We start from the raw sequence: 57,671 nt of genomic DNA on the forward strand, positions 1-57,671 counted from the left end.
CAGCCAGCAATGTCATGAACAAGGTCACATCCTGTTGCTGGGCGAGCTGTTTTAATTGTTCCTTTAGGATATTTTCTATTTTGAATGAAGCCATGCTGCCCCGTCTGCTCTGCACTACCGGACGGGTACGGTCTGTAGGCAGGTTCAAAGGCGCTACGCTTTCCAGTTGTTTTTTCCAGTATTCCAGCCGCGTGTCCAGCACTTCAGGTGTTAACCAGCTGCGTTGCCAAACGGCATAGTCAGCGTATTGCAGCTCCAGTTCCGCCACAGCGGCCGGACTGTCCTCCGTATAGGCTTCATAGTAAGCCGCCAGTTCGTTCACCAGTATGGAAACAGACCAACCGTCGGAGGCAATATGGTGCATGGCCATCACCAGAATGTATTCTTCGTTGGCGCCTTCCATCAGGTGCGCCCGCAGCATATGGTCTTCCGAAAGATTGAACGGTGTATTGACCACAGACAGAATATGCGCATGCAAGGTAGCCGCATCTGTGCGGCGCAGGTCCCACTGCGAAACGTCCATCTTCCACCTGTCTTTATCCATCACCTGCTGATAGGCGGTACCATTTTTCTCACGGATAACGGTACGCAATATCTCGTGACGGTTCACCAGCGCCTGCAAGGCTTTTGCCAGCGCATCTTTGTTCAGCGCGCCTTTCAGGCGCAGGGCCAGTGGCATATGATAAGCTAAGGAACCTTCAAGTTCGTCGATAAACCACAAACGTTCCTGGCTAAACGATAACGGTATCAACGACGGGCGACGACCGGTCAGCACAGGCGGCAGCAAACTGCTTCTGTCCTGCTGGTCCAGGTAAACAGCCAGGTCGCTGATGGTGGGATACAGGAAGAAGTCCCTTACTGTCAACTCCACATTCATTGCTTTCCTGATGGCCGATACCGCGCGGGTGGCCAGCAACGAGTGCCCACCGGATTCGAAGAAATTGTCTTTTACGCCGATAGTCTCCACACGGAGCAGGTCGGTCCAGATCGCTGCCAGTTCCCGCTCCGTAGGCGTCACGGGCGCCTGATAGTAGATACTGCTTTTGCGCTGCATGTCTTCCCTCTCGGCCAGGAAGCGGCGGTCTGTTTTACCATTGTTGGTCAGCGGCAACTGCTGCAGGGCTATAAAATCAGTGGGGACCATGTATTCCGGCAGTAGTTTCGCCATTGTTTCACGGATATCCCGCTGTATCAGCGCACAGATATCGGGGAACAGCGGCACGCTGGTCTTTGGTGTGGCCGCAGCTGTCGCAGGCGCTGCAGCGCGCTCTATAACGCCGTCAAAAGGATGGCGTTCCAGTACCATGTCCACTTTCAGCGGATCTTCATGCAGCAGCAGACGATAGTGGTATCCTTTGGTTTTGGCCAGCCGGATAATTTCCTGCACCATATGGGTTTCCGGATCAGGCTTGGCACTGAAGGCCGTCAGTTCGCGTACTGTTTCCACAGCTTTGCTCCGTACTGCCAGGTCCAGCAGCCGCTCCTTCCACAACCTTGGGTTAGGCACATCCTTTAAGGCGATGATGTCTTTGCCCGTTGCCAGGTCTTCGAGCACACTGCTTTTGTCTTCCAGTGTGTCCCATGCCTGCCAGTCGGTGCGCAGCACGTTCTTCTCCTTTCCTACATGGATGACGACCGTATAACGGTAAAGGCTCAACTCATTACTGTAGTCGGCTTCTTTCCACTGGATATTGATATGAGTGATCTCCGGGAAGATCTGGGCCAGCTGGTAAAAGTAGGCGGGAGAGAAACACAGCTCCTCTTCTTTCAGCACCTCTTGTTCCACCTGCCAGTTAAATTCACGGATGTTTGTTCTGTCCTGCAGCACATCCATTTGCAGCCGGCGTTTAAAGGACGGCAGTAAACGGAGGTCCCGGACGTCGCCGATGATAATGGTGCCTTCTCCTTTCAGCAGGGACACACATTTGGTCAGCACGTCTGTCATATATTGTTCGCCCGGAAAATACTGCACAATGGAGTTGAGGATGATGGTATCGATGGATTCCTGTTCATCGATCGTCACATCATGTGCAGCGCACAGTTTCAGCGTGGTATCCGGGTAAATACGCTCTTTCTTGTCTATCCTGCGCTGTATCTGCGCCATGGACACGCTGGAGAAGTCAGTGCCGATGTAGCGCTCTATATGACCTGCCAGCTGATAGTAGATCAGACCGGTACCACTACCGATTTCGAGTACCCGTTTGGGTGATTCAGCGAGGATGACTTTCGTGATGTCCTGCAACCACCGGGCCATGAGCTCAGGCGCAATAGCGCCGCCGGTGAAGCTGTCGTTCCAGCCGGTGATGTTAAACTCCTCGTCCAGGTCGGGTACTTCTTCCGCTTTGGTGTAGGCCGTTTCATACAGTTCTTTCCATGTCTCTACCTGTTGCAGGTACAGCTGGGCTTCTTTTTTCCGTATAGCCTGCTGGTCGGGGATATAATAGCCTACCAGTCGTTTTTCACCGGGCGCCTGTTGTTTTACCACTACGGCGCCGGCCATCACCTCATCGAGGTTGTTGAGCACTTTTTCTATCTCTCCGGGTTCGATGCGATAGCCCCTTATTTTCACCTGATCGTCTATACGGCCGAGGTATTCCACCGTGCCGTCAGCCAGCCAGCGGGCGCGGTCGCCGGTACGGTACAACCGGGCGCCCTGTTCGCCGCTGAACAGATCTGCCACAAATTTTTCCGCGGTAAGTTCCGGCTGGTGCAGGTAACCTGCTGACACGCCGGCGCCGCCTACGTATAGTTCTCCCGCTACGCCGATGGGCGCAGGGTTGCCGAAAACGTCCAGCACGTACGCGGTACGATTGCCCAGCGGCCGGCCGATAGGAATACTTTTACCGCGCGTCAAGGTATCAATGGGATAGGTAAGAGAGAAAGTAGTATTCTCCGTAGGGCCGTAACCGTTAATGACGGTGGTCTGCGGCCACGCCGCACGGAAGCGGCGGATATGTTCCTCTGATAACTTCTCCCCTCCCACCATCACTGTGGAAAGGCCTTCAAACAATTGTATATCATCATCCACCAACTGGTTAAACCAACTGGCGGTAAACCACATCTTGGTGACTTTCCGGTTGCGGATCTCTTCACGCAACAGGCGGTTATCGAGAAAATGGTTCTGCGGGCACATCACCAGCTGGCCGCCATTGAGCAACATCCCCCAGTATTCTATGGTGGTGGCATCAAAGGACGGAGAGCCGGTAGACAACAACACATCGTCTGGTCCGAGCGGTACGAAGTTGCCGCCGGTGGCCAGGCTCACTACGTTGCGATGTGTTACCAATGCACCTTTGGGCTTGCCGGTAGATCCGGAGGTATACATCACATAGGCGATGGCATCAGCGTTAAGATTTGTCTGAACAGGTATGGCCGGCTGGGCATCCAACGCCGCCGCCATCTGATCGGTGCACAGTAGTACGGCATCCGGCGCGGCTTCCAGTAACAGCGCCTGATAGGCCGTACTGGTGAGTATCCTGTTGCCGCCGGTGTCCTGCAACATAAAGCGGATACGTTCCCTGGGATATTCCGGATCAATGGGCACATATACGCCGCCGGCTTTCAGAATACCGAGGATACTGACGATCAGCTCTACAGAACGGTCCAGGCATACAGGCACAAACGCGCCCGGGCGGACGCCCAGTGTCTTCAGGTATTGCGCCAGTTGGTTTGTACGGTCTTCCAGTGTTTTGTAGGTCAGCTGCTCGCTTCCGAAAGACAACGCCACGGCAGCAGGTGTTTTCTGCGCCTGCTGATCGAAGAGGGCCATGATGGTTTGACCGGCAGGATAAGCCACGGCCGTTTTATTGAAAATATGCAGCACGGCTTCTTTCTCCCCGGCAGGAAGAATATCGAAAGCGCCCACTTGCACGGTGGGGTTAGCCACTATGCTGCGGAGCAGTTGCAGGTAATGGGTTACCATGCGCTGCATGGTAGCTTCGCTGAACAGGTCCACGCAGTATTCCAGCTCTACCTGGATACCATCAGGCTGCTCAAGGAGCGACCAGTACTGATCAAACAGGCTGGTGATATGTTTTACCGGTTCACGGGTGATGATTGTCTCGCCCATTTTTAATGCCGGCATGGGGGGTTCATTGTCCAGCACAAATATCACCTGGGAAAGCGGGTTCTTGCTCACATCTCTTTCGCCGCCCATCATCTCCACCACTTTTTCAAACGGTGCGTCCTGGTGCTCGTAGGCGTCCAGCATGGTATTTCTCACCTGGGCAAGGAAGTTGGTAAATGCAGGGTTGCCACTCAGATCACTTCTGAGTGCCAACGTATTGACAAAAAATCCAATGAGCTCTTCTATTTCCGTCTGTGTTCTGCCGGCGATGGCGCCGCCCACGCAGACATCATCCACGCCGCTATAGCGGTACAGCAGCACTTTAAATGCCGCCAGCAATGTCATGTACAGGGTGGCATTTTGTTCACGTGAAAGCTGGCGCAACCCGTTTGTCAGCGCTGCATCGATCATGAAGGTGATCATGGCGCCGCGCGTGCTTTTCAGCATGCCCCTGTCCCCATCAGTGGGCAGTTCCAGCAAGGTAGTGCCGGACAGTTTCCTGCGCCAGTAGGCTAATTTTTTATCCAGGAAAATACCCTGCAAATATTTGCGCTGCCATATGGCATAATCAGCATATTGTACCGGTAGCGGCTCTGTCGTGTCAGTATGGCCGCCGGTATATACGGCGTACAGTTCCACCATTTCCCGGAACAACACAGACATGGACCAGCCATCCGCTGCGATGTGATGGATGACGATCACCAGCATGTGTTCCTCCGGCGATAATTTAATGAGATGAGCCCGGAAAGTATGGTCAGAGGTAAGATCGAAGGGGATATTGAACAGGGTGGTAATGTAAGCGTCCAGCTGCACGGGGTCTTCCCGATAACGCTCATCATCTGTTAAGCCCAGGTGCCAGCGGTCTTTTTCCAGCACATGCTGGTATGGCCGGCCTTCTTCCTGTAAGATGACCGTACGCAGTATTTCGTGCCTGTTGACGATCGCCTGAAAAGTACGTTCCAGCGAGGCTGTGTCCAGCCGGCCTTTTACGCGGAAAGCGCCTTTCATATGATATTGCACGCTTCCCTGCAGCTGGTCGATAAACCAAAGGCGCTCCTGGCTGTACGACAGGGGCACATGGCCTTCAAAGATGCCGGCCAGCGGCATAATGGCCGAGGCATATTCCTGTTCGGTATCTTTTTGTTTCAGGTATTCAATCAGGTGAACTTTATGCTGTCTTAATTTGACGAGAAACGACTCGTCGACCTCCCTGTCATCCTCAATATTCAATAAGAGGCTGTCGTTTTCAAATGATATAGTGACCCCATTTTCCGTAGCCTGTTGCAACAGGGCTACAATATCGTTAACGTTTAAACTGGGCATTGTACTAAGGTTTTATAAAAATTGCTGGATGGAATATTTTGTATCACAATACGGTGTTCTTTCCGGGGCCGTAGGCGTTGACTACGGGGATTCGGCCATATGCAGGATGGGCGGACCACTGCTCCAGCAGTTGGCCGCTTACCGTCTCCCCTTTCACCAACAGGTATTCCAGGTGTTTCAGGGTAGCGCCGGTATTTTCCCCGAGCACGGTGGCGAGGTGGGAAGGCCCCAGCTCCAGGATGGTCACGGCATGGCGGTCGACTGTCCGGATAAAGGCTGCAGCGTTATGCATCAGATGGTGGGGATAGATAACGGTAGTACCGCCGCTGAGAAGCGCAGCTAACATTTGCCATATAGCTGCCGCTGAGGTAAATGGCGCGGTGAAGGCTATCACCGAATACTCATGGATACTGAGCTCCGTGGTCCTGTCCAGAAGGAGATGAAGCAGGCCTTTATACGTCATCACAGTCCCTTTGGGGCGGCCGTCGGTGCCGGAAGCATATAGCATGCAGGCGGCATCGTCAGGCTGCGGTATATGCCCCGGGGCGCTGACGGGCTCATTACTGAAAATATCCGGCACATGGTCCAGCAGAATCACGCTGACGGCTATGTCCCTGGGGATGTTTCTGCGGGCGTAGCTGCTGCTGATCATCACATAAGCGCCGGTATCTTCCAGCAGGCAACGGATATCTTCTTCCGGGCATTCAGGGTCTACAGGCACATAAGCCGCACCGGCTTTAAAAATACCCAGAATGGCCACCAGCATGTTTACCGAACGTTCTACACATACCGGGACCAGCTTATTGGCCTTCACGCCCCTGCGTTGCAGGTAATGGGCCAGCTGATTGGAGCGTTCGTGTAATACGCGATAAGTCACTTCTGTACCTTCATACCGGAGCGCTATCGCGTCAGGAACGCGTGCTGCCTGTTCAGCCAACAGTGTAATCAGCTCATGCTGCACAGGATGCAGCGGTAGTTGTTGCAGTGGCATAGCTCTGTTATTTTGAGGGAACGGCGCCATGAACGCCGTTCAAATAGGGTTGCACATGAATGTCTGCGGGGTTAACAATACAGGGCGGTCAATCAGGCATCATCATGCCTACTTTGCGGCTGATGGCCTGCTGATAATAATGTCCGCCAACGGCGATGTCATAAATGGCCATGCCCATCGGGTTGAACATCACTACGCCCTCCTGGTCTTTCAATGCGTCTTTACAGACCACATCGGCGATAGATAATGTGTCCCCTTTTTCGAGGCCCATGATTTTATGCATGTTTTCGATATCGGTGTTCTGGCGACAGACTTCCTCCCAGTCGTCTACCACCACTACGTCCATATGACGCACCATTTCCACTTTATAGTCGCGCAGCGACACGTTCAGCTGCAGGGATGATTTTACCGGCGGCAGGTCTACATACGGCGCAGATGACACGGTGCAGGTAATAAAAATATCGGCCGGCGTATAACACTCCTGCCAGGAGGTGGCCACTGCAACCTTATCTTTCACGGCAGGGTCCACGGCTGTCAGGTCTACCCCATTGATATCGTATAATAAAACCCTGTCGAGACGATCTCCCAGTATAGCAGTGACCATGTTGAGATGCATTCTGCCAATAGGCCCAAAGCCGATAATACCTACGGTAAACTGCTTATCTTCCTTCCTGGAGGCGAGGTACTTTTTCAGTATCACGCCGGAAACGGCCGCCGTACGGATGCCGCTGATAGTGGCGGTATTGATGACGCACAGTGGTATCCCTGAATCATGTTCATTAAGAATGGTCACTGAATGCGCTCTTAATTTGTTCTGGTAGATATTGCCCGGGAAGCTGGCTATCCATTTGATACCGGCCAGGGGCGCCTGTCCGCCTACATATGCAGGCATAGCGATAATACGGTTTTGCGGGTCTCCGTAACGTAAATACGGTTTGATCGGCTGCGAATAATCCTGCTGGTGCAACGCAGCAGTAGCCTCACTGATCACATTCGTCAGTTCGTCCCATTGGATACCGATTTCACGGATATGGTCGGCATTCAGATAAAGCATATATAGTTGTTTTAAGCGATGGTGGCAGATTGTAGCTTATGCGCCAGCTGTGCGGCCCATTCCGGGTTATAGATAGTGTCCAGGTAAGAGTGGCCTTTGTCCGGAAAAACGAGCAGCGAATTAGGCGGCGTATCGAAGGACTGCTGACGGAAATAATTTTTGGCAGCGAGATATACCGCGCCGGAAGAAGCGCCGGCAAAGAGCACCTGCTCGTTGAGCAGCTCCAGGCAACCTTTAACGATATCCGTTTGTGAGAGGATCACCACATCATCTATCAATGCATTTTTGATGATAGGCGGCACCTGGCTGGCACCGATACCGGAGATGTACCTCTTTACAGGCGGAGCGTTGAAGATAACAGAGCCTTCCACGTCCACACCGATTATTTTAATGTCCGGGCGTTCTGCTTTGATACTGCTGGAAATGCCGGTGATGGCGCCGCTGGAGCTTACCGCCACAAACACATAATCGATCGGCTCAGGACAGGCCAGGATTTCTTTCGTCAACCCGTAGTACCCTTTGTAATTATTGGGATCACCATACTGATCGGCGATGAAGGAGTTATCAATAGTCTCGTGCAGCTTGTTCACCGTATCAATACGGGTAAGCAGGTAACCGCCGGTATGATCACGTTCGGTGATCTTCACTACTTTGTAAGACAAGAGGTTCAACAGTGATTCATAGGCACTGTTGATATTCGGATCTATAACGGGAATAAATTTAAGGTCGAGCATCTTACAGATGGAAGCCACCGCGATAGCGAGGTTACCAGAGCTGGAAGCGATAATCGTAGTGTCCTGGTTAATATGACCGGCCTTGATGCCGTGATAGATAATGCTGTAGCCCGCGCGGTCTTTAGAGCTGCCGGAGAAATTGTTATATTCCAGTTTGGCCCACAAGGGGGTGTCTGTATTCCGGAGGGAAATGAGGGGCGTATTGCCTATGAAAGCAGACAACTTTTCTAGCTGTTGTAACATGTTAGAATATTTATTATAAAAAGAGGGGTATACCTGCATCCGGGGTGGATGCAGGTAACAGATAGTTGGCAGACTAATGGTGTTCAGGGAAGAAAAAGGAGCATAATAAACAAACAATCAGAAAGGGCCGGCATTATTGTTCTTCTGCCACCAGGGCTTCTTTTCTGTTGTACAGGAGCTCTTTTTCTCCATATAGACGTTCAGCGATGATACCTTTCGCCTCACATTCCTTCACCAGTTTGTTGGACTGGATGATGGGATTAGACTCATCGGTGTATACGATGCTGCTGATAAATTCCAGCCATGGCTCCATCCCCATTGCATATACGTAAGCTTCCTTGGGTTTGAAGATATTCACCAGCGCCATGCCTTTCGGGCAGTCGGAACCGGCGAGCCTGCGGCTGCTGTCCTGATCGCGGGTGATCTTTTTGGTCAGCAGCGGGCCATACAGCCAGGTAAGCGGAGCGCCGTCGCATTCCATGCCCAGGAACAATACGTCCACGTCACCGATCTGGTTGTGGATATGTCTGTAGAGGGCGGATTCCACGATCCTGGAGTCGGCGAGGAACAGCAGTTTGAAGCCGCTGATCTGCACCAGGAAGCAGGATTTGGTGAGGATGTTCATATCACAGTGTTCGCCGGTGAAAGGCAGACCGGTGATAACGGTGTCCACAAACTCGATGGTTTCCATCGGGTCTACTGCCACCACATTCTTGAAGCCGATATTGTTGAACATCAGTTTCAGGTCCGGATCTTCCAGTTTACCGCTGGAAGTACGCGGCACGATCAGGTTTTTGATTTTATGGCGCAGGGGCAGCAATGTTTCAAACAGGATGTGGTCCTGGTGGTTATGGGTGATCAGCACATAGTCGATCACATCCGGCAGGTCAGCGTCGGAGAAGTGGTCGATGCTGCTTTCATATCCGTAGTAGCTGATCAGCGGGTCTACCAGGATGCTCACGTCTTTTGTTTCCACGAGGATACAGGCGTGACCGAAGTAGCGCATACGGATTTTATCGCCGGTATAACGTTTATACGGTGGCGGTGGTGTTTCCGTGAAGAAGGTATCAAAGAGGGCTTCCTGTTCGGGTGTGATACCAAAGATGGCTTTGATTTCAGACAGGGAGCGTGCATTTCTTTTCATGCGGCTGATAGCATCGATGCCGGGGTGATCGAAGGGAATATTGAGGTGCAGCACATCTGGTTCATCGAGGCGCGGCGTACTGAGACAGAACGGCCGGTGGTCGTTATTGGTGATCCACAGCGCGATGCTCTGGGCTTCTTTGTTATAGAATTCGCTTTTATACAACAGGGACTCAAACAGGCGGTAGTCTGCGTTGTTGTTGCGGTCATAGTACAGTTCAACATATCCTTTGAGGATGTCGGGGACTTTTTCGTATAGTGGTTCCAGTCCGAACCCTTTCGCTTCCGCAGCCAGTATTTTGTCCAGTTCCTTGCTGGCCTTTGCAAATTCGATGGTACGGTGTTGGCGTTTCAGGATATCCTCTTTCAGGGCCTTCACTTCCGCAACCCTTTCACCGTTGAAGTCCATGAACGGGCCGCCTTTCATTTTCGGATTCAGTACCGCTTCCGCGTGGATAGCGGGGTCATCGAGATAAGAATCCATGATGGTGAGGTGGCGGGCAATGGTGTTCATGGCGGCTGTTGCCGGAGAGATAAGATGGCTCCAGGCATACCACCTGTCATACAATGGTTCGAGTACTACGTTAGGCTTCAGATATACTTTTTTGTCGCTCATAATTGATATGATTTGTGATGTACAAGTAATTTTTTGGCGATGATGCTGACGATCTCGTAGGGGTATTTGAAGATAAAGAAGTGGTGGCCGGGCATACGGCGGAAGTCTACGGGGTTCCTGGCTTCCTGTTGCCACAGGCGGATATCTTCGGGCTTCATGTCCTCTCTGGTGCCAGTGATAACGGTAACGGGCACGTCCAGCGGTTCCTGTCTGGTGTGGGCATAGTTTTCCGACACTTTAAAATCGGCCCTTAAAATAGGTTCTATAAAATCCAGCAGTTCGTCATTTTGCAATATTTCATCCGGGCTTCCGTTAAGGTTACGGATTTCTTCGATGAATGACTTCTTATCCAGCAGGTGTCTTTTTTTCTCTGTTCTGGACAGTGCGGCGGGACCTGAAGTACCGGTGATAAAAAGGTGCAGTGGCGGCATGCGGCCTTCTTCCCTGATTTTGCGGGCCAGCAGGTAACAAAGCAATCCGCCCATACTGTGTCCGTAAATCGCGTAAGGCGCTCTGTCGAGTTTGTTCTCCACCTGCAGGTAGAGATCATGCACCAACTGCCGTATATCTTCTTTCAGGGGCTCACTCATCCGCGTACCTCTGCCGGGATATTCCAGCGGGATAAGGTTCAGGAAAGATGGCAGGTGTTCTTCATACAGCCGGTAGGAATATTTACTACCTCCGGCAAAGGGCAGACAGAAAAGATTGATTTTCTCCATGTGTCAAAATTTCCACGTTGTCAAAAAATATAGGCACAGGACACCCTGTCCGGGACCAGGGGGACCGGTATCTCAACTATAAGAGAATGACGACAGCCGTCATCTGTAAGTAACAGATGATGTTTTGTCTATTCACGCTTCATACCAGGGAAATTACAGGCAGACGAAGCCTTGCAGCAGAGGGGAGCCTTCCTGCTGAAATTGGACGAGCCAGGGTTTCCACGCCGGCCATGCTTGGCATAACAATGGCCTGCCGCTTACACAGCAATTGAATCGAGGTATTCAGCAGATACGGCAACCAGAATATTCTTCTGCAGCAGGTTAACCCTAACCAGGAACTTCTGTTCTCCCTTTACTTCCACTACTTCACAAACGAGACCGGATAACATTCCATCTTTGATCATGAGTTGTTTTCCGGGCTGAAAATAATCATCCGACACCTCAATATCGATGTTGTCCGGCTGTTGGGTAATCAGCCGGATACTATGTATGACATCTTCTTTCACTTTCACCACTTCTTTTCCTGTCTTTACATAGTATAACACCGCCTCCAGGCTTAGCACCTTATAATAGGTTTCCAGGTCCTCCAGATAAATAAAGAGGTAAGAAGGAAATAAAGGAGCGTCGATGTATTTTTTTCGGTCTTTCCACGCGCGTAAAATTCTGGCTGTAGGTAAAAAGTTGACAATATTCAAAGTTGACAAAAAAGCGGCAACCTTTTTTTCGTGACGAGGCTTGGTATACACCACATACCAGCCATTAACGGAAATGCTCATTGAGGGTATTTTCTAAAGGATGCTAATAAAGCAATAGGCTTTTCCTTCCAGACATGGCCCACACGCCCCTTTCTGAAGCCCTGCGGCTCATTGGCGGGCATAGCTGTCGCTAGCGTGAATCCAGATCCTTCACATTAAATAAAAAAATAAAATAGTTGTTTTAAACGACTTAATAAGTTAACATAAAACACCACCTTGGATGTCTCAGAATTTTCCGGATAGTATTAGTTTGTGCTTAATGCTTAATCCCTTGTCTCAGTCATTGAAAACATTTAAGGAAAATTTGATTATTTGAGGGTCCGTTAACTACTTTTTTTATCGTTGTACAATAATTAACACTTCTATCGTCCTTATCAGTGGCCCGAATTTAGCAAACATATTTTATTCAGCAAAAAAAATTATCAGGTGCGCTATAGGCGCAATAGAAAAAAACAATGCAGCCCGGAAAAAGTATTCCGGTGAAATGTGAATTCAGTAAAAGGATGCATGGAAATCCTGCCACAGTAAGGTTTTGGAGGCAGAACGCCGTTGTTAACAATCATTTAATATTATCAGTACGACTGACGACTTTTTTTCCGGCTTTTTTCCATTGCCGTAAATCATTTTATATTTAACTTGCCGTTGGCTGCTAAATCTTATGCCACCGAAGTTTTGTTGCAGCAGCATACAATCATGCTATTGTCAACGCACCTTAAAACCCTTTTTATAGCCATCCAAAATTAGTTCATGCAACTCCCCTCAACAACCATCAACAATGGTGACCGTGTTACTGTCAGGCCTAAACGAATGCTGCGCATGTTACGGTTATTGCGGCCTCACCGCGCCCTGTTTTCAGCGGGCATGCTTTTCCTGGTCACCACCAGCCTGGCAGGCCTGGCCTTCCCTGAATTACTGGGACGACTGATCAACGCCGCCAAACAACCGCAGGCTGCTTCTGCTATAAATGAAGCCGGATTATTATTGATAGCTATCCTAACCATTCAGGCCATCAGTTCATTTTTCAGAACACTGATATTTGTAAGAGTGGCCGAAAGAACCCTGGCCACATTGCGGCAGACAGTCTACAACCATCTGGTAAAATTACCCATGCAGTTTTTCCTCACCCGCCGGGTAGGAGAACTGAACAGCAGAATATCCGCAGACATTTCCCTGCTGCAGGAAACGTTCACCAATACCATCGCTGAGTTTATACGGCAGCTGGTCATCATCATTGGCGGCATCGCTTTCCTGATGCTGACCTCCATCCACCTGACCATTTTTATGCTGGCCATTATGCCGGTCATGGTGCTGGTTGCCGTCGTCTTCGGCCGTTTCATCCGGCAGTTTTCACGGAAAGTACAGGACCAGGTGGCCGCTTCCGGCACCATCGTGGAAGAAACATTACAGGGCATTTTCAGCGTAAAAGCATTCGCGAGTGAATTCACGGAAATGAAACGCTACCGGGAAAGGACCAACGAAGCCGCCAACATCGGCATCCAGAACGGCAAATACAGGGCAGCCCTCTCCTCTTTTATCATAGCAGGCATCTTTGGCGCACTGGTGGCCGTTATCTGGCGCGGAGCACTCATCGGGCTGGACACCGGTCAACTGTTCTCCTTTGTATTATACTCTGTTTTTATTGGCAGCTCCATCGGCGGACTGGCAGAAGTATATGCCTCCCTGCAGAAAAGCCTCGGCGCCACGGAAAACCTCTTCGACATCCTCGATGAACCGGCAGAACCGCTGACGCCGGTCACCCGCGTAGCACCCGAACATACCCTGCACGGCTATATCAGTTTCCGCCATGTGTCTTTCCGTTATCCCGGCCGCGAAGACACGCCGGTACTGAAAAACCTCTCCTTTCAGGCCCAGGCCAATCAGACGGTGGCATTAATAGGTCCCAGCGGCGCCGGCAAAAGCACCATCGTGTCCTTACTGTTACGTATCTACGATCCTACGGGAGGGCATATACTATTTGACCAGAAAGACAGCAGCAGCTTCCCTTTGTCTGCGCTCCGGTCGCAGATAGCCACCGTGCCACAGGACGTATTCCTCTTTGGCGGCACCATCGCGGAAAATATCGCCTACGGCAAACAAGACGCCACCGAAGCCGAGATCATCGCCGCCGCGCAACAGGCCAACGCCTGGGAATTCATTCAACAGATGCCGCTGGGATTACAAACACTCGTGGGAGAACGCGGCATACAGCTCTCCGGCGGACAACGCCAGCGTATCGCCATCGCCCGCGCCGTACTGAAAGCGCCCCGCATCCTTATTCTCGACGAAGCCACTTCCGCACTGGACGCAGAATCGGAAAAACTGGTACAGGACGCGCTGAACAAACTCATGGAAGGACGCACCGCTATCGTCATCGCACACCGCCTCGCCACCATCCGGCAGGCCGACAAGATCATCGTCATTGATAAAGGCGCCATCGTGGAAGAAGGCACCCATCATGAACTGATCAGCAATGAAGAAGGATTATATAAAACGCTTTGTGAAATGCAGTTCATTCAGTAGAACGACCCAGGGCTGAAGCCCTGGGTTACAATGAGGTCCATGTAGTAAAGTATGAATGGCGCTGAATGAACCTGACTCACAACGTTTCCCAGGGCTTCAGCCCTGGGAAACAAAAAGGCCGGCCCTTTTGAGGCCAGCCTTTGCATATGGGTTGATCACTAATTACTGTATTAACTTCTCCATCACAGCATCGAAATGCTGCCGCTGGTAGTAGTCCATCGATACGGCAATACGGCCGTCTTTGTCCACGATCATCAGGTGTGGTATGCCGGTGATGTTAAACAGTTTCCTGACACCTGTTTCTTCTTTAAAACCGCCGGCGGCGAGTACCTGCATCCATTCCATGTGCAGCTCGTCCATGGCTTTTTTCCATTTGTCTTTATCGTCGTCCACTGACACGCTTACAAACACGACGCCTTTGTCCTTATATCGATTGTAGTGTTCCCGCAATGTAGGCACATAGGCGCGGCAGGGCGCGCACCAGGAGGCCCAGAAATCCAGTACGACTACCTTGCCCTTCAGGTCGTTCAGTGATACCGGCTTGCCTGTGGGGTCTTCCGTCATGAACGCAGGCAGAGGTGAACGGGCTTCTATTTTCCGGTAGGTTTCTATCCGTTCTGCCAGGGCTTTGCCTTCGGGTGTATTTTTACCTTGCGGTGTGAGTTGCGCATAAGCGGTTTTGGCTTCATCGTATTTCAGGGCGTACCGGTTGGCAATCCAGGGCGCAATCTCCTCTTTGGGATGTTCCGCAAAGTACTTCATTGGCGGGATGCCGCTGGTGATGTACTGCTGCCACTGGTCGTTGTAACTGCCGCCTCTGACGCTGCTGCCGGTAAGAGAATCAAAACTGCATTCCATGGTGTAGTCTGCATTTTCAAGGAACACCTCCACCTTTTTGGTGCTTATCTTCAGCAACACCAGTCGCGGGTGGTCTATTTTACCGGAGTAGGTGAACTGCCCGTTCTCGATACGTACGCGGGGCCAGTCGTTGTTACTTTCCCCGGTACGTTCCAGGATGGCCACACTACCATTGGCCACCCCTGTTATTTTGCCGCGGATGACGAAGCCGTCACCAGCGAAGCTGAACAGGGGCAACAACCATAAAACCAGTAGCGGGATATATTTCATAGGACAGGTTATTTAATGATTTCAGCCAGCTTTTTCTCTACGTCTTCTCCATACAGGCCCATTGCAAGCACTTTACCGTCTGGTCCTATCAGCACATTAAAAGGAATATAGCTGGCGCCATAAGACGCGATGGTTTCATCGGCCCAGCCTTTCATGCTGCATACGTTGGTCCAGTTGATACCATGTTTCTCTACGGCGTTTACCCATGCTTCTTTTTTCGAGTCCAGGGAAACGGCTATCATAGAGAAGTTTTTGTCTTTGTATTTATCATTGGCCGCTTTCAGGTAAGGTATCTGTGGTTTGCAGGGACCGCACCAGCTGGCCCAGAAATCCAGGAACACGTACTTGCCTTTGAAATCGGCCAGGGACACCATTTTACCGTTGGCGTCGGGAACACTGAACGTGGGCGCCATGTCACCAACTTTTACTTTGCCCAGCGTGCCCTGCGCTTCTCCCGGTTCGCCAAATTTGAGAGTCATCGGAGACGGATCTACTTTTCCGGGATGAAGGCGGCGCTGCATGATGCGGGACGCAATAGCATGTTCTCCCAGGCCGGCGAGGATTTCATCAAATTCTTTTTGTCCATTAAAGAAAACAGTGGCCGCATAAGCAGAAACACCGGAGTTAGGATGTTGCTTGATCCAGTTACGGTAAGCGTTCTGCAGACGTTCGGTCACCACCTTGTATTCTTTACTGTATTTTTCAGAGGCATCTTCGTCGCCCACTTTCATGGCTTTATTGATGCTTTCCATCAGCTCATTTTGTTTTTTGCCGTCCCCTTTTTCCGGGTCCATGAGTGCCATCATTTCCTGCCATTCTTTTACCCAGACGTCTCCACTATACCTGGCATTTTCGAAATACGGCCCCTTGCCGGAGATATGTATTTTTCCGCTTTCCAGGTAAAGGAGGGTAGCTCCTTTTTCGCCCTGCTTGCCTATCGCCAGCACATAAATACTTCCACCCTTCGGCATCGGCCTTTTGATAGTAAAGCTGTGATTGACGATCCGCACCGTGTCAAATTCGCCGGTATAGGGCTCGAACAGCTGTACAAGCGTATCGTTAGGCGCTTTGTCCAGTTTGGCCGTGATGACGACCTCCTGTGCGTAGGCGCCATATGCTCCTGCGCTTAACAATAAGGAAAAGAGTATTTTTTTCATAATGGATTCGTTTATATATCAGGCACCCTGAATGGCGGAAAGGGTGAATCCTGATAACATTTTTTTAATTTGATTATTGAGATATTTTATTGCCAACCATGTCTTCCATGATTTTTACGGTTTCAGCCAGGTAGATGTCCTTCGCTGTTTTCCGGAGGAACTCCGTAGTGGCGGGACTGTTATCCGCTTTTAACAGGGACGGGTGAACGGACCTGTCAACGGGCAGGGTTACACGAAGTATATTTTCGCCACTGCCCTGCTTCGCATCTTTAATCTGTTGCTCCAGCCGTGCTGTCTGCGTATAGCGCTGGTAAAAAGATGGAAGGTCCAGTGCCACAGCTCGGCTATTGAGCTGTTCCAGTTGTTGGGCGCCGGCCGCCACAGCGACAAAGGCGGATTCCTTCGTTACTCTTTTGCGGGCTGTTTCCACAACCTTGTTAAAATCGAAAGTGAATGTCTCCGGCGTAAAAGGCAACAGTTTCATCGTATCACATACCATGGCGGAAGGATAGTCCTTTTCCATAACAGACTCCCGGCTCATCCTGTCCTGCAGCACGATATCGGGCCTTACGCCTTTGAGCTGGGTGGACTCTCCGGTGACGCGGTAGAATTTCTGCACTGTCAATCGCATGCTGCCGTAGCTGATATCGGCGGTGCCTTTGGCGGGGTCGCCCATTTTCCCGAGGTTTACGTTGGTCTGTGCAGTCCCTTTCCCGAAAGTGGAGCTGGTACCGATGACCAGTGCGCGTTTGCGGTCCTGCATGGCGGCCGCAAATATTTCAGAGGCGGAAGCGCTGCCTTCGTCTACCAGCACGGTGAGCGGCCCATCGTAGAGGGGTGGTGTGGCGGGCGAGTTATATCGGTCCACCTTATCCTTGCCACGAAGCCAGCTCATAGGTCCTTCCGGAACAAAGCAGTAGCCCATTCTCACGACTTCGTCGAGTGCGCCGCCGCCGTTGCCCCGCAAGTCCATCACGATGCCTTCTACTTCTTCCTGTTTCAGTTTTTCCACTTCGCGCGCCACATCGTTACAGGCGCCGTTTTGTTTGGTAGGGGTATCATCAGTATAAAATACCGGCAGCCAGATGTATCCGAACCGTTTGCCGTCACGCTCTATCACAGCGCTTTTGGCCCTGTTTTCCTTGTCAATGATTTCTTCCCGGGTGACCGTCACATTGCGCGGCTGGGCGCCGGGTTGCTTCAGGCGCAGTTTCACCGGGGTGCCTTTTTCGCCGCGTATCATGGCAGCCACTTCTGTTGGCGGCACGCCTGCGATATCCTTCATCTGTCCCTGATGATCAGAGATGGCCAGGATGAAGTCATTCTCTTTTACTTCACCACTGCGATAAGCCGAGCCGCCGGGCAGCATCCGTTTCACAAAAAAATCGGCTTCCTTTACACCCAGCTCAATACCCAGGCCGAAGTAGCGTTTGTTGAGCATATCATTAAGCGTCAGCGCCTGGGGAGCAGTATACATGGTATGCGGATCTACCTCCATGGCAGCATCTCCTACGTACTGGAAGAACTTATCGTTTATTGCCTGGCCGCGGGTGTTCTGGCGGAAGAAATCAGCATACCACTTCCCTACTTTCTCACGGGCTTTGGCTTCCAGGGGAGCGTCCGGCTTCCCTTTGGCAGCGGAGTCCTGCATCTCCATATAGTTACGGAGCGTATGGTATTTGAGCAGTTTGCGCCACAGATCGGCCTGTTCTTTTTTACCGGCCGGATAAGGCGCATTTTTTCGTTCAGCCAGCACCGTTTCCTTCACCGTAAAGTCAAAGGGTTTGGCCAGTGTCTGCTCACACAGCGCCTGTACTTCGTGTATCCGTTGGGTATAGATCGCCATCGCTGCATCAAAAAAGCCGGTGCCGGATGATTTTATTTCATCGTCGATAGTGGATTGAAAGGCCGACAGTTGTTGAATGTCTTCCTGTAAAAAGATACACCGGTTAGGGTCCAGCGTAGCCATATAACGTTTCCATACATCGGCGGCGTAGGCATCGTCCAGTTGCCTGGGAGCGAAATGGCTTTTATTGATTTTATTAAAAACAGCGGCTATCACGTCTTTCCGGTAAGCCGGCCATGCAGCGGTATCAGCCGGCGCCTGGGCGTGAGTGGTATAGCTGGCAGACAACGCGCAAGCCATCAACAGCCATGGACTATTTTTGCGAGATAATAATTTCATCTGAATCGGTTAAAAAATATCGTCTAAATAACAACATCAGGGCCTGTCGCCAACGGCCTGCAGATCTGTTCCAAAGGTGTTGGCAAAGTAGTTGATCATCACTTCATACTTCCTTTTGATCATCCCTTTGGTATCTATTGAAGGATTAAAGAATGCAGCTTCTAGTTCAGCTTTGCTATGGGAAGTGATCATTTCAATATAATCGAGGTAGTCTGTTACGATGTTCATGGACTGTCCCGTGACTTTCCCGACTATGCCCATACTGTATTTGTTGGCTTCATTGGAAGTCGTATAGTCAAAAGGCACCAGTTCCTGGAAAGCCAAAGGAATATCAATCCCTTTAACCCTGTAGGCGCGCTCCATATAAAACCGGTGCAGCAGGCCACGCAGCCGTTTGGTCTCTGCGGGCGTTTTATTCAACAACGTACTGTCGGCCCACCCAACGGTAAGCGTACTGACTGTGCTGGCAAAACCGGCGGCATCACGTTCCGGCCCTTTGCCGATATAGGATGCCAGCAGGATCTTAAAAGGCAGCGTCTTCTGCAGGAAGGTGTCCGGGTACTGCAATATCAGCTGGTCATACACAAAACGAAGCGAGTAACCGATATAAGCCGGGTTGGCATTAAAGGCGCTGTCTTCCCTCATATTGGTGTAATTGTACGCGAAATCGGCATGGGTAAACCGGTACAGGATATAACAGTTGTATTTTTTATAGAACTGAACGATGGAATCGTCATAGCTATGATTGCCCTGTGGCAGCGTGTAACCGGGTACTTCAGCCGGTGATGTCAGTATGGCTTCCTTGCGGCAGGCCATCAATGTCATCAGGATAAAGGCCAGTAGCAGGTAATATCTTCTCATCAGTAGTCACATTAAACGTTAGGAAATACTATTGCGGCTTGCGTGTACCGGAATACAGCGGATTTTGCACCAGGGCGGGATTACGGTTCAGCACATCGTCCGGTATCGGCATCACGTACATTGGGTCGCGGGCTTCCAACCGGAACACCTGTACAGTGGTTTGGTCAGGCGTGTAAATATGCTCGATGGTAGGCATGCCATATCTTCTGAGGTCAAACCATCGATGCAACTCCTCCCGGAAAAGCTCCCTGCGGCGCTCCTCCCGGCACATGGTCAACAGTTCATTAGCAGGCCTGATGTCCCACGCCTTAAAGGAAGTCATATCTATGCGGTAAGACCGGAGGGTGTTCAGGCTTGTCAATGCCTGTGCGGCCGCGCCGGCGTCACCTTTGGTTTTATAAAGCTGTATGTATGCTTCTGCACGATTGAGGTAGGCTTCTGCCACGCGCCAGCTATTGGCAAAATGAGTTTCCTGCGACTTATAGGTATTGGCAATTTTCTGTTGTCCCAATTCAACCGGGACATACTGCTTCATAAATGGTGGCAGGACCATGATACCAATCTGTTTACGCAGGTCATTGTCTTCAAAAGCATGGAAAAGGTTATAGGACACCTCATAACCGGTGGTGAAGGGAGCGTTCAGTTGTTCAACCGGGGAACCATAGGCGAAGATGGTTTCTTCATTATTAATTCCTGCCAGCGGATGGGCGTCCGGGTCGGGATCTCCCCAGGTGTTGAGGTTCATTAACAGTGAACGTTGTTTCAGGACAGCATCAGCATGGGCAATGCATTTTTCCCAGTTTTCCATATAGAGATATACCCTGCTGGCGAACAAATGCGCCGCCACATGGGAGATGTGATACGCTTCAGTGCTTTTTTTGTATTTGTCCAACAGCTGTGTTGCCTGTTCCAGGTCGCGGATGATCTGTTCGTATACTTCCTTTACCGTATTACGAGCCACGAAAACCTCGGACAAGTCGCCGCTGGTACGTATTGGTATGCCAGGGCTTTTGTCCGGCGTGGTAGTGGAGTCATTGTATGGCCTGGCGTAAATATTTACCAGCATAAAATGGTAAAAGGCACGCAACGTATAGGCCTGACCTTTCAGAATGTCTTTTTCCTCCTGTGACCCTACTGAATTATCAAGGCCACCAAGCGTCACGTTGACACCCAGCAACAGACGGTAATATTCGCCCCAGGTATTGGTTTTATAACCATACCCATCGGCGGTCAACAGGCGTTCAAAATTCGGTTGCCACTGAAAAATACCTGCCGCCACCGCGGGTCTGGGGTCTTGCATGACCGGACCACTATAGCATTGCACATCGTCGTCCAGGTAACACATCCAGGGCTGCAGGAATACGCTCTGCCCGGGATAGCCTTCGGAGAACAACAGGTTTCCAAAATCACGGGTGGTTTTGGGCGTGATGTCTGTTTGCGAGTATTCCTGTAAAAACTTCTTACAGGATGTCATACCCAACGTCACTATTATGATGACCAGTAATTTCTTCATCTCACTCAATTAACTGTTTGAATTAAAAAGATGCATTTATGCTCAGCGTATACTGCCGGCTCAAAGGCAATGCGCTGGTACCAACGCCGTCTATCTCCGGGTCCTGTCCCTGCAGCTTGCTGTTGGCAATGGTGAACACATTGTTGATGGAGGCGCCCAGCGCCAGGTTTTTAATACCTGTACGGCCCAGGTGGCTGGCTGGCACACCATAACCCAGCCGGATGGCATTGCAGCGCATGTAGTTGTTGTTCACCGTCCTCAGGTCAGACATCCGATAGGCTGTGTATGGATCAACGGTGAGAGACTGGCTATTGTCCAGCGCCTGCGGGTACTTATAGGGAATCTTCAACAGTGATTCATTCCCCAGATCTCTCAGCACAGGAAAGTCCGTATATTTTTCATCCCCAGGTTTACGCCAGCGGTAGAGATAATCTCTGGAGACATTGGCATTCGGCGCCGGCACACCGTTGGCGACCATATCTGAGGCGCTGCGGAAGGGATCATTCATTCGTTTGCTGCTGCCCAGGCTTACAAAAAAGGAGGCGGACAGGGAAAATGACTTATACCGGAACACTGGTTGAATAGCCCCGGATATGACCGGGAAAAGCTGTCCGGAATATACCAGCAGGTCGTCTGGATTGCTGGACGGTGTTTTAGCGTTCAGTTTACCAAAGGTGGGAACACCAGTGGCCGGGTCCAGGCCGGTATACTGATAAGAGTAAAAGCTGCTGATAGGTTTTCCGGCAAGGCGCCCGCTGCCCGTCAGGTAGGCAAAGAAATTGTCCTGGAAAACGGCGTCGGCTACACGATTTTTGACCTTACTGGAAGTAATGGTAAAGGAGAGCTGTGTGTTTTTCCGGCTGATGGCATTGATATCGATCATCGCGTCCCATCCGCTGTTGTACAGCGTGCTGCCGTTGCGGTACATGGTGTTCATGCCGTATTCATAAGGGATGGGAATATTATCGAGCACGTCGACGGATTTTTTGGAATAGAACTCCAGGTTCACACGAAGACGGTTATTAAACATAGCGAAGTTGGTGCCGATGTTCCATTGGTAGGTTTTCTCCCATCTTAAATCAGGATAAGGCATTGACTTGATCCTTAGCACGGGCAGGCCTGTCAGATAATCGGGCTCGTCGGGGTTGGCATAGGTGGCGATCAGGTTTGGCCCTACCGCCGTTACCACGTTGCCCTGTGTACCGTAGGAAGCCCTTACCTGCCAATCGGTCAGCAAGGTAGTAGCCGGAAACCAGCTTTCCATGGCTGCGTTCCAGCGTCCGGAAACGCTGTAATTCGGTAAGAACCGGCTGTTGGAAAACTGCCCGAAACGATTGGAACCGTCTGATCTGACCGTGGCGCTGAATATGTACCTGTTCATGAGGCTATAGGCAGCCGTGCCATAGAAAGACACTGAATTGTCCAGCGCACTGGTGATCACGTTCCGGGAAAACTTAGTACGGCTGACGGGTGCAGGCGAAAAAGTTTTGCCGCGGTCCGGAAAGTAACCTGGTTCCGTAGATACGTTTCCGTTAGACTTTGTACTGCGTATTTCATTACCCAGGCTGACATTGAACTGGTCGCGTTCCTTAAAAAAACCTTTCGTATAATCCAGGCTGTTTCTCAGTCCCCAGGTCAGAGCCTGTTGATTCTGCATGTAAGCTATACCGCCGTATGGCAGGTAGCTGTAGGCTTTCTGCATAGGTGTTGGCAGATCTCCGTATGCCCATCCGCGTATGTTGGAAACATAGAACGTTTGTTCATCCGCCGCGGCAAAACCATCAGCCGCATCGGTAATAATATTGGAGGAGTTGCGGAATATCAGCCCTGTCGCTATCCTGTAATCCATGTTCAGGTTCAGGCTCGTTGAAGACTGGGTGGAATTATTTTCAGAACGGGCGATTTCATCCAGGATATTCATGCGCAGGGGAATCCCGTAAAACTTGAGCGGAACATTGTCCACCGTCTGCGTAGTTGCTTTCATGGGGTAATAGTCATCCGGGCTGAAGACGCGGCTGGTCTGTAAGGCATAATTCAGCGGATTAACGCCCTGGAAATAGCCGGTGGCTTTGCGGTAGCTGCTTTGCAGCGTAACATCCAGGGTGAAGCGGCGGGTTACCTGCGAACGCAGGTTGAAACTTCCGGCATATACCTTATTGCCGTCTTCTTTCGCAGCGCTATTGTTACCGGCATAAGATGCTGATGCGTAGTATACAGTTTTAGCCGTACCGCCGCTCAGGCTCAGGGAGTGCTGCATACTCAGCTGGTTGCGGAACAGTACTTTAAACCAGTCCGTGTTGCGGGTTTCAATAGTGGCTACTTTTTCTTTGAATTGCGCTTCTGTAATATGCCTGGCGTACAGCGCGCGGAGTAAACCTTCGTAAGTCAGTTCCTCTTCCATGCCTGCGTTCCGTTCATTATACAGCACATGATCTTCCTGCATCTGTTTGGAAAAGGTCACCCGCTCCTGAGAGTTCATCAGGTTGAAGTCACTATAGGAAGGTCTTGCCCGAAAGGAAAAGTTGGAGTTATAGGATATCTGCATCGGGCCTTCCTTTCCTCTTTTGGTGGTGACCACGATAACGCCACTGGCCGCGCGGGTACCATAAATGGCGGTGGCCGCAGCGTCTTTCAGAAAGGTGATGCTTTCAATATCGTAAGGATTGAGGCCGCTGATAGCGTTTCCCATCAGTTCAAAATTGGCGGAGCTGCCATTGGCTGAAACCAGATTGTTCAGGACGGCATTGGAAACGTCGACCGGATCGGGGCGTATCATGCCGTCTATCACCCAAAGTGGCTGCGTGTTGCCCATGAGTGTGGAAGTACCACGGATACGCATATTGGGTTTTGCGTTCACGCTGCCGGAATTGTTGATCACCATCATGCCGGGCACTTTACCCTGCAGCATTTTATCCACTGTAGGCTGGCCTGGTTCGATGATATCTGCTGCCTTCAGTTTATAATAGGAACCGGTGGATAACCGGGGATCGATTTTCTGGTAACCGTTCACTACTACTTCCTGTATATCACGGGCGATGGTGTCCATCTTAAAGCTCATGATATCTGTTTCATTGGGATTGACGCGGTATACCAGCGGCTTCATGCCCAACAGGGACATGTTGATCTGTTCGTTAGGTTTGGCCAGAATCATAAACAACCCGTCAGCTCTTGTAACCGTCATCTGCTTTGATTCAAGCCCTTTGATACTTACGCCGCCAAGCGGCTCCCCTTTTGGGTCGGTCACCTGGCCCCGGACGATGACGCCGGTTACTTTCGCATCGGCCGGCACCACATTTACGGTTTTATCTTCATAGATGATAACGCCGCCCATGCCCACGCTGTAGTGCAGGCCGGTATTTTTCAGGAGCTGTTTCAGCAATGCTTCCAGGCTTCCCTGTTCTATACTGACGGTCACCGCGGGTTGACGGCTGATCAGTTCACTGTTGTACGTAAAACGTAAATCCAGTTTTTTCCGGAGATCTTTCAGCACTTTACCTAGTGGCGCATTGATAGCCTTGTAGGATACTTTACGGGAGAGAACGCTCCGTGCTGCCGCTTCTTCTTCCTGGGCTGTAGCGGCAAGGGTTGCCATCAGCAGGAAAAACGACAGCAGCACACTTACCTTCCGGGCATAGCGTAGTAAGGCCCCTCGCAGGAAGGGCAAACCCTGCAATTTTTTCATGTTGGTCTGATATTAAAGTTTAAGGAAGCAACCGGCTGGCCGCTAAACATCCATTTTTAATGGCTGGTGTTGCACTATTGTTTTTTCACATGCACCGTACGGCCATCTACTTCAAAACGGACCGTGTGCATACTTTTCGTGATTTGGTTGAGTACATCCTGCAATGCCGCAGGGCGGCGTATATCTATGGTAAAACTCATCTTCTTAAGGTCGGTATCGTCAAATATAAAGTTGTAGTCGTAGCTGCGGGCCAGGCTGACAGTAATATCCTGCAGGGGCGCATCTTCAAAGAACAGGTCGCCCTCTTTCCAGGCAGTAAAAAGATGTGCTTCCACCGGTTGTTTCCGTAGGGAACCTGTTGTGTTATTTAATATGGCCTGCTCGTCCGGTTGCAGCACCACCTGCTCCTGCCCTGCTGTTACGAGCAGTTTGCCGGTGGCCAGCGTGGTGATCAGCTCCTGCCCATAGGCGTTGACGTTAAAGCCGGTGCCCAGCACTTTCATGGCTGTTTTGCCGGCGTGAACGATAAAAGGCTGTGACTCCTGTCGGGCCACTTCAAAGAAAGCCTCTCCTTCTACCGTCACTTCCCTGGCGGCGCCGTGGAAGGCGGCCGGGAATATCAGGCGGGAGGCGGCGTTCAGCCATACCTGTGTGCCATCTGCCAGCCGGAGCGAGAACTGCCGGCCTCTGGGCACGTCCAGTGTGTCCATGACCGTTACCTGTTCCTGACCGCTGCCGGCTGCATACTCGAGATGGTCTGTATGGGCTTTTATACGGGCAATCGGGTTATTTTGTATTAGTTGCGTGTCTTGTCCAAGGGTGACCGTACGGCCGCCTGAGAGGCGCAGCATAACTTTTTCTGCCGGTTGGGCATTGGCCAGCTGTACGACCGGCCGTTGGGCCCGGAACGTCCACCAGGCGGCACCTGCGGCCAATACGACCGCTGCGGCCAACGCTGTTCTCACTAGTACGCGTATACGCCCTTTTTGTTGAGCCCTTGCCCCGGTAAACCGCTGCCAGCCGTCGTCCGCGGAAAAGCTACCGGCTTTCAGCCTGGCCTGCATTTCCCTGGCTGCTGCCATCGCTTTCAGTTCAGCCTCCGTCATGCCGGAAGGCAGCTGACCTTCTTCCAGCCGTTCCATCAGCTTGTCCCAGTCTATATCGTGCTCGTTGTTATCTAAATTCATATCCGGTTATCATTAAGGCAATCAAAGTGTAAAAAAGGGTGAAGGCATTTTCACCAGCGGGATAAAAAAAATAAAAAAGATATCATCCGTGCCATCCATCCACATTCCTTTCTTAAAAACTGCAATGCCAGTTTGATCTGTGTTTTCACGGTATTGACCGAAATATCCAGGACAGCCGCTATGTCTTTATACTTCAGGCCATCGCGGTTGCTCATTAGGAATATACGCTGCCGCTGTTCCGGCAAACGGGACACCGCCGCCCACAGCGCCCTGTTGCGTTGCTCTTCCTCTTCTTTGTCTTCCAGCGGGAAATAGCGGGTCAACTCCTCGATGACATGAATTTCTTCCAGCTGCGTTTTGCCGGACTTCCTCAGATAATTCAGTGAAGCATTTTTAACCGCACGGGCGGCATAACTCTTAAAGTCGTGTGTGATCCGGATGATATGGCGTTTATGCCAGCAGTAAAGGAAAAAGTCCTGTACCACGTCCCTGGCCGCATCCTCGTCTTCCACAATATAGTAGGCTACCGTACATAAAAAGGTATAGTGCTGCCTGAACTGTTCCTCAAAGGAAACAGCCTCTCCTGATCCTGGTCGATGCATAAGCCACTTTGCGCGTTCATTGTTAGCCGTACAAAGTAAAAAATAATCCGGATTTATTTCCATCATCTCCTTTTAGCTGCGATTCACATAAAATCTGACGACAATCCTGTTATTATGGTCCTGGTATATGATAATTTATATCAGGCACTCATCTCCCAAAAAAGGGTGAAGGAGAAATCATATTTTTTTTCTTTCCGGGAAATCTATTTACATATAAATGAAAATAAATTAAATTTCATTCATTATCATTCAGTTAAAATATATAATAATTAATCAATTATCCCTATGAAGAAAACATGGACACCGATACCTGCTGGTACAGAAACGTTACCGCCAACACGCCCGCACAGGCTATCACTATCTACCATTATAAATACATTGACCTGAACAAATAAAAAAAGGCGCACTGGTTAGTGCGCCTTTTTAATCCGTTCTTCCTGTATGGCTATCGCTTTAGTGAGCGTCTTCGTTTTTATATCAAGGTACCCGTTCCTCCCCTGTCTGAATCCTGCTTCCGGCACCGTCTGAAAGTTAATCGTCACCTGGCTGTCCGTATAGCCGTATTGTTTACCCAGATGCGAAGAGTCAGCCAGCTTCAGGGCGTAATGGTCTTCCAGGTAATCTTTTATTTCCTGCTGGGCCGAGTAGCTCAAAATACGGAAGGCAAATCCTGCCACCTTATCATTGTAAGCCAACAGCTCTATGTGTGGCGGCGCGTAGCGGTCAAATAAAAGAGCGCCTTTACTGTCTATGCCATAAGAGATCATATTGGTGAGGTCATACATCTTCCCTTCCCGTACATTGGCTATGCCCTGCAATACTTTCGCAGGTGCTTCGTCAAACAGTAGTTTCGCCAGGTTCATCTTCTGCTGTGCAAAGGTGGTAAGGGAAAACAGCCACATCAGGGTGGTTAACAGCAACTGTTTCATGGTATCGTTTATAGGAATAAATATACGCATTTTTGTGCCCACCTCTGATGTCCGCCGTCATTAATTTTATCATAAATATCCGTTAAGATTGATTTACCAGCTTTCCCTGGCTATCGCACCCGTCCTCAGTTGACGTTGAGCAGGTTAGTGAAGTTCATAATGTCTATCGCGAGGGTAACTGTTGGAATATGCCAGCCCGGTTTCCTTTTTTATCAGGTGTTGCCGAATGTGACCATAGCTTTTTTTACTGCCGGGCTGTAAAAAAGACTGATACCTTCCGGAGCAATATGCTGGAATTCACTGCCATCGATGGTACCGATGTATTCAAAAGAAGGACCCATGTCATTATTAAAGGGCCAGTCGCCAGCAAACTCCTCCGGCGCCAGTGCCGTAAAGATGCCCGCAGGGCGTTCCTGGTGCAGTTCCGCCAGGTAGTCCGACACAATATCCTTCTGCAGGTCTGCCGGCGTTAAAGCACGCAGGCGTTCCAGCCGGCGGATATCCTTCACCTGTAAACCGGGCCGGTTAAATTCGCCCTCGTACAGCCGCCCGTATTGCTGAAAATATGCTTTCTTCAGCTGGTACATGGCCTCGTTCATATTGTATTCAATTTCCTGTTCCGGGAAATTGTTCGTGTATTGTTCCTGCTGAATAATGGAATAATCGTTGAAATAACGCCAGTCGGCCTCAAAACAAAACTTACCGTCCACCACATTAAAACCGATAACATCCGGTTGGGTAAATGATGTGTGATATTGTTCTTTTGACCCGCCTACCCTGCCGTCATAAAATTCTTTGACGGACACGATGTGCAGCCATTCATCGCGATCGGGACGTATCGCGCGGAGGTTGATGGAAACAAGCGGCAGGAAGTGTTGCCGGTGCAGATTTACATCGGCATAAAAAACATCTTCGTAAGCGGGAAACAGCCTGATGAGGTCCTGATATTGTTGCATGGGTTAAAATCGATCGTACGCCGGCAAATGTAATCATTTACAGCAGATGATCGATGACCACATCTTTCAGGCCATGATACAACCCGGCTCAATACCGCATCGCCGGCGGGTTTCGTCGAACTGCATTTTCATAGAGCCGATCATAGCGCCGTTGGCGCCGGCCTGGCTGAGATATACTTCATGCTGGTGAGCGTTGTGCAGCACCATGGTGGTATGAATAATTTTCTGTTGATGCCCGCCGATCACAAAATCGATGTGGGTGGAGCCGGTGGCCAGATCACTGCTGTCAGCCACGCCATCCGGCTGCCGGAAGCCCAGGTGCGAAAGACATACCACCACGTGGCAGCCGTGTTCTTTTTTAAGGCGAACGGCCGTATCGTTGGCCGCCTGCACCGGAGGGAGAACAGTGACGCCGCTGTCGGCCGGCAATGCCGGTCCTACGCCGGTGATGCCTACTTTTAACGATCCTGCATATACGATTTTATACGGCTGTACCTGACGGGCCAGTGTTTTATCGGTGAATTGGTAATTACAGTTAACCAATGCGAATTGCATGTGCGGCAACAGTGCGGCCAGGGCTGCCTGTCCGCCTGCCAGTTCACGGTTGCCGATAGTAGCCGCGTGGTAGCCGGCGCGGTTCATGGCATCTATCGTTTCCCTATGTGCGTTGGCGTTAGTGGCGTCATGGAGAAAGTCGCCCGCGTCCAACAGGATGCCCTGATCGCCGGAGGGGCGCAGGCCGGGCACCTGTCCGTGCATATCATTGGTATGCCATATCTGGAGTTCACGGTTGTTACCGGGAAGGTATGTTGCATTGCCTGAAACGGCGGCCAGTGACCGGAACGGTTGTTGCAGCAGCAGTAAGCCTGTAGCCAGAGAAGTATTGCGCAGAAAAGCGCGACGGTTGTTGTTCATATGTTATAGGGACGACGTAAAGATATACATTTTGCGAAATAATAAAAATATATGATACTTTTGCAGTGGTTTTTCAAACGTGAACAGACGTATACGTATCCCTTTATCTAAATCATTTCAACCACATGGACGAGGCGTTTATCGGAGAGATATTCCTGGTGCCCTACAATTTTGCCCCCGTTGGATTTGCGTTCTGCAACGGGCAGCTGCTTTCCATCAGCGAAAACGAAACTTTATTTAATTTGATCGGCACTACCTATGGCGGCGACGGCCAAACCACTTTTGCGTTGCCGAACCTGCAAGGCCGGGTGATAATAGGCCCGGGCAGCCCCTCCTACCCGTTCGGGTCCAGCGGTGGCACCGAAACCAAACCATTGACAGCAGCACATATCAGCAACCATACCCATGGCATTAATGCTGATGTTAAAGTGCAGATGCAAACTGGTACTACTGCCAATACCTCTTCTCCTGCCAACGCCTATCCGGCGCCGGCCACCGGCACGCCGCGATACAGCGATCATGCAGATGAGAAGATGGTAGCTATGGACGTAAGTGACATGACGACTCCACAGGGAGCCGCATTTATCACTGATCCTAATAGCACCGCTAATCTGCCGGTAAATAATATGATGCCTTCGCTGTGCATGAATTATGTGATCGCCACGCAAGGTATATACCCGGGCAGCACCCCACCGATAAGGACAACACAGTATATTGGCGAGGTGATGATGGCCGCATTTCCTGACCCGCCCGGAGGTTATGTCCGTTGCGAGGGACAGTTGATGTCTATCCAGCAAAACCAAGCTCTTTTTTCTCTATTAGGTACCACCTATGGAGGCAGTGGCATTACCACCCTTGGACTGCCTGACCTGAGGGGCAGAGTCGCCATTGGGCAGGGGCAAGGGTTAGGCTTAACACTTCGTGTACAGGGTGTTTTCGGTGGGACCAAAGAGGTGACCCTTACCGCAGACAATCTGCCTCCACATACACATACTGTTCAGGCAAACAAACTTAGCCTTCCCACCGGCGCCAGCAACGACACGCACAATCCGGTGGGCGCTTTCGCTGGTACCGCCGCGACGGGAAATCTTTATAGCACTACGGCGGGAACAGGGGTGAGTGCGAATATGCCGGCCTCCTTCACCATTAGCAATGGCACGCCTGCCCCTCCACTTAACAATATGCAGCCGTACCAGGTCATCTCGTTTTTCATCGCGATACAAGGAGTCTTTCCTTCGCGGAACTAATATTCATTTTATACATCTGTCACTCATGGCTTATATCGGAGAAATAAAAATATTTGGAGGCCTGTTTGAGCCTAAGGGCTGGGCATTCTGCGCGGGGCAATTAATACCTCTTCAACAAAACACCGCATTGTTTTCCTTACTGGGTACCACCTATGGCGGCGATGGCAAGACTACCTTCGCCCTTCCTAATCTTTGTGGCAGGGTGCCTTTACATGTGGGTGCCTTTCTAAGCAATCCCCCTTATACACTGGGACAAACTTTAGGCACTGAACGAGAGGTATTATCTGCCAACCAGCTACCCCCGCATATACACAGGATAACGGGCAACGTCTACCAACCGGTGTTGGGAGAAAACCCCGGACAGCTCTCCTCTCCTGACAACAATTATATGGCGATCACCAATGGGCAACAGGTGTATAGCACCACCAAACATGCCACCAACCGTATGGCGCCGTTAAAAGTAACGATGCAGGTGCAGAATGCAGGAAACGGGCAATCTATCGACAACATGCAGCCTTACCTTCCGCTCAATTTTATTATCTGCTTATCAGGCGGGCAATTTCCTTTTCGCCCTTAAGCCATGACCTACAACACAACGATATATCCCTTATACCAAAGGCTTCCCCTCTATGAAGTTAATTTTACGCAGGACAGTAATTTTTATACTATTCCTAACCGGTATAATCCCCATTGCGCAGGCACAGTTCAACCCCGGTGAACTGCTTTTTACCGGTGTTAATACCTTTGACGACGACACAGATGGTAATACACAGGACGATGCGTTTTCGTTTGTGATATCACGTGACTGCCCGGCGAATACCACTATTTACTTTACAGACCTTGGATGGACAGGCAGCAACTTTCAGTCGCTTTCCTGTAGCACCGGTGGTGCGCAAACTGATGGCATCATCGCATGGAATTCCGGCGGGGCGGTTATCAAAGCCGGGCAGGTGGTGGTGGTCCGTTGCAAATACAAACTTACCGCTACCATCGGTACAGTGACCGGTCTCAATGCTACCCGGAACTCTGCCGGTAACGAATATATCAGCCTCGGGCTGGCTGGCGATCAGCTGTTTGCCTTCACCGGCAGCCCTTCCGCTCCCTTTATCATAGGAGGGCTTAATATCAACCGGTCCACCTGGGAAACCACGCTGGACCCGTGTGAATTCAGCTCTTCCAAATCAATGCAGCCAACCGGCCTGACCATCCCCAATGTCACTGCCGTCAACGGCCGTTACAACTGTAATGTGGCTGCCGCTAACTCATGGTCCACACTTCAGTCATTGGTACTGAATACAGCCAACTGGACGATGGACAATACCATGGCGTCACCTGTGCCCGCAGCGCTCGACCTGATAAAGACGCCACCCTGTAACCTGTCTGTTGTAAAAGCCGGTTTTGCCGGTGTTTTGTTTGTCAACAACCAGGCCGCTGTTCCCGGAGACGGCAGCAGCTGGAGTTCTCCCCTGCCCGAGTTGCGTGACGCACTCGCCGCAGCAGCCATCCCGGCCAATGGCATTCGCCAGATATGGGTGGCCAAAGGCACTTATAAACCCAGTACCACCGATCCTAACCAGTCATTTGCACTGATCCCCAATATACCGGTGTATGGCGGGTTTAATGGCACAGAAGGTTCGCCAGGCACTCGTAATATCGCCGCCAATCCTGTAATCCTCAGCGGAGACATCGATAACAACGATGTGCTCACCAATGGCATTGTACTTACTTCCGCTAATATTAACGGCAACAACAGTTACCATGTGGTGACCAGCAACGGCGGTGATGTCACCCTCGACGGCGTGACCGTTACCGGCGGGCAAAGCATCTCCTCCCCCGGTAATCCAAATGGAGCGGGCTTTTTCGCCAACGCTACGGGGAATGTAACGATCGCGAATACACGTTTTTATGGCAATAAGGCCGCCGGCGCAGGCGCCGCCGCCTGGTTCTCCGCGGCTACAACAGCAGCGGTCACCAACAGCAGCTTCTTTGGCAATGGGGCGCCGGTTAACCAGGGAACTCTTGTGACAAACAACTCCCTTACGCTCACCAATGTCACTATTGCCGGCAATCTCTCCGATGGCATCAGGTTAAACCCCGTCAGTCAGCTGAATGCCTATAACAGCATCATTACCGGCAACACCGGTTCGAATATAGTACAGGCAGGAGGCCTGAGCAATTACTACTACAGTATCAACGGCTCTTCCTATTATACCAACAACAGCTTTTCACAATTCATTCTCAATATAGATTTTACCAATTTAGCCAGTGGTGATCTTACCCTGAAAGTAACGAGCGAGGCTATCAACCGTGGCGACCCGCAAACCAACAACTTCGGATATCCGTTGCAGGTAGGCACTACTGACCTGGCCGGCCAGACACGCATTAAGAACACTGCTATCGATGCAGGCGCCTTTGAATACCAGTCACAGAGCCAGAACCTGATGGTTAATCCGATACCTGCGGCTACCTATGGCGACAACAATATTACGCCGTCTGCCACTACCGACGGCGGCGGTACTATCACCTTTACGTCCGACAACCCTGCGGTAGCTACTATCGTGGCCGGTAAGATCGTGATCAAAGGCGCAGGCACCGCACAGATCACAGCCACCGCATCTGCCACCAACGGCTACGACGCCAAAAGCAGGACCATACCGTTTTCGGTTAATAAAAAAGTGCTTACCCTTACAGCAGATTCCAAAACGCGGGTATACGGTACCGCCAACCCAACATTTACGGGCACCTACAGTGGTTTTGTATATAATGAAGACGCCTCAGTAGTCCGTGGCACCCCGGGATATATGACCATTGCCGACATCAGCAGCCCGCCGGGCAGCTACACCATCAATCCCATGACCGCCACGCTTATCAGCGCCGATAATTACTCCTTTACAGGCGTTCCCGGCACCCTGACGATCACCAAGGCTTCGCAAACCATCAATTTCACGGTACCAGCTGAAGTGACATACGGCACGCCTGTAACACTGACCAAACAAACAGACGGCGGTCTTGACATCACCTATACCGTCTCAGGGCCAGCCACTGTGAATGGTAACAATATCACGCTTACCGGCATCGGCACTGTAACGGTCACGGCTACACAAAACGGCGATATCAATCATACCGCTGCCACACCAGTGGTACAGTCATTCACCGTAAAAAAAGCGAGGCTGACGGTAACAGCCAACGATAAAACCCGGAGCTACCAGCAAGCCAATCCGGCGCCGGACTATACCATCACCGGATTTGTGAACGGAGAAACAACGGCTGTTGTGAGCGGCACGCCCAACATGACCATCACCGCTGATGTATCCAGCGATGCCGGCACCTACCCTATCAACATTACCCAGGGAAACCTGAGCGCCGCCAACTATGATTTCAGTTTTGTTCCGGGTATGCTCACCATCAATAAACTACCGCAAACCATTACCTTCCCGGCATTAGCCAATAAAACCTATGGCGATGCGCCCATCACACTCAACGCCACCAGTGATGCCGGGCTGCCTGTCAGCTACACCGCTTCCGGTCCAGCCACGCTCAGTAACAATGTACTGACCATCACCGGCGCCGGCACGGTAACGGTAACGGCTACACAGACGGGAGACGCTAACCATGATGCAGCGTCACCTGTTGTGAACCTCTTCTCAGTAGGTAAAGCTGCCCTTCAGCTGAAGGCTGACAACCTATCGAGAGAATATGGACAGCCCAATCCGGCGCTGACCTACACTTACAGCGGTTTTGTCAACGGGGAAGACGCTACTGCGTTAACGGGTACTGTCGGCCTGTCTACTACCGCCGGCCAGAACAGCTTACCAGGTAGCTACCCTATTACCATCAATTCTATCCCAACCTCACCCAATTACATCATCGTGATATCAGGTGGGCTGCTGACTGTAAGCGTAGCGCAGCAAGCCATCACCTTCCCTGCTATCAGTGATATGACCTACGGTGATGCGGCCTTTACGCTGGCAGCCACCAGCAGCAGCGGTCTGCCAGTCACCTATTCCGGCAACGGACCTGTTACGCTGAACGGCAATACCGCGACAATTACCGGCGTGGGCACCGTGACCATCACTGCCAGCCAGACCGGTAACGGCAATTTTAATCCCGCACAACAGGTAACACAAACGTTCCGCATCAACAAAGCCATGCTGACCGCCACCGCCAATAATAAAACAAGGGTGTATCAACAGGCCAACCCGGTGCTGGACTATACCATGAGCGGCTTTAAGAACGGCGATAACAGCTCCGCCTACAGCGGCGACCCGATAATCAGCACCATGGCTACAGTGTCCAGCGATGCGGGCACTTATCCTATTAGCATTACCAAAGGCACGCTGACCGCCCCCAATTACGACTTTAGTTTTGCGGACGGTACGCTTACCATTGCTAAAGCATCTCAAACGATCACCTTCCCTGCCCTTGCCAACAAAACCTATGGCGATGCGCCCATTACGCTGAATGCCAGCAGCAGTGCAGGACTTCCGGTAAGTTACACCGTCAGTGGCCCCGCCAGCATCAATGGTAATACACTCAGCATCACCGGCGCAGGCACGGTGACCGTCACAGCTGAACAAGCAGGAGATGTTAACTACAACGCCGCAACACCCGCGTCGCAAAGCTTCAGCGTGGCCAAGGCCCAACTGACCGCCAAAGCCGATGATAAATCAAGGGAATACGGCCAGAACAACCCGCCACTGACCTACAGCTATGTTGGTTTTGTAAATGGTGATGACGCCGCTGTCATCGTTGGCACCATCAATGTTTCCACGACGGCTAATATCCTTAGTCAGCCCGGCGCCTACCCGCTCATCGTCAACATGAGTATCAGTCAACCAGCCAACTACACCGTGGCCGCGGCCAACGGCACACTGAGCATAACGACCGCGCAGCAGTCCATCACTTTCCCGGCTATCAGCGACAAAACCTATGGTGACGCTGCCTTTGCACTCAACGCCACCGCCAGCAGCAGTCTGCCGGTAACATATACCATTATCAGCGGGCCGGCCACTATCAGCGGCAATACCGTCACATTGACCGGCAGCGGCGATGTGACCATCGCGGCAGACCAGGCAGGCGACGGTAACTATAATCCGGCCGCACAGGTAACGCAGACATTCCGGGTCAACAAGGCCATGCTGACCGTCACTGCCAACGATAAAACAAAGGCCTATAAACAACCGAACCCGTCACTGGACTACACCATTACCGGGTTCACAGGCTCCGACAATGCCAGCGTAATCAGCGGTTCAGCCGCCACCAGCACTTTGGCAGGCATCAATAGTCCGACAGGTACTTATCCGATCAACGTTAGCCTGGGCACCCTCGGCGCAGCCAATTATGACTTCCGGTTTACCTCCGGTACGCTGACAGTTACGCCGACCGGCCAACAGATCGACTTTACTGCTATTACCAATAAACAATACGGCGACGCTCCATTTGCCCTGACCGCCTCTTCCGATGCGGGCTTACCGGTAGCCTTCGCGGTAACCGCCGGTCCGGCTACCGTTAACGGTAATACGCTGACCATCACCAGCTCCGGCACAGTAACGGTAACGGCTACACAAAACGGCGATGCTAACTATAACGCCGCTACGCCGGTGAGCCAAAGTTTCACCATCACCAAAGCTCCGCTACAGGTGAAGGCAGATGATAAACAACGCGCCTTTGGCGTCAATAATCCGGTACTCACCTACACCATCACCGGTTTTGTCTATAGTGATAACAACAGCGTTGTGGCCGGTACACCAGCATTGAGCACCACTGCCAATGCCACCAGTACAGCAGGTACCTACCCCGTGCATATTACCGCCGGCACTTTAAGCGCCGCCAACTATACCTTTACACTTGCAGACGGTACGCTGACCGTAGGTCCGGCAGACCAGTCTATTTCTTTCCTTGCCCTCAACAGTAAAACCTATGGCGACGCCGCCTTTACGCTTAACGCTACTGCCAGCAGCACGTTACCAGTGAGTTATACTGTTGTCAGCGGCCCGGCTGCCATCAATGGCAATACCGTCACCCTGATTGGTGCCGGCGCTGTGACCATCGCAGCGGACCAGGCGGGCAACAACGAATTCAAGCCGGCGCCACAGGTAACACAAACCTTCAACGTGGCCAAAGCAGCGCTGACCGTCACCGCGAAAAACGATACCCGCACCTATAACGGCACCGCCTATACCGGCGGCAACGGTGTTGACTATACGGGATTTGTGAACGGAGACAATACCGGCAGATTAACCGGCACAGTGACCTACAGCGGTACAGCGCAGGGCGCCACGGATGCAGGTCTTTATGTGATCACACCGGCAGGCCTTAACAGTAACGATTACACGCTCACCTTTATGAATGGCACCCTTACCATCACAAAGGCATCGCAACAAATCAGCTTCACTGCCCCGGCCAACAAAAACCAGGGCGACGCGCCGTTTACTCTCAGCGCCACCGCCAGCTCTGGTTTACCTGTCAGCTTCAGCAGCGACAATACACCGGTGATAACCGTTAACGGCAACACCGCCACTATAGGCAATGCAGGCACCGTTGTCATCACGGCCTCACAGGCCGGCAACAACAACTACGAACCTGCTGCGGCCGTGGCCCGGACCATCGTAGTGACCGCCTACCAGCCGCCGGTGATCACTGCCCAGGGCAATACCATTTTCTGCCAGGGCGGCAGCGTAACATTACAGTCCACCGTAGCACCCGTATACGAATGGTACCGGAACAATACCCTGGTGCCCGGGGCAGGCAGCCGCACCCTCACTGTCACTGAAAGCGGCAGCTATACCGTAAAAGCCATCTACCCTGACAACTCCGGTTTAATGTCCACGGCGATGACCGTCACCGTGAACCCATTGCCAGCCGGCGATTTGCAGGTGAATGGCAATACCACCATCAGCAAAGGTGAACGTGTTACCCTCATAGCCTCCGGCGGCACCAGCTACAGCTGGGAACCTGCCACCGGCCTGAGCGACGCCACCGCAGCAGCGCCGGTCGCAAGGCCCGCGGCCACCACCACTTACCGGGTGACCATTGCCAACGCGGCAGGATGCAGCGTCAGCAAAGAGATCACCATCAACGTAAAAGAAGATTACAAGCTGGAACCCAACAACATCCTGACACCTAACGGCGACGGTATCAACGACGTGTGGGTCGTGAAAAATATCGATATGTACCCGCAGAACGAAGTGAAGATCTTTGACCGCACCGGCCGTCTTATCTATCGTCAGCGTGGCTATACGAACAACTGGAAAGGTACTGTCAACGGTCAGCCGCTGGCAGAAGGCACCTATTACTTTATCATCGACCTCGGTGATAACAAACCATTATTCAAAGGATTTATCACCATTGTACATGAGAACTAAACAGTTAGCCAGATATATACTGCTGCTGGGCGTCGGCGCGCTCAGCAGCCTGTATGCCGGAGCACAAACGGCCGGTAACCCGTCGCAGTTATACGAGCCATTGGCCGCCCAGTACTTCCTGGCGCCCTACCTCGCCAATCCGGCCATGGCCGGCATTGACACCGGACTGCATGTGTACCTCGCCTATCAACGCCCCTGGTCAGATATGCCCGGCGCACCTGAAGCAAAATCCCTGACCGCCGACTATAAACTGTTTCACCGTGTAGGCATCGGCATGAATATTTTCAACGACAAAGCCGGTCTGCTTAACAATACCAAAGTGGCTTTTTCCTACGCCTACCATCTGCCGCTCAACGCAGACGAGCGGAGCATGCTCCATTTCGGCCTGTCCGGCGCTTTCATTGCCCGGCGTCTGGATACCAAAGCCATCAACGGCGATATGAATGATCCGAATATCGGGGCCTTCAACCGGCGGGACAACTACTTTGAGGCCGACTTCGGCATGGCCTTTACCCATAAAGGGTTTTCCCTGCAAGGTTCATTGCCCAATCTGGTCAGCCTCGTAAAAGACAAATCATCCGATTTCGGCATCAACCGCAACGTGTTTTTTGCCGCAGCCGCCTACCGCTTCCCTGTCAACGATCAGCTGACGTCCATCGAGCCGAAGGTATGCCTCCGTGGTATAAAAGGTTATGAGAATATCATCGATGCAGGCGCCAATTTTGTTTTCCTGGAAGATCTTGTCAACGTGTTCGGCATGTACCATTCCAGCCGGAGCTTCAGCGCCGGAGCTGGTATCAATTACAAGTCTGTCGCCGGCTTCCAGCTGGTCTACAACTCCCAGACCGCAGGGCTGGCCAACTACACCAATGGTACGTTTGAGCTGGACCTCGTAGTGCATTTGTTCAAATGATATAATTTGATAATCCGGGGGCTTACGCCCCGGGATTTCAGAGATTAACTCATCTTTTCATCGGTATTTTATATATTCGCTACCATCATTTAGTATTAATATTATCGCTCAGGGCTAACGCTCCGGGAAACAAATTTCGATATGAAAAGATTCGCTTTATTATTCCTTGTAATGTGTTCTGTATCTGCTTACGCCCAGAATACCATCAATAACTACAAATACGTGCTGATACCTGAGCGGTTCGATTTTTCGCGCGAAGACAACCAGTATGGCCTGAACACGCTGGCGAAGATGTTGCTGGAAGAAAAAGGTTTCACCGCCTATTTTGACAATACGGAACTTCCGAAGGAACTGGCGGGCAACAAGTGTGAGGCGCTGAAAGCAGAGGTAACACAGCGTAAGGCGCTGTTCGCGACCAACCTGACGCTGATATTAAAAGACTGTCAGGGTAACATCGTCTTCAAAAGTAAAGAAGGCAAAAGCCGGGAAAAGGAATTCAACACTTCCTATAATATGGCGATGAGAGATGCTTTCGCTTCCCTGAAAGATGAACCGTACACCTATAACGGCAGCACCCATGCACGGACGGAAGTGGTAACCTCCACCCCGGCGCCGGCTCCTGTAGCAGCTCCGGCGGCAGCACCTGTGGCTTCCACACCTGCCGCACCGGCCCCTGCTCCCGCGACGCCCGCTGTAAAAGACGCCGCCGGCACCCTGTACGCACAGGCTATCGCCAACGGCTACCAGTTGATCGATACCGCTCCGAAAATCGTTTTAACGCTGCTGAAAACATCCGTACAGGATTGTTTCATCGCTGAAAACGGTCCGGTACACGGCCTGGTGGTGAAAAGAAACGGAGACTGGTATTTTGAACATTATAAAGACAATCAGCTGGTAGCAGAAAAGCTGCTGATCAAGTTCTGATATTTATCGTCTCCCATGGATAGACCAAGAATATATGTGGATTTTAATGAGATGATCGACAAAGACCTGGTATTGCTGTCACAGCAAGATACCAAACAGGACAGCGCCGGTAACACGGTGTTGCTCTTCGAAGGAAAGACGATCGATATATTCATGGAGGATACCAATGAACGGGGAGAAAAAGATAACCTGATTGCCAGTGGTACCGTAGAAGCGAATACCACTGGCCTTTTTCCGGTTTGTAAATGGAACTGCCGGATTGATGCCAACGGTATAAGGCATGAACGGGAACAGTAATTCCCCCGGCATTGCCTTATGGTCCGTTCCCGCTTCCCCTCAATATAGAAATAGCTATAGCCCGCTTCCTGCTGTGAAGGCGCATGTATTATTTTAACCTCACCGCCTTCACCATTTCATAGCCATACAAAGGAAGGGCCCATCCCAACCAGAAAAACGAGGGACTGATATCTTCAAAGCTGCCCAGCCTGTATGTCACCGGCATTTTCAGTATCAGTCCGGACACCACAAATGCCAGGGTCACAAGATAACTTCTGATCATCCAATCCTTATGTTCCTTAAAACGGCGTTTCAATGCCAGCCAGAAAGCGATGCCGGTGGTGGTGATCCATACAGACACCCATATCTGCAGGGAGAAGGCGTAGGCCCAGTTGATGGCATAAGCAGAGGTAGCAGCCAGCACAACGGCGCAGAGGCTACTGGCCAGGATGGCCAGCAGGTAAAGATATCCGATAATGCGGTGCAACCGCTTGTTGGCCAGCAGCCTGTTCCAGAACTGCATTGGTCCCAGTAGCAGCGCGCCGCCACCGGAAGTAATATGCATGATCAGGAAATACCTGACGGAATAATATTTTCCCATTGTTTCACGGGTGAACTGCAGATAGTGATCTGCCCCGTGCATGAATGTCCACGTAATAAAAAGAATACCGAGCCACAGTAGAACAAAAATGCTGTCCTTTAGGGTAAAAGCCTTGCCAATAATTGTGTTATTCATGATGCTTACAGATTTATGGACACAAAGCTCCGTATCCGTTCTGCAAGAGTCAATAACCGAAAAATTATTCGGTATCACGCTACCGCTCCGGCAATGGCCTGCTTCACCTGTTCTCCGTATTTTTTTCCCCAGTTGTCGATGGCATTTATCACCGGTACCAGGGATATGCCCAATTCGGTGAGGGTGTAATGTGTCCGGAGCGGGAAACCGGTCCCTGTATTTTTCTGTACGATGCCCATGGCTTCCAGTTCGCGGAGCTGCATGTCCAGCACCCTTGGAGAGGCTTCGCTGATGAGGCGGTGCATTTCGCTGGGCCGCTGATAGCCCTTATGGATCATATCGATGAGGCAGGGTTTCCATTTAGCGCCCAGTACCTGCATATACACGGTGATGCCACAGTCCATGTCCACCGGTGTTTTACGTTCGTATGTAAACATGCTATAGGTTTTCGTAAAGGACAAATTAACGACATTTTGCGGAAAAGATAATCGGGCTGGTTTTACTAGTTCTTTTTTCCGGAGGAATCTTTTTGCACGGATATCCGGTAATCATCTTCCGTGATGCCTTTTACGCCGCGTGGTTTTTTAACGGGGGCAGTCCGAATGGAGTCCGTCTCCAGCGGAAGGTACCGCTGATGCTGTACGGCAGCGGAATCCACCATGGGCGGCGGTACAACTTGTCTTGCCGAAGAATCCGGTGGCGGAACAGCAGGCAACAGCACGTCCATCAGCGAGATGCTGTCCTTCTTTTTATTGGCCGGAACGGGTTTGTCTTCCGCAGGCTTCACAGAGGTACTACTGTCCGGCGATGCCGGCGCGTGTGTTTCCGGTACGGGTTTTACCGGGGCTGTTTTTTCAGGTACAGGTGTGTGATGGCTGGTATACCACCATAATGCGGTGGCTGCGGCGGCGGCACCGGCGAAGCCGTACCAGCCTTTACTGAGGTACTTTACAATGCTTTTCCTGGCAGCGGTTTGTTGAGGTGTGTTGTTTTCTGTAGGTTGATGGTCTGTTTGTTGATGGTCTTTTGTGTCATCTGAGGAATGATCATCCGGAGTGTCTGCAACCGCATCCAACTGCAACGCAATATTAGCCCAAATGCTGTCCGCCATATCGGGAACAGGCACCTGGTCCAGCTTTGCTGCCATTAATTTTTCGTATGGAGTGGTTGTGTTCACTAAAGCTTTGTTGCTGTTAATTTTTGCTGAAGAATTTTTCTCGCCTCGCTCAGATGCCATTTACTGGTCCCCTCACTGATATTCAATTGCATGGCAATTTCCCTGTGAGTGTAACCGTCAATGGCATATAAGACAAAGACGGCATGCGTGGCTGGCGGTAGCTTCCGGACCAGCTGTAAGATGTCCGCGGCATCTGTTTTTTCGATCACACTATTGTTGACAGACGGTTCTTCCACCGCTTCCAGTTCAAGGCTGGAAAAGCGGCTGCGTTGTTTGACAATGTCCAGCGCTTCATTGATGACGATTTTTTTCAGCCAGCCATGGAAGTTGCCTTTGCTTTCATCAAAGGTGTGCAGGCTGCGGAACATCTTCACAAAGGCATGGCACAGGATATCGCCGGCTTCATGCTCGTCGTTGGCATAACGCATGGCAATGGCCATCGCAAAGCCATAGAGCTGCCTGTACAGCAGCTCCTGCGCTTTCCTGTTGCCCTGGCGGCACTCCGCGATGATATGCTTTAAATCCTGTTCCAGTTGTCTGTCAAACCGTTTAATACTATTGTCTCATCAAATTCCCCGACCACAAAATCCCAAAATCAAAAAAATGTAAATCAACCAGCTACCACTTGGTGTCATGCACTTTCCTTGCAAACAGCGCGGTGGTGATGGCGCTCACGTTCAATTTCTCCGCAGGGGACAATTCATTATAAAACCAGACGTTCCGGTCAATCAGGTCAATAATGGCGATAACGCCGTCCTTCGTGCTCAGCTCATAGCCCGACAACATCTTAAACAGCAACTGTCCTGTTTTACCGTTGGACAATTCTGTCTTTTTGATACTGAGCGGTTTGATATGGATGGTGTCCATACCATTGGTGGCCATCCCTTCATCTTCCTGTTTAATAAAAGCAAAAGGGTTGTTGTCGTGCTGCGCTTTCCGGTCGTACAGGTTGGTCATCACCAGTTCCCAGTTTTTGCTCTCCTGCGTAGTGTCCACGCTGATCAGCGCGGAGAAAATATACCGGTGCTCCTGCAATACCTCAAAGCCACTCAATATACTGCGGTTATCGAGGGTTTCATATTCATGTTTCCTGGTCATCTGCCGCTCATGGGCAAATATCTCCACGGTATTATGCCCGTCAGTAATGGCATAGCGGAATTTCGCCTTTTCATTTTCCACCGTTTCGGTTTTTGAAATGCCCGCCTGGTTCAGCAACAGGTTCTCCCAGAAAAAACCATGGACCGGGCCCCATCCCGGGTAACTGACATGCACCCCTCTCTTTATTTTTGAAGTGGTAAAATTAGCAAATGACATCCTGTTGCCCCTTGCCCCGGTCACATGCTGCATGGTGGCCTGCTCCTTAAATTTCTCCGGTACGGCCAGTTTCATGGAGGTCCCACAGCCCATCAAACAGATCCCGCTAAAAAGTAATACCGCGTTTTTCATCTTATTACTGCTCTATTAATACATTACAAATACTGATATATAAAGGTACCGCATATACGGCCGCCAACATCAATACCCCCGTTTTTTGTCAAAGGTTGGGTAATCCTCAAAAAAAATATTTTTTCTTTTTTCCCCAACCCTTTAGTCAACACCAGGGGTACTACTGTAAAATAGATTCAAACGAAATATATGAAAACAATGACCATCAAATGCACCCTGACTGTAATGATCGCTTCCGCCCTGCTGTTTTCCTGCAAAAAAGAAAAAAGCAGCCCTTCCGGTTGTGAGATCAGCGTGACCGGCCTTTCCGGCTCATACAAACTGACCGCCCTGCAATACCGGGAAAACGCCACCGCCACCCCTGTCGATTATCTCACTTACCTGGAAGACTGTGAAAAAGACGATATCATGGAGCTGAAAGCCAATGGCACCTACACTTACCACGACGCCGGCACCGTATGCCAGGAACAGACCGTTGACCATGGCACCTGGGAAGTGAAAGGCAATACCCTCACCAGCGACGGCAAACTGCAAGGCACCATCGCCAGCTACGATTGTAAAACACTGGTATATTATGTAGAAGGCGCTTTAACGAAAGGCGATAAACTGACTTATACTATGGTGAAACAATAACTGTCACACATCAGGAAGCCTCCGGAGACAAGTCCGGAGGCTTTCCTCTAAAAAGGTATGTACGCTGTCACATATTTTGATCTGCCATCAATACCGCTATACGGGCAGCGATACGCTCCCGTACCCAGCGCCGGTCCTGTTCATCCAAATCAGCGAGGAGATTACCACTGTCCTCGTTAAAATCAACCCACACGTCTTCCAGGAACTCGTTCCGGATCTCCTCTGTCCGTTGCTGATTGCCGGTATCAAAGCGGCCGGTTTTCGACAGCACGCTGTTTAACCGGTTCTTTGTGACATAGCGCGCCATTTCTGCCACCAGGAAGGAAAGCTGCTCCGACCGGGAACTTACCTCCGGGATAAATGACCACTTTTCCGCTTCATGGAATTTCTGCTCTTCGTCAAATTCCGGATTTTTCAGTTTGATGACCGGGCGTATATCCAGCGTGGCAAGCTCCGAATGGCGCAGCGGTTTGATCACCACTCCCTCTATCAGGTTGGATGGCAGCTCAGGCAGCTGCAGCTGCGCGGGGATACTGGAATGAATGCGGGTATCGAAATTCAGCGCCTCGTTCCATTTACCGGTGAACAGCGCTTTCGCATAGAAGATGCCAAACCGTTCGAAATAAACGATGGCAGTGTCATAATCGATATAACGTTTAGTGCCGTCAGCGGTTTCCACGGCAACATCGAAGGCACAGAACCGGACAACAGGACTGTAATACACGCCTGTCTGAATAGCCTGTACATGCGGGTCAGGCGCTACTGCGGGATGCGGGTACTTTCCGCCGAACAATTCCCCGTAGAGGATATACCGTTGTGCCGGCACATCCTGCGCCAGCTGTTCAAAGAAACGAACCACCTGTTCTTCCATACCGGCAACGACCGTCTGGAAGCCGAAAAAATCGTCGCTCCATTGCAGGTAAGCTTTTCTTTTGGCAAATAGCAACTGATGATCTTCGTACACGAAGCTGAAGTTGGCGCCATGCACTTTCTCTGTCACTACCCATTTTAATTTATTGAGGTCTTGCATCGCTTTCTCTGACAGGTGGAGACCCTTCAGATTTTTGGGCATTTTCTCGTATTCGGAATGTTTGTTCATTGTTGATCGGTATGGCCCGTGGTTAACAGCGGCTAAAATAAACAATTCCTCCAACAAACGGACGGCTACTTCAACCGGTAGGTGATCATGGCTTTGCCATAGGCGGTGTTGCTGATGCTGAAATTCCGGATGGTGTCGTGACCGGGACTGAAAAGCTTATAACTGCCGAACAGCCCCATACCGCCCTGCAACCCGAACCACAGATTTTTATAAATACGCTGGTTAAACTGTATGCCGGCATGAACAGTGGAGAACTGGGCGTAGTCTATCTCTTTGCCTTCAAAATCCGTATAGTTCTTCAGGTTATACCGGGTCCAGTCGATAGAGCCGGCGATGCCTACCTGTGTGTTGGAGGTTACGTTATAAGCCACATTGAGCCTGGGCCAATAGAACTGTCCTTCCCATTTACCGTTGTTGCTTTTATAATCGACGGATATACCGGGGGTGAACAAAAATTCGTTGAAGGAATACATGACATGCAGCCCGAAACCCACTTCCAGGTTGGATTTTTTACCAAATCTTTTAGATACCCCATAGATACCGTCCACAATCAGGTCATCGGAAGAAAGCCCGCTTTTAAAATCCGATGCCACAGTGGGTATGAGTATGCCCAGCACTGACCACCTCTTTGCGATGGGATGGCGGACAATCATCACGGCCTTTATTTCATGAATTTTGTCCAGCTGATAAAGGTGGTCCGTATTTTTCTGATCAAAAGAAAAAGCCAGCTGGCGATAATTGATGTTCGTGAGTAGCTGCGTTTTCCCGAAATGCATGGGCGGTAATGACAACCATGCATCGTATGTATTGTATTTAAATTTGTTGCCTTGAAGACCGCTGCCCTCCGGGAGATCATTAAACTGGCTTTCGCCATGAGCGGTTACCGATACCCCGGCTATATCTTTAACAGATTGCGCGAAAATACCATCTGAATAAAATGCGAACAGACTGATAAGCAATGACTGATGCAATAAGCGTTTCATGTTTTCCTTTAGTTTGATAACACAAAGGTCGCTGGCTGGCATCGGCTGCTTTCGAACAGAATCTACCTTTATCAGGACAAACTCTGCACGAGGGAAGCCCTGTATTCGGAGGGTGTCAGGTGGGTGATCTTCTTAAAAAGACGACCGAAATAACCGGGGTCTTCATAGTTCAGCTCAAAAGCCACGGCCGCAATATCTTTCGTAAAATCCTGTAGCAAAAGCTGGCTGTGTAAAATATTCACTTTGTTGATCCACTCTTTCGGCGCAGTGCCCAAAGTCTGTTGCACGCAACGGTTCAAATAATTCACGGAGACGGCCAGCTTGTCTACATAAAAGGAAACCGCTCTTTGTTCTACATGATGTTTATACACGAGCTCCTTAAATGCGAAGGTGATTTCACTGCTGCGGGTCACTGACTTATGCCGACCGCTATCTGACGCGATGATCTTCATGAGTGCAGCCTGGAAGAGGGAGTAGCAGATGGCCATGTCGGGAGAGAACCGCTGGAGCTCGTGTGTCAGCAGCCCGAACAACGGCGTAAGCCAATGGCTGGTTTCCGCCGGCAATGTCACCACTGTGCCGGTGCTGAACAGGTGTATCAGTTTTTCTTTGGACAAAAGATGATGCAGGGTGCTGTCTTCAAAAACCACCACATACCCTTCCACGTCGTCACTGGTTTCCAGCAGGGCGGTTACATTGCCCTGTTTTACAAAGAGCACATCATGGGGGCCGATGTGTTTTACCGCCGCATCTACCTGTTGACTGGCACGCCCGTGCGTAAGGTGTACAATAAAATTGTAGTCCGGCCTGTAAAGTGGCGTTGGCAGGCTTATCAGTCCTGCTGTTTCCCTGATGTCAAATATTTGCAGGGGCATGTGGGTTGTTTTGAATACCGCGGGTGTACCGGACATATAACGGCGTTCAAAATCATTCGGCTTAACGGTTTTTATTTTCATATGTCAGATGGCAATACTTCCAAACGACACCTGAACAACGTTTTACCCCTACTCTTCCTTCAATACGTCCACCACTTTACGCAGGATGCGGGTAAATTGTTCCAGCTCGCTTTTGGGGAGCATGCCGCTGATCCGGGTTGTCACGCTGTGGCGTTGGTTTTCTGAGCCATTTACCAGCTGTTTGCCTTTACCGGTCACTTCCAGCAGAAAATTACGACGGTCTTCCTGCAGCTGCTTTTGTACCAGCAGTTTTTTCTCCAGCAGCAGTTTTACATGCCGGGAGATGGCTGGTGCGCTGATATGGAATTTCTGCGCCAGCGTTTTGGCGGTGGCCGGACCGTTGCGGTACAGGTATTCCACGATGTTGTAATGTGTGGCGCCGACCCCGTTAAAATCGCCGTTGTTGACCTGCGCAATCACATAACACTGGAAATCGGTATAGGTATCGAAAAAGGCCTTTTGTGCTTTTTCCATGTTGGAAATTTATTTAACTTCGTTAACTATTCACAAAGTTAATAAAAAGTTAGCTCATGAATCCGATAAAGATCACCGGTGCCCGTCAGCACAACCTGAAGAACCTGACCCTGGAAATTCCCAAGAACAAGATCACTGTTTTCACTGGTGTGTCCGGATCGGGGAAGTCTTCGCTGGTATTCAGGACCATCGGCGCCGAGGCGCAGCGGCAGATGAGCGAAATGCAGCACAGCTTCGTGCGCAGCAGGATGGAGCACCTGGGCGTGCCGGATGTGGACAGCATCGGGCACCTTAACGTACCGGTGATCATTAATCAGAAACGTTTAGGCGGCAACGTGCGTTCCACCGTAGGGACCGCCACAGACATCTATACTTCGCTACGGCTGTTGTTTTCACGCGTAGGCAAGCCCTTTGTGGGATACGCCAATATTTTCTCGTTCAACCATCCGCAGGGCATGTGCCCGGTTTGCAGCGGCATCGGGCAAACACGGCAGATAGACATCAACCGGTTGATAGATACCCGTAAATCACTGAATGAAGGGGCCATCCTCTTCCCTACCTTCCAGCCTGGTGGCTACCGCTGGCTGCGGTATACCGCGTCAGGCTATTTCGACAACGATAAAAAACTCGCCGACTATACGGAGGACGAATGGCAAATGCTGCTGCATGCCGAAGAACATGTGCCGCCCAATCCTTCTTCCCAATGGGGCAAAACGGTGCGTTACACCGGTATCATTCCCCGGCTGGAAAGGGATATCCTAAAAAAAGATTCCAAAGAGCTGCGCCTGCGGGAGAAAGAAATCAGCCGGATAGTAAAGGAGCAGTCCTGCCCCGCCTGCCACGGCAAGCGGCTCAACGAAAAAGTGCTTTCCTGCAAAATAGCCGGCCACGATATCGCCGACTGTGCCGCCATGCCGGTCGATGAGCTGCTGGCGTTTATCCAGCCCATTCAGGCGCCCGGATATGAAACCATTATAGCTGAACTGGTGAAAAAACTTCAGCATATGATCACCATCGGCCTCGGATACCTTACCCTCGACCGGGTAACGCCCACGCTCTCCGGCGGGGAATCGCAGCGTATTAAAATGGTGCGGCACCTGGACAGCAGCCTCGAGAACCTCCTGTATATTTTCGATGAACCCAGTATAGGACTGCATCCCAAAGACCTGGACAATATATCCCGCATCATTCAAAAGATCAGGGACAAGGGCAATACCGTATTGCTGGTGGAGCATGACCCTGACCTTATCCGCATCGCTGACCATGTGATGGACATGGGGCCCGGATCAGGCACTCATGGCGGCGAAATCGTTTATCAGGGCAGCTTTGGCGGCCTACGTAAAAGTACCGGCAAAACCGGCCGCTATTTCGCCCGGCATAAAACATTCAACCAGCATCCGCGTACATTTGCAGAAACACTGACTATCCGCCATGCACGGCTGCACAACCTGCAAAACGTTACCGTGCAGGTCCCGCTGCAGGTGCTCACCGTTGTTACCGGCGTGGCCGGCTCCGGCAAAAGCACGCTGATCAGTGAAGTGCTGCCGCAACAGCATCCGGACATTACGTTGATCGACCAGTCAGGCATTGCCGGGCATTCCAAATCCAACCTGCTTACCTACCTCGGTATTTCCGATATCATCCGCAACCTGTTTGCCCATGCCAACGGTGTTAGCAATAAACTGTTTAGCCGTAATAGTGAGGGCGCCTGTCCCAACTGCAAAGGCCTCGGCATGGAAAAAATTGACCTGGCGTTTATGGACGATATAGAAATGCCCTGTGAAGTCTGCGGTGGCAGCGGCTTCCGCCCGGAAGTACTGGCATACCGCTATCGCCACAAGTCCATCGCTGATGTGATGTCCCTCACGGTGGAAGAAGCCACCATATTTTTTGCGGAGCAACCGGAGCTTCACCGTCACTTCACCATGCTGCAGGACCTCGGCATGGATTACCTCACTCTCGGCCAACGGCTGGACACCTTCTCCGGCGGGGAGTTGCAACGGTTGAAATTGAGCACGCAACTAAAAGGGGAACATTCCATTGTAGTCCTGGACGAGCCCAGTACCGGCCTGCATCCCGCTGACACGGAAAAACTGCTCGCACTGTTCAACAAACTGATAGCTGCCGGCCACACCCTGATCGTCATTGAACACAACCTGGACATTATCGCCTGTGCCGACTGGATCATCGATATGGGGCCAGGAGCCGGTAAAGACGGTGGGCGTCTGACGTTTGAAGGAACGGTGGCCGACCTGTTGAAGGGACCTGGCACACCAACGGCGACGTACCTACGAAAATATCTTGCATAGCATACTTGCTAAGGCTGCAGTTTTTTCACCGACCGTTGGCCATCTACCTGTTCGTACAACGTACGGTCATGAAAACGGGCGTTACTAAACACCAAAAAATCAATGCGTACCGGTACAATACCGTAAGCGCCCCAGTTATGCGGCCGCCTGACGCTTGTAATTTCCTGTATGGTTATTACTGACACAAGCTCATTTTCGATGGTTACTGGTTAATTTCTTTCCGCGAATATTAGCTAAGGTAATCAGACATATTATACGCCATTTGGCTGCTACTGCATACCATTCCCCTTTCGTAGCTTTACACACAGCAGACTGGAGTCCCGACCATTTACAACCTCAAAATATTGTTATATGAAAACACTCATCTGTATACTCACTGTATTATTGTTAGTGAGTGCCACTCCTTCTTCTTCAGAAAAAAAAGCTAAAGCCATTAGTGGCAGCGTCACTTTACATGCCTGGTTTTATCATGCCAGTTCCGGCGCCTTTATAGATATCTGTGCCCTGCCGATATGGATGCCGCAGGCGCACGTATGGGGCGATACTACCGTCAGTATCAACTGCCCGTCCAGCTCGGTGGTGGTGGAAGTCACCGAAGGACAAACCGTTTCCTGCTCAGTGGCGCTTAACCTGAAAACCAATATCCTCGCCAGTTACCCGCATGTTGTAGACGCGGATAATATCGGCGCCGGATCAATTGATTTGATCGTTCCCATGTAACTGTTAGCTGTTTTCTCTTCGCCGGCCACTGGTGCAAGTGATATCGTTTTGACGCGCAGGATACATCCGCCACCGTTAGCCGGACCGGGGACGTCTCTATTTTTTTCGCTACAGAGGGGGCCCCTGAGAACAGTGTATGGACAACAACCTTAGGCATCCGGAAAAAGGAATTTGCAGCAATTCCGCAGTGTGGAACAGTAACTTTACCAAAACAAAAAGATGTTCTCTGCTACTGTCCTTGATCCGGCGCCCTGGTACCATCAGATGCGCGCCGAAAACCCGGTTTACTTTGATCCGGAATTCACCTTTTTCTACGGCGCCAAAGGCTCATGGCTGCTATTTACCTATGATGACGTGAAATGGGCGTTAAGCGACCCTGAAACATTTTCCAGTGAATACCTTCCCACATCCGGCGAAGATCTCCTGGGAGCCACCATATTCGCGACAGATCCTCCACGTCACAGAAAAATGCGCGCGCTGGTGACGAAAGCCTTTTCACCGGCAACTATTTCCAGAATGGAACCCTGGCTGTATGACCAATGCCATCAACTGATAGCGCCCTGGCTGGAATCGGGGGAGATGGACTTTGTCAGCGCCGTTGCAGCCCCGCTACCCAGCCTCGTTATCTCCCGCTTACTTGGCGCGCCAAAAGAAAGCGGGCCATTGGTGACCTCCTGGGGAAAAACTCTCAGCGGCGATCCCAGAGCGATTGGTATGGAAGTATATTACCAGACCATGAAAGAGATGAGCGACTTCCTTTCCCAGCTCATCGCTGAGCGGGCAGTCCGGCCACAGGAAGACCTGATCACCGATCTGTTGCAGGCGGAAGTGGACGGCGAGAAACTCACAGACAAGGAAATACTGGCCACCTGTATTACGGTGCTCAGCGCCGGAAGTGAAACCACCGAATCATGGCTCACCAGCGCCCTTCATCTGTTTATCCAGCATCCAACACTACAAAAGCATCTCGCCACCCATACCGCAGATCTTCCCAAAGCACTGACAGAGGCTATGCGCTTCAGGTCGCCGGTAATGGCGATGCCCCGCAGGGCAACCCGTGACATCACACTTCGTGGTCAGACCATCCCGAAAGACAGCCTTGTAAACCTCTGCATCGGCGCGGCCAATCTGGACCCAGCCGCCTTCCCTGATCCTGATAATTTCGATATCAACAGGGACAACTCCAGGATGCTGAGCTTCGGCCACGGTATCCACTATTGCATCGGTTCCATGCTCGCCAGGCTGGAAACCCGCATAGCCTTTGAAGTACTGTTCAAACACATGCAGCACATACGAATAAAACCAGGCGCGACTATCGTAAGAACACCCAGCACCATTGTGTACAGCTATCAGGAACTACCCATCGTATTTGATCTGTCTTCCTTATAACCGGCACCACCACCGGCACATTACACTTCATATCCACGCTGGAAAAGAATGGCGGCCGTTACTGACGGCTGATATTTTGTGCCTCGTTTTTGGCTACAACATCACGCGTTCCGGCTACAAATACCAATTCATTTGTGTTCACCTTTGTGAAACAAAAACAAAACAAGATGAAAGTATTTGTAACGGGAGCCACCGGATTTATTGGCTCCGCTGTAGTGAAAGAGTTACTGGCAGCAGGTCATGAAGTTACAGGCCTCGCCCGCTCTGAAGAAGCGGCCCAAAAGGTGGCCGCGCTTGGCGCCAAAGTACACCGCGGCGATATCACCGACACCGCCAGCCTTCAGTCAGGCGCTGCCGCGGCCGACGGTATTATCCACACCGGCTTTATCCATGACTTCAGCCGCTTTGCGGAAATGTGTGCCCTGGATGGAAAAGCAATTGACGCGATGGGCGAAGTACTCATCGGCTCCCAACGTCCGATCATCATTACTGGCGGCACCGGCGTTATTGTGGGAGACAGGGTGGTGACGGAAAACGACGGTGTTGAAGACCAGTCCCATCCCCGCGCGGAAACAGAAAGGGCGGTGGAAAGAATAGTGGCCAAAGGCGTACGCGCTTCCGTGGTGAGGCTCCCTCCCCTCTGCCACGGCACAGGCGACACGCATGGTTTTCTTCCTATTCTGGCAGGGCTCGCCAAAGAAAAGGGCCGTTCTGCCATGATCAACGGAGGCACCAATATATGGCCGGCAGTACACCGCCTGGACGCGGCAAGGCTGTACCGCCTGGCACTGGAAAGCAACCCGGCAGGCGGCACCCGCTTTCATGCAGTAGCGGAAGAAAACAATGCCTTCAAAACCGTTGCCACCACTATCGGCGAAAGAATGCACCTGCCGGTCGTTTCCCTTAACCCGGAGGAAGCGGCCGCACACTTTGGCTGGTTTGCGCATTTTGCCAAATTCAACAACCGGGTATCTGCGGACATCACCAAAAAAACACTGGGCTGGAATCCCGTACATCCTACCCTGGCCGAAGACATGGCAGCAGACGTGTATTTCCCCGCAAAAAAATAAAAACGGTACCTTCACCTACAGGCGGCATGACCGCCTGTAGGTTGTTAATTGATGAAACCATGAGCACACCTGTCCACATCAAAACCATCTCGGAATTTCATGCGCTGCGCGGGCTGCCCAGCCCTAAACACCCGCTGATCAGCGTGATCAATTTTGATGATGTAAAAAATGAGTTTGAAAAAGGAACAGAAAGCCTTGTCTTCGATTTTTATTCCATCTCCGTTAAACGGGGTATGAACCACCGGTACCGGTACGGGCAACAAGACTATGACTTCAACGAAGGGGTGATGTTTTTTATGGCCCCCCATCAGGTGCTCACCATTGAAATAGACGAAGAAAACCATCCGCCCACCGGCTGGTCGCTGTTCATACATCCCGATTTCTTCTGGAACACCCCACTGGCAGCCACTATCCGGAAATACGACTTCTTCGGCTATGCCGTACATGAAGCCCTCTTTCTTTCCGAAGACGAGGAGCTGAAAATCCAACAGATCATTGACAATATCCGGCAGGAATATCTTACCAGCATCGACCAGTTCAGCCAAAGCATCATCATATCCCAGCTCGAAACGCTGCTGAACTACGCCGACCGCTTTTATCAGCGGCAGTTCATTACGCGCAACAAGGCCAACCACCTGGTACTGGAGCAGCTGGAAAAACTGCTGGATCATTATTTTGAAACAGATGACCTAAACAGCAAAGGGCTTCCGACAGTCCAGTATATCTCCGACCAACTGCATATGTCGCCCACCTATTTGCGCAGCCTCCTCAAAATGCTGACAGGACAAAATACGCAACAGCTTATCCATCAGAAGGTGATTGACAAAGCCATGGAAAAGCTCAGCACCACCAATTTGACGGTCAGCGAAATTGCCTATGAGCTGGGCTTTGAACATTCACAATCGTTCAACAAATTTTTCAAAAAGAAAACCAATATAACACCGACGGAGTTTAAACAACGTTTCCATCGGTCCGGCTAAAAAGAAAAAGAGACGCTGTTAAACAGCGTCTCTTTTTCTTTTTAGATTTTTATGATTGGGAAAGTCTTCGTTTGCCGCTCCCCTTCCAGTCTCAGTATATAACTGCCCGCGGGCAGCGAACTGATGTCCCGGCTGATTTGCCGCTCCCCTTTCGGGATGTTCCATTGTCGCAACACATTGCCACGTATATCCATCAGCGTTAGCCTTGTATAGGACAGGCCCCGCAGGTCTATAGACAGTTGCCCGTTAGTAGGATTAGGATAAAGGACAGGCCCTTTGGCGTCTGTTGTCTCCGGCGCCGGATATTCCGCTTTGTTGTAAGCCATCCGTGCTGCAGGCTCGCTTACCGCGCAGTTGTCGAGACTGAACCAGTTGAACTTCAGCGTGGTGCCCGACAAAATATGCACGCCGGTATAATTAAGCGCCGGCAGGCGGATGGTGTCTGTAATTGTTTTCCAGATGCCGCCGGTAGACGGTATGCTGATGGTATCGAATTTAAAGGTGCTATGCCCTATCCATATTTTGACAGGTGCGGTGGTCATCACCCTGAAGCTGATGGTATACCTGCCGGCGACAGGCACGTTCAGGTTGCTGTAGGCAAACCAGTCGCCTGCTTTCAGGTTGGTAAAATCCTGTCCGCCGCCTGTGTCCGTGCAGGTTTCCAGTACCGGGCCGGTGGCGCGGTTGGAAGCACTTTCGGCTTCATACTTGTCGTTAACGGTGCAGGTATAATCGGTCGTTACTGCTGCTGTGGCTGATAAGGAGCCGCTGGCAGCGGTCACGGTGTAGGTGCCGGGCGTGGTGCCGGCGGTAAATACGCCGTTTGTGTCGATGGCATTGCCGGTGCCGTCCACGCTCCATACCGGTTTAAAAACGAAGGGATTGTTGCGCTGGTCGTAACCCTTTGCCACGAACTGTTGCGATGCGCGCAACGGCACTGTAACGGAGGCAGGTGTCAGTTCAATACGCGTCAGCGTCGGTGGCGCCACTACATGTACGATTGCGGTATCACTGACTGTTCCGGAGGTGGCCAGCACCAGGTAATCACCGGCAGTGCTGCCGGTAAACAGCCCGCTGGTGTTGATACTACCGCCTACGCCCTGTACTGACCATACCGGCGTAACGGTGAACTGGCTGCTGTCCTGGCCATAGCCGGTGGCGGTGAACTGCTGCGTCTGACCGGTATTGATCGTGGCACTGTCGGGCTTTATCACCACGCGCGACAACGGCACCGAGTCCGCCCGGATGATGCTCAGCCAGTTGAAATTCCAGCCGTCCTTATTGGCCACAATACGCAGTGTTTGCTGTCCCTGTTCCAGTCGTATAGGCGCTGACGTGACAGTGGTCCATTTCTGCCATCCGCCGCTGGCGGGAAGGTCTACCGTTTGCAGAGTGGTCGTGTCCGACTGTATGCGAAGACTGGAAGCGCCGTTGACCGCTACCCTGAACTGTATCCGGTAGGTGTCGCTGCGAGGTACTTCTATGTCGTATTCAAACCAGGTATTGGTACCGATGTAACTTACGTCCAGGCCGCCGCCTACATCAGAGCAGGGTTCTGTATTGTTGTTGTTGCTGTTGTCAAAACTTTCGGCTTGTATCTTCACCGGTATCAGTTTATAATTGGCCGGCCGCAGGGTAACGAAGGCAACGCCGGTTTTAGTAGTGGTATCTACAGTAGCCGTTACCGTTACCTTTCCTGAATTATTCAGTGTGGCCAGTCCATTGGCGGTAATGGTGTTGCCAGCGCCTGTGATGCCCCAGGTGGGCGTAATGGTCATCGGGTACCCGTTCTGGTCAAGCGCTTTAAAGGTATACTGTTGCTGTTTTCCGGGCAGGAAGGACATGTCCGCCGGCGTCACCATAATGGTGTCCAGCACCGGCGTGCCCAGGCCTTTCTGGTATACGCGGGCATAGTCTACCTGCATACTGTCGGGCCAGTCGGCCTCCGTGATAGCACCGCCCATGCCCCCGCCAATGGCCAGGTTGAGGATGAGGTGGAATTTCTGGTCGAAAGGCCAGTCTTTCCAGTCGGTATGCGGATTGGGATATGTGAGCACCTGCATGGTATCGTACCGGAAGCGGATGGTATCAGGCCCCCACTCCATCGCATATACGTGGTAGGTAGTATCTGCGTCCATCAGTTTTTTGGAGTTGCTGACGCCACCACCATTGGTCCAGTTGTGGTTCTGTGTATGGACGGTGGACAATACTGTTCCGAAGTTATTGCCTACATGTTCCATGATATCCAGCTCGCCGCTTTTAGGCCATCCGCCGTAGGCGCTGGTGGTGGGCATCAGCCAGATGGCCGGCCAGGAGCCACGGGCACGGGGCAGCTTCGCCCGTACTTCTATTTTACCATAGAGGAAATCGAATTTGTTTTGTGTGATAAGCCTGCCTGACGACCAGGGTTCTGTGGTATTGCCGGTAGGGAAATCTTTTTTTCCGGTGATGACCAGCCGCCCGTTTCTCACGCGGGCATTGTCATGGGTGGTATCGGTATATACCTGTTGTTCTCCGTTGATCCAACCTTTGGGACGTGCGTCCACGGTCCATTTGGTACGGTCCGGCTGGCCGTCGGTATTAAATTCGTCGGCAAACACCAGCGTCCAGTTGGGATTGCCATCAAACACCACGTTGCCTTTTGCCGTATAGCTGGTCACGTTGGCCGTGGTCAGTTCAGCGCCGGCAACCAGGAGTTTAAGGGCAGTACGGGAATAGTTGGCCGGAGAATTGCCGCTGAGCGTAATACTTGCCGTGGTGTCATTCACCCGCTGAACACCGCTGACAGTTACGCCCGGCGGCAAATTCACGGCCGACCAGTTGGCAGCGGTCAGCGTGGGTTTCAGGACACCTCCTTTTACCTGGGCAGTGATAACGGCGCCGTTCTCGTGCCCCATCTGAATGCTGGTGTCTTTCAACACAATGGCGGTGGGATTCGGACCCTGTAACAGATCGAAATACAGGATGCCGTTGGCTTTCTTTCCATCGATGTACTGAATGGCGATGGTATTAAAATCCGTCCGGTTTTTTACGCTCTGGAAATTATAGGTTGCTTCCTCCCAGTGGTTCACCCGCGAAGGTTTGAAGGTAAAGAAGACAGCCTTGCTGTAATTAGTGCCCGGTTGCAGTTTGAACATGATCTCGTCCAGCGTGGTGGCATAGACCAGCATTTTGAATGTGCTGTTAGTGGCGAGATCAAAAGAGTCTCTCAGAGAACATGACGCGCTCATGTACTCAAAGCAGGAAGTGTCTTTGGTGAATTTGGCCACCAGCGGACTGGTGTTCAGTCCGGACGGATTGGGATTGGGCACTCCGAATTCTACTTTGCCGGTAGTGGTGTTGCCGGCGTAGTACGTCCATTTGCCGGAGCAGGGGCCGTGGCCTTCCATGTCGTCCAGCAGGAGATATTGTGCATGCAGCGTGTTGCACAACAAACAAACAGGCAGCAGTAACAAAGGGATTTTTTTCCATCGGTTGCACCAAATTTGCAACAGAAGGGCTGTACGTCGCAAAGGGTATCCCTTGCGAGCGCCGGATTTTGGTTTGCTCGTTTTCATAACGTTTCGTTTTAGGGTGGATGGCCGGCACAGCTAAGTGCAGTACCGGCAGGGTTCTTCGGATTTTGGATGTTGGATAAGAAGAAACGGGAGCTTTATTCGTCTACAGGTCATAAATTAGGGTTTACTGCCGCGTCTG

General features: G+C 51.2%; 43 protein-coding genes (2 of these 43 cut by a window edge). 13 read left to right on the forward strand and 30 right to left on the reverse strand.

Going from position 1 to position 57,671, the window contains the following annotated elements:
• The 7 genes from ACTJJS_RS29360 to ACTJJS_RS29390 form a co-directional block, all read right to left on the reverse strand.
• A protein-coding gene (locus ACTJJS_RS29360) for a non-ribosomal peptide synthase/polyketide synthase (protein WP_440667174.1) crosses the window boundary here: on the reverse strand, positions 1–5,389 show its beginning. It extends 14,702 nt beyond the left edge of the window; the window shows 5,389 of its 20,091 coding nt (coding positions 1–5,389); it begins with the start codon at positions 5,387–5,389; its stop codon lies off the left edge, out of view.
• A gap of 43 nt (positions 5,390–5,432) precedes the next feature.
• A complete protein-coding gene (locus tag ACTJJS_RS29365) occupies positions 5,433–6,380 on the reverse strand; it encodes an AMP-binding protein (protein WP_440667176.1) in 948 nt (315 codons plus the stop codon).
• Positions 6,381–6,468: 88 nt separating this feature from the next.
• Complete coding sequence (locus ACTJJS_RS29370) at positions 6,469–7,434, reverse strand: 2,3-diaminopropionate biosynthesis protein SbnB (protein ID WP_440667178.1); 966 nt, start codon at positions 7,432–7,434, stop codon at positions 6,469–6,471.
• Positions 7,435–7,445: 11 nt separating this feature from the next.
• A complete protein-coding gene (locus ACTJJS_RS29375) occupies positions 7,446–8,411 on the reverse strand; it encodes a pyridoxal-phosphate dependent enzyme (RefSeq protein WP_440667180.1) in 966 nt (321 codons plus the stop codon).
• A 133-nt stretch (positions 8,412–8,544) separates the two neighbouring features.
• Positions 8,545–10,170, reverse strand: coding sequence for an MBL fold metallo-hydrolase (locus ACTJJS_RS29380; protein WP_168873645.1), 1,626 nt, complete (start codon positions 10,168–10,170; stop codon positions 8,545–8,547).
• Complete coding sequence (locus tag ACTJJS_RS29385; protein WP_168873644.1) at positions 10,167–10,889, reverse strand: thioesterase II family protein; 723 nt, start codon at positions 10,887–10,889, stop codon at positions 10,167–10,169. The genes ACTJJS_RS29380 and ACTJJS_RS29385 overlap by 4 nt, the downstream gene beginning before the upstream one ends.
• A 257-nt stretch (positions 10,890–11,146) precedes the next feature.
• Positions 11,147–11,665: a UpxY family transcription antiterminator gene (locus tag ACTJJS_RS29390; RefSeq protein ID WP_168873643.1), complete on the reverse strand. Its 519-nt coding sequence runs from the start codon at positions 11,663–11,665 to the stop codon at positions 11,147–11,149.
• A 726-nt stretch (positions 11,666–12,391) separates the two neighbouring features.
• Between ACTJJS_RS29390 and ACTJJS_RS29395 the strand changes: the two genes are divergently transcribed.
• Positions 12,392–14,164, forward strand: coding sequence for an ABC transporter ATP-binding protein (locus ACTJJS_RS29395; RefSeq protein ID WP_440667183.1), 1,773 nt, complete (start codon positions 12,392–12,394; stop codon positions 14,162–14,164).
• 162 nt (positions 14,165–14,326) lie between these two features.
• On the opposite strand, the gene ACTJJS_RS29400 is transcribed toward ACTJJS_RS29395, so the two are convergent.
• The 11 genes from ACTJJS_RS29400 to ACTJJS_RS29450 form a co-directional block, all read right to left on the reverse strand.
• Positions 14,327–15,292, reverse strand: coding sequence for a thioredoxin-like domain-containing protein (locus tag ACTJJS_RS29400; protein ID WP_440667184.1), 966 nt, complete (start codon positions 15,290–15,292; stop codon positions 14,327–14,329).
• Positions 15,293–15,300: 8 nt separating this feature from the next.
• Entirely contained in the window at positions 15,301–16,449 is a 1,149-nt protein-coding gene (locus ACTJJS_RS29405) for a redoxin family protein (RefSeq protein ID WP_440667186.1), read from the reverse strand.
• A gap of 73 nt (positions 16,450–16,522) precedes the next feature.
• The gene (locus ACTJJS_RS29410; protein ID WP_440667188.1) at positions 16,523–18,634 is read right to left on the reverse strand and encodes a carboxy terminal-processing peptidase; all 2,112 of its coding nucleotides are present in this window, start codon (positions 18,632–18,634) and stop codon (positions 16,523–16,525) included.
• Positions 18,635–18,670: 36 nt separating this feature from the next.
• Positions 18,671–19,495 (reverse strand): hypothetical protein, encoded by an 825-nt coding sequence (locus tag ACTJJS_RS29415; RefSeq protein ID WP_440667190.1) that lies wholly within the window; start codon positions 19,493–19,495, stop codon positions 18,671–18,673.
• Positions 19,496–19,523: 28 nt separating this feature from the next.
• On the reverse strand, positions 19,524–21,008 hold the full coding sequence (locus tag ACTJJS_RS29420) for a RagB/SusD family nutrient uptake outer membrane protein (RefSeq protein WP_440667192.1): 1,485 nt from the start codon (positions 21,006–21,008) through the stop codon (positions 19,524–19,526).
• Between the two features lie 22 nt (positions 21,009–21,030).
• On the reverse strand, positions 21,031–24,690 hold the full coding sequence (locus tag ACTJJS_RS29425; RefSeq protein WP_440667194.1) for a SusC/RagA family TonB-linked outer membrane protein: 3,660 nt from the start codon (positions 24,688–24,690) through the stop codon (positions 21,031–21,033).
• Between the two features lie 74 nt (positions 24,691–24,764).
• A complete protein-coding gene (locus ACTJJS_RS29430; protein WP_440667196.1) occupies positions 24,765–25,877 on the reverse strand; it encodes a FecR family protein in 1,113 nt (370 codons plus the stop codon).
• A 50-nt stretch (positions 25,878–25,927) separates the two neighbouring features.
• Positions 25,928–26,479 (reverse strand): RNA polymerase sigma-70 factor, encoded by a 552-nt coding sequence (locus ACTJJS_RS29435; protein ID WP_440667198.1) that lies wholly within the window; start codon positions 26,477–26,479, stop codon positions 25,928–25,930.
• A 410-nt stretch (positions 26,480–26,889) separates the two neighbouring features.
• Entirely contained in the window at positions 26,890–27,408 is a 519-nt protein-coding gene (locus ACTJJS_RS29440) for a hypothetical protein (protein ID WP_440667199.1), read from the reverse strand.
• Between the two features lie 212 nt (positions 27,409–27,620).
• A complete protein-coding gene (locus ACTJJS_RS29445; protein ID WP_440667201.1) occupies positions 27,621–28,364 on the reverse strand; it encodes a hypothetical protein in 744 nt (247 codons plus the stop codon).
• A 66-nt stretch (positions 28,365–28,430) separates the two neighbouring features.
• The gene (locus ACTJJS_RS29450; protein WP_440667203.1) at positions 28,431–29,279 is read right to left on the reverse strand and encodes a hypothetical protein; all 849 of its coding nucleotides are present in this window, start codon (positions 29,277–29,279) and stop codon (positions 28,431–28,433) included.
• 125 nt (positions 29,280–29,404) lie between these two features.
• Between ACTJJS_RS29450 and ACTJJS_RS29455 the strand changes: the two genes are divergently transcribed.
• The 6 genes from ACTJJS_RS29455 to ACTJJS_RS29480 all read left to right on the forward strand — a co-directional run bounded on the left by ACTJJS_RS29455 (position 29,405) and on the right by ACTJJS_RS29480 (position 40,024).
• Entirely contained in the window at positions 29,405–30,526 is a 1,122-nt protein-coding gene (locus tag ACTJJS_RS29455) for a phage tail protein (RefSeq protein ID WP_440667205.1), read from the forward strand.
• A gap of 25 nt (positions 30,527–30,551) precedes the next feature.
• Complete coding sequence (locus ACTJJS_RS29460; RefSeq protein ID WP_440667207.1) at positions 30,552–31,103, forward strand: phage tail protein; 552 nt, start codon at positions 30,552–30,554, stop codon at positions 31,101–31,103.
• A gap of 52 nt (positions 31,104–31,155) precedes the next feature.
• A complete protein-coding gene (locus ACTJJS_RS29465; RefSeq protein WP_440667209.1) occupies positions 31,156–37,890 on the forward strand; it encodes an MBG domain-containing protein in 6,735 nt (2,244 codons plus the stop codon).
• Positions 37,880–38,803, forward strand: a complete 924-nt coding sequence (locus ACTJJS_RS29470) for a PorP/SprF family type IX secretion system membrane protein (RefSeq protein WP_440667211.1) — start codon at positions 37,880–37,882, stop codon at positions 38,801–38,803. The genes ACTJJS_RS29465 and ACTJJS_RS29470 overlap by 11 nt, the downstream gene beginning before the upstream one ends.
• 141 nt (positions 38,804–38,944) lie before the next feature.
• Positions 38,945–39,727: a hypothetical protein gene (locus ACTJJS_RS29475; protein WP_440667213.1), complete on the forward strand. Its 783-nt coding sequence runs from the start codon at positions 38,945–38,947 to the stop codon at positions 39,725–39,727.
• Between the two features lie 15 nt (positions 39,728–39,742).
• Positions 39,743–40,024 carry a hypothetical protein gene (locus ACTJJS_RS29480; RefSeq protein WP_440667214.1) on the forward strand — a complete coding sequence of 94 codons (282 nt, stop codon included), beginning with the start codon at positions 39,743–39,745 and terminating at the stop codon, positions 40,022–40,024.
• An 88-nt stretch (positions 40,025–40,112) separates the two neighbouring features.
• Here the strand turns inward: ACTJJS_RS29480 and ACTJJS_RS29485 are convergent, their stop codons facing one another.
• The 5 genes from ACTJJS_RS29485 to ACTJJS_RS29505 form a co-directional block, all read right to left on the reverse strand.
• Positions 40,113–40,739, reverse strand: coding sequence for a DUF2306 domain-containing protein (locus tag ACTJJS_RS29485; RefSeq protein WP_440667216.1), 627 nt, complete (start codon positions 40,737–40,739; stop codon positions 40,113–40,115).
• Positions 40,740–40,813: 74 nt separating this feature from the next.
• Positions 40,814–41,176, reverse strand: a complete 363-nt coding sequence (locus ACTJJS_RS29490) for a winged helix-turn-helix transcriptional regulator (RefSeq protein WP_440667218.1) — start codon at positions 41,174–41,176, stop codon at positions 40,814–40,816.
• A 65-nt stretch (positions 41,177–41,241) separates the two neighbouring features.
• Complete coding sequence (locus ACTJJS_RS29495) at positions 41,242–41,886, reverse strand: hypothetical protein (protein WP_440667220.1); 645 nt, start codon at positions 41,884–41,886, stop codon at positions 41,242–41,244.
• A gap of 29 nt (positions 41,887–41,915) precedes the next feature.
• Positions 41,916–42,470 carry an RNA polymerase sigma factor gene (locus ACTJJS_RS29500; RefSeq protein WP_440667445.1) on the reverse strand — a complete coding sequence of 185 codons (555 nt, stop codon included), beginning with the start codon at positions 42,468–42,470 and terminating at the stop codon, positions 41,916–41,918.
• A 64-nt stretch (positions 42,471–42,534) separates the two neighbouring features.
• Positions 42,535–43,362: a hypothetical protein gene (locus tag ACTJJS_RS29505; RefSeq protein ID WP_168873614.1), complete on the reverse strand. Its 828-nt coding sequence runs from the start codon at positions 43,360–43,362 to the stop codon at positions 42,535–42,537.
• 189 nt (positions 43,363–43,551) lie between these two features.
• On the opposite strand from ACTJJS_RS29505, the gene ACTJJS_RS29510 reads away from it, so the two are divergent.
• On the forward strand, positions 43,552–43,995 hold the full coding sequence (locus tag ACTJJS_RS29510) for a lipocalin family protein (protein ID WP_440667222.1): 444 nt from the start codon (positions 43,552–43,554) through the stop codon (positions 43,993–43,995).
• A 67-nt stretch (positions 43,996–44,062) separates the two neighbouring features.
• Here the strand turns inward: ACTJJS_RS29510 and ACTJJS_RS29515 are convergent, their stop codons facing one another.
• From ACTJJS_RS29515 to ACTJJS_RS29530, 4 genes are all read right to left on the reverse strand, one after another.
• On the reverse strand, positions 44,063–45,094 hold the full coding sequence (locus tag ACTJJS_RS29515; RefSeq protein ID WP_440667224.1) for an RNA ligase family protein: 1,032 nt from the start codon (positions 45,092–45,094) through the stop codon (positions 44,063–44,065).
• 65 nt (positions 45,095–45,159) lie between these two features.
• Positions 45,160–46,077 carry a DUF6268 family outer membrane beta-barrel protein gene (locus tag ACTJJS_RS29520; RefSeq protein WP_440667226.1) on the reverse strand — a complete coding sequence of 306 codons (918 nt, stop codon included), beginning with the start codon at positions 46,075–46,077 and terminating at the stop codon, positions 45,160–45,162.
• Positions 46,078–46,148: 71 nt separating this feature from the next.
• Positions 46,149–46,952: a helix-turn-helix domain-containing protein gene (locus ACTJJS_RS29525; RefSeq protein WP_440667228.1), complete on the reverse strand. Its 804-nt coding sequence runs from the start codon at positions 46,950–46,952 to the stop codon at positions 46,149–46,151.
• Positions 46,953–47,081: 129 nt separating this feature from the next.
• On the reverse strand, positions 47,082–47,507 hold the full coding sequence (locus ACTJJS_RS29530; protein ID WP_440667230.1) for a MarR family winged helix-turn-helix transcriptional regulator: 426 nt from the start codon (positions 47,505–47,507) through the stop codon (positions 47,082–47,084).
• Between the two features lie 56 nt (positions 47,508–47,563).
• Between ACTJJS_RS29530 and ACTJJS_RS29535 the strand changes: the two genes are divergently transcribed.
• The gene (locus ACTJJS_RS29535; RefSeq protein WP_440667232.1) at positions 47,564–49,816 is read left to right on the forward strand and encodes an ATP-binding cassette domain-containing protein; all 2,253 of its coding nucleotides are present in this window, start codon (positions 47,564–47,566) and stop codon (positions 49,814–49,816) included.
• Between the two features lie 8 nt (positions 49,817–49,824).
• Here ACTJJS_RS29535 and ACTJJS_RS29540 read toward each other — a convergent pair whose 3' ends face one another.
• Positions 49,825–50,001, reverse strand: a complete 177-nt coding sequence (locus ACTJJS_RS29540) for a pyridoxine 5'-phosphate oxidase C-terminal domain-containing protein (protein WP_440667234.1) — start codon at positions 49,999–50,001, stop codon at positions 49,825–49,827.
• Between the two features lie 166 nt (positions 50,002–50,167).
• Here ACTJJS_RS29540 and ACTJJS_RS29545 point away from each other — a divergent pair, with 166 nt between their 5' ends.
• The 4 genes from ACTJJS_RS29545 (at position 50,168) to ACTJJS_RS29560 (ending at position 53,975) form a co-directional block, all read left to right on the forward strand.
• On the forward strand, positions 50,168–50,536 hold the full coding sequence (locus tag ACTJJS_RS29545; protein WP_440667236.1) for a hypothetical protein: 369 nt from the start codon (positions 50,168–50,170) through the stop codon (positions 50,534–50,536).
• A gap of 219 nt (positions 50,537–50,755) precedes the next feature.
• Complete coding sequence (locus ACTJJS_RS29550; RefSeq protein WP_440667238.1) at positions 50,756–51,925, forward strand: cytochrome P450; 1,170 nt, start codon at positions 50,756–50,758, stop codon at positions 51,923–51,925.
• A 167-nt stretch (positions 51,926–52,092) separates the two neighbouring features.
• Positions 52,093–52,995, forward strand: a complete 903-nt coding sequence (locus ACTJJS_RS29555) for an SDR family oxidoreductase (RefSeq protein WP_440667240.1) — start codon at positions 52,093–52,095, stop codon at positions 52,993–52,995.
• A gap of 59 nt (positions 52,996–53,054) precedes the next feature.
• Entirely contained in the window at positions 53,055–53,975 is a 921-nt protein-coding gene (locus ACTJJS_RS29560; RefSeq protein ID WP_440667242.1) for a helix-turn-helix domain-containing protein, read from the forward strand.
• A 41-nt stretch (positions 53,976–54,016) separates the two neighbouring features.
• Here the strand turns inward: ACTJJS_RS29560 and ACTJJS_RS29565 are convergent, their stop codons facing one another.
• On the reverse strand, positions 54,017–57,430 hold the full coding sequence (locus tag ACTJJS_RS29565; RefSeq protein WP_440667244.1) for a carbohydrate-binding protein: 3,414 nt from the start codon (positions 57,428–57,430) through the stop codon (positions 54,017–54,019).
• A 212-nt stretch (positions 57,431–57,642) separates the two neighbouring features.
• On the reverse strand, positions 57,643–57,671 hold the 3' end of the coding sequence (locus tag ACTJJS_RS29570; protein ID WP_440667245.1) for a RagB/SusD family nutrient uptake outer membrane protein. The gene runs 1,441 nt beyond the window's last position; the window shows 29 of its 1,470 coding nt (coding positions 1,442–1,470); the start codon falls outside the window, past its right edge — the gene reads right to left on this strand; its stop codon occupies positions 57,643–57,645.

The organism is Chitinophaga sp. 22308, assembly GCF_052045305.1.
In the GTDB taxonomy this organism is placed as follows: domain Bacteria; phylum Bacteroidota; class Bacteroidia; order Chitinophagales; family Chitinophagaceae; genus Chitinophaga; species Chitinophaga varians_A.

Bases quoted from the DNA above. Each gene is read 5' to 3' on its own strand.
- ACTJJS_RS29365 (WP_440667176.1), bottom strand. From the start codon at position 6,380: ATGCCACTGCAACAACTACCGCTGCATCCTGTGCAGCATGAGCTGATT.
- ACTJJS_RS29370 (WP_440667178.1), bottom strand. From the start codon at position 7,434: ATGCTTTATCTGAATGCCGACCATATCCGTGAAATCGGTATCCAATGG.
- ACTJJS_RS29375 (WP_440667180.1), bottom strand. From the start codon at position 8,411: ATGTTACAACAGCTAGAAAAGTTGTCTGCTTTCATAGGCAATACGCCC.
- ACTJJS_RS29380 (WP_168873645.1), bottom strand. From the start codon at position 10,170: ATGAGCGACAAAAAAGTATATCTGAAGCCTAACGTAGTACTCGAACCA.
- ACTJJS_RS29385 (WP_168873644.1), bottom strand. From the start codon at position 10,889: ATGGAGAAAATCAATCTTTTCTGTCTGCCCTTTGCCGGAGGTAGTAAA.
- ACTJJS_RS29390 (WP_168873643.1), bottom strand. From the start codon at position 11,665: ATGAGCATTTCCGTTAATGGCTGGTATGTGGTGTATACCAAGCCTCGT.
- ACTJJS_RS29395 (WP_440667183.1), top strand. From the start codon at position 12,392: ATGCAACTCCCCTCAACAACCATCAACAATGGTGACCGTGTTACTGTC.
- ACTJJS_RS29400 (WP_440667184.1), bottom strand. From the start codon at position 15,292: ATGAAATATATCCCGCTACTGGTTTTATGGTTGTTGCCCCTGTTCAGC.
- ACTJJS_RS29405 (WP_440667186.1), bottom strand. From the start codon at position 16,449: ATGAAAAAAATACTCTTTTCCTTATTGTTAAGCGCAGGAGCATATGGC.
- ACTJJS_RS29410 (WP_440667188.1), bottom strand. From the start codon at position 18,634: ATGAAATTATTATCTCGCAAAAATAGTCCATGGCTGTTGATGGCTTGC.
- ACTJJS_RS29415 (WP_440667190.1), bottom strand. From the start codon at position 19,495: ATGAGAAGATATTACCTGCTACTGGCCTTTATCCTGATGACATTGATG.
- ACTJJS_RS29420 (WP_440667192.1), bottom strand. From the start codon at position 21,008: ATGAAGAAATTACTGGTCATCATAATAGTGACGTTGGGTATGACATCC.
- ACTJJS_RS29425 (WP_440667194.1), bottom strand. From the start codon at position 24,690: ATGAAAAAATTGCAGGGTTTGCCCTTCCTGCGAGGGGCCTTACTACGC.
- ACTJJS_RS29430 (WP_440667196.1), bottom strand. From the start codon at position 25,877: ATGAATTTAGATAACAACGAGCACGATATAGACTGGGACAAGCTGATG.
- ACTJJS_RS29435 (WP_440667198.1), bottom strand. From the start codon at position 26,479: ATGCATCGACCAGGATCAGGAGAGGCTGTTTCCTTTGAGGAACAGTTC.
- ACTJJS_RS29440 (WP_440667199.1), bottom strand. From the start codon at position 27,408: ATGAAACAGTTGCTGTTAACCACCCTGATGTGGCTGTTTTCCCTTACC.
- ACTJJS_RS29445 (WP_440667201.1), bottom strand. From the start codon at position 28,364: ATGCAACAATATCAGGACCTCATCAGGCTGTTTCCCGCTTACGAAGAT.
- ACTJJS_RS29450 (WP_440667203.1), bottom strand. From the start codon at position 29,279: ATGAACAACAACCGTCGCGCTTTTCTGCGCAATACTTCTCTGGCTACA.
- ACTJJS_RS29455 (WP_440667205.1), top strand. From the start codon at position 29,405: ATGGACGAGGCGTTTATCGGAGAGATATTCCTGGTGCCCTACAATTTT.
- ACTJJS_RS29460 (WP_440667207.1), top strand. From the start codon at position 30,552: ATGGCTTATATCGGAGAAATAAAAATATTTGGAGGCCTGTTTGAGCCT.
- ACTJJS_RS29465 (WP_440667209.1), top strand. From the start codon at position 31,156: ATGAAGTTAATTTTACGCAGGACAGTAATTTTTATACTATTCCTAACC.
- ACTJJS_RS29470 (WP_440667211.1), top strand. From the start codon at position 37,880: ATGAGAACTAAACAGTTAGCCAGATATATACTGCTGCTGGGCGTCGGC.
- ACTJJS_RS29475 (WP_440667213.1), top strand. From the start codon at position 38,945: ATGAAAAGATTCGCTTTATTATTCCTTGTAATGTGTTCTGTATCTGCT.
- ACTJJS_RS29480 (WP_440667214.1), top strand. From the start codon at position 39,743: ATGGATAGACCAAGAATATATGTGGATTTTAATGAGATGATCGACAAA.
- ACTJJS_RS29485 (WP_440667216.1), bottom strand. From the start codon at position 40,739: ATGAATAACACAATTATTGGCAAGGCTTTTACCCTAAAGGACAGCATT.
- ACTJJS_RS29490 (WP_440667218.1), bottom strand. From the start codon at position 41,176: ATGTTTACATACGAACGTAAAACACCGGTGGACATGGACTGTGGCATC.
- ACTJJS_RS29495 (WP_440667220.1), bottom strand. From the start codon at position 41,886: ATGGCAGCAAAGCTGGACCAGGTGCCTGTTCCCGATATGGCGGACAGC.
- ACTJJS_RS29505 (WP_168873614.1), bottom strand. From the start codon at position 43,362: ATGAAAAACGCGGTATTACTTTTTAGCGGGATCTGTTTGATGGGCTGT.
- ACTJJS_RS29510 (WP_440667222.1), top strand. From the start codon at position 43,552: ATGAAAACAATGACCATCAAATGCACCCTGACTGTAATGATCGCTTCC.
- ACTJJS_RS29515 (WP_440667224.1), bottom strand. From the start codon at position 45,094: ATGAACAAACATTCCGAATACGAGAAAATGCCCAAAAATCTGAAGGGT.
- ACTJJS_RS29520 (WP_440667226.1), bottom strand. From the start codon at position 46,077: ATGAAACGCTTATTGCATCAGTCATTGCTTATCAGTCTGTTCGCATTT.
- ACTJJS_RS29525 (WP_440667228.1), bottom strand. From the start codon at position 46,952: ATGCCCCTGCAAATATTTGACATCAGGGAAACAGCAGGACTGATAAGC.
- ACTJJS_RS29530 (WP_440667230.1), bottom strand. From the start codon at position 47,507: ATGGAAAAAGCACAAAAGGCCTTTTTCGATACCTATACCGATTTCCAG.
- ACTJJS_RS29535 (WP_440667232.1), top strand. From the start codon at position 47,564: ATGAATCCGATAAAGATCACCGGTGCCCGTCAGCACAACCTGAAGAAC.
- ACTJJS_RS29545 (WP_440667236.1), top strand. From the start codon at position 50,168: ATGAAAACACTCATCTGTATACTCACTGTATTATTGTTAGTGAGTGCC.
- ACTJJS_RS29550 (WP_440667238.1), top strand. From the start codon at position 50,756: ATGTTCTCTGCTACTGTCCTTGATCCGGCGCCCTGGTACCATCAGATG.
- ACTJJS_RS29555 (WP_440667240.1), top strand. From the start codon at position 52,093: ATGAAAGTATTTGTAACGGGAGCCACCGGATTTATTGGCTCCGCTGTA.
- ACTJJS_RS29560 (WP_440667242.1), top strand. From the start codon at position 53,055: ATGAGCACACCTGTCCACATCAAAACCATCTCGGAATTTCATGCGCTG.